Annotated in this window: 41 protein-coding genes (1 of these 41 only partly in view); 28 read left to right on the forward strand and 13 right to left on the reverse strand. The window is 60.6% G+C overall.

The genetic code is table 11. The features are described 5' to 3' along the window. Positions 1-661: the 3' portion of an MFS transporter gene (locus tag MF6394_RS21730; protein ID WP_078467507.1), read on the forward strand. It extends 539 nt beyond the left edge of the window; 661 of the gene's 1,200 nt are visible here — the last part of the coding sequence; the start codon falls outside the window, past its left edge; its stop codon occupies positions 659-661. Here the strand turns inward: MF6394_RS21730 and MF6394_RS21735 are convergent. Beyond that, a complete protein-coding gene (locus MF6394_RS21735) occupies positions 617-1,219 on the reverse strand; it encodes a tRNA-(ms[2]io[6]A)-hydroxylase (protein WP_044273444.1) in 603 nt (200 codons plus the stop codon). The two genes, MF6394_RS21730 and MF6394_RS21735, sit on opposite strands and share 45 nt — an antisense overlap. 149 nt (positions 1,220-1,368) lie before the next feature. Here MF6394_RS21735 and MF6394_RS21740 point away from each other — a divergent pair, with 149 nt between their 5' ends. Next, positions 1,369-2,232: a universal stress protein gene (locus tag MF6394_RS21740; RefSeq protein ID WP_047710706.1), complete on the forward strand. Its 864-nt coding sequence runs from the start codon at positions 1,369-1,371 to the stop codon at positions 2,230-2,232. A gap of 127 nt (positions 2,233-2,359) precedes the next feature. Here MF6394_RS21740 and MF6394_RS21745 read toward each other — a convergent pair whose 3' ends face one another. Continuing rightward, positions 2,360-2,830, reverse strand: a complete 471-nt coding sequence (locus MF6394_RS21745; protein ID WP_078467508.1) for a DUF1289 domain-containing protein — start codon at positions 2,828-2,830, stop codon at positions 2,360-2,362. Positions 2,831-3,225: 395 nt separating this feature from the next. Between MF6394_RS21745 and acnB the strand changes: the two genes are divergently transcribed. Then, complete coding sequence (gene acnB, locus MF6394_RS21750; RefSeq protein ID WP_032892119.1) at positions 3,226-5,835, forward strand: bifunctional aconitate hydratase 2/2-methylisocitrate dehydratase; 2,610 nt, start codon at positions 3,226-3,228, stop codon at positions 5,833-5,835. A 701-nt stretch (positions 5,836-6,536) separates the two neighbouring features. Here acnB and MF6394_RS21760 read toward each other — a convergent pair. Further along, positions 6,537-7,814: a serine/threonine transporter gene (locus MF6394_RS21760; protein WP_044273440.1), complete on the reverse strand. Its 1,278-nt coding sequence runs from the start codon at positions 7,812-7,814 to the stop codon at positions 6,537-6,539. 413 nt (positions 7,815-8,227) lie between these two features. On the opposite strand from MF6394_RS21760, the gene MF6394_RS21765 reads away from it, so the two are divergent. Both MF6394_RS21765 and MF6394_RS21770 read left to right on the forward strand, forming a co-directional pair. Beyond that, on the forward strand, positions 8,228-8,728 hold the full coding sequence (locus MF6394_RS21765) for a DUF4822 domain-containing protein (protein ID WP_047710704.1): 501 nt from the start codon (positions 8,228-8,230) through the stop codon (positions 8,726-8,728). Between the two features lie 90 nt (positions 8,729-8,818). Continuing rightward, positions 8,819-9,232, forward strand: coding sequence for a hypothetical protein (locus tag MF6394_RS21770; protein WP_078467510.1), 414 nt, complete (start codon positions 8,819-8,821; stop codon positions 9,230-9,232). A 12-nt stretch (positions 9,233-9,244) separates the two neighbouring features. On the opposite strand, the gene MF6394_RS21775 is transcribed toward MF6394_RS21770, so the two are convergent. Both MF6394_RS21775 and MF6394_RS34235 read right to left on the reverse strand, forming a co-directional pair. Next, a complete protein-coding gene (locus MF6394_RS21775) occupies positions 9,245-9,577 on the reverse strand; it encodes a hypothetical protein (protein ID WP_032892123.1) in 333 nt (110 codons plus the stop codon). Further along, entirely contained in the window at positions 9,574-9,909 is a 336-nt protein-coding gene (locus tag MF6394_RS34235) for a hypothetical protein (RefSeq protein ID WP_125969948.1), read from the reverse strand. Before MF6394_RS34235 ends, MF6394_RS21775 begins: the two co-directional genes overlap by 4 nt. Positions 9,910-10,090: 181 nt before the next feature. Here MF6394_RS34235 and MF6394_RS21785 point away from each other — a divergent pair, with 181 nt between their 5' ends. The 5 genes from MF6394_RS21785 to MF6394_RS21805 all read left to right on the forward strand — a co-directional run bounded on the left by MF6394_RS21785 (position 10,091) and on the right by MF6394_RS21805 (position 15,020). Next, positions 10,091-11,044, forward strand: a complete 954-nt coding sequence (locus MF6394_RS21785; RefSeq protein ID WP_078467511.1) for a 2-hydroxyacid dehydrogenase — start codon at positions 10,091-10,093, stop codon at positions 11,042-11,044. A gap of 129 nt (positions 11,045-11,173) precedes the next feature. Next, on the forward strand, positions 11,174-12,241 hold the full coding sequence (locus tag MF6394_RS21790; protein ID WP_078467512.1) for a phosphotransferase family protein: 1,068 nt from the start codon (positions 11,174-11,176) through the stop codon (positions 12,239-12,241). 21 nt (positions 12,242-12,262) lie between these two features. Then, positions 12,263-13,030 carry an SDR family oxidoreductase gene (locus tag MF6394_RS21795; protein WP_032880837.1) on the forward strand — a complete coding sequence of 256 codons (768 nt, stop codon included), beginning with the start codon at positions 12,263-12,265 and terminating at the stop codon, positions 13,028-13,030. A 70-nt stretch (positions 13,031-13,100) separates the two neighbouring features. Then, complete coding sequence (pdxR, locus tag MF6394_RS21800) at positions 13,101-14,534, forward strand: MocR-like pyridoxine biosynthesis transcription factor PdxR (protein ID WP_078467513.1); 1,434 nt, start codon at positions 13,101-13,103, stop codon at positions 14,532-14,534. 84 nt (positions 14,535-14,618) lie between these two features. Further along, positions 14,619-15,020 (forward strand): cupin domain-containing protein, encoded by a 402-nt coding sequence (locus tag MF6394_RS21805; RefSeq protein ID WP_047710700.1) that lies wholly within the window; start codon positions 14,619-14,621, stop codon positions 15,018-15,020. A 150-nt stretch (positions 15,021-15,170) separates the two neighbouring features. On the opposite strand, the gene MF6394_RS21810 is transcribed toward MF6394_RS21805, so the two are convergent. Then, positions 15,171-15,800, reverse strand: a complete 630-nt coding sequence (locus MF6394_RS21810) for a DNA-3-methyladenine glycosylase I (protein WP_078467514.1) — start codon at positions 15,798-15,800, stop codon at positions 15,171-15,173. Positions 15,801-16,015: 215 nt separating this feature from the next. Here MF6394_RS21810 and MF6394_RS21815 point away from each other — a divergent pair, with 215 nt between their 5' ends. The 3 genes from MF6394_RS21815 to MF6394_RS21825 all read left to right on the forward strand — a co-directional run bounded on the left by MF6394_RS21815 (position 16,016) and on the right by MF6394_RS21825 (position 18,917). Continuing rightward, complete coding sequence (locus tag MF6394_RS21815; protein WP_169855370.1) at positions 16,016-17,341, forward strand: C4-dicarboxylate transporter DctA; 1,326 nt, start codon at positions 16,016-16,018, stop codon at positions 17,339-17,341. Positions 17,342-17,512: 171 nt separating this feature from the next. Continuing rightward, positions 17,513-18,214, forward strand: coding sequence for a FadR/GntR family transcriptional regulator (locus MF6394_RS21820; protein WP_078467515.1), 702 nt, complete (start codon positions 17,513-17,515; stop codon positions 18,212-18,214). 16 nt (positions 18,215-18,230) lie between these two features. After that, positions 18,231-18,917: a GntR family transcriptional regulator gene (locus MF6394_RS21825; protein WP_044273433.1), complete on the forward strand. Its 687-nt coding sequence runs from the start codon at positions 18,231-18,233 to the stop codon at positions 18,915-18,917. Between the two features lie 196 nt (positions 18,918-19,113). Here the strand turns inward: MF6394_RS21825 and MF6394_RS21830 are convergent, their stop codons facing one another. After that, entirely contained in the window at positions 19,114-23,982 is a 4,869-nt protein-coding gene (locus MF6394_RS21830) for an NAD-glutamate dehydrogenase (RefSeq protein WP_078467516.1), read from the reverse strand. A 482-nt stretch (positions 23,983-24,464) separates the two neighbouring features. Between MF6394_RS21830 and MF6394_RS21835 the strand changes: the two genes are divergently transcribed. The 7 genes from MF6394_RS21835 to MF6394_RS21870 all read left to right on the forward strand — a co-directional run bounded on the left by MF6394_RS21835 (position 24,465) and on the right by MF6394_RS21870 (position 32,387). Beyond that, complete coding sequence (locus MF6394_RS21835) at positions 24,465-24,818, forward strand: hypothetical protein (protein ID WP_078467517.1); 354 nt, start codon at positions 24,465-24,467, stop codon at positions 24,816-24,818. A 726-nt stretch (positions 24,819-25,544) separates the two neighbouring features. Continuing rightward, a complete protein-coding gene (locus MF6394_RS21845) occupies positions 25,545-26,504 on the forward strand; it encodes an AAA family ATPase (protein WP_020301524.1) in 960 nt (319 codons plus the stop codon). A 5-nt stretch (positions 26,505-26,509) separates the two neighbouring features. After that, positions 26,510-27,442: a DUF58 domain-containing protein gene (locus tag MF6394_RS21850; protein ID WP_044273431.1), complete on the forward strand. Its 933-nt coding sequence runs from the start codon at positions 26,510-26,512 to the stop codon at positions 27,440-27,442. Next, positions 27,439-27,933, forward strand: a complete 495-nt coding sequence (locus MF6394_RS21855) for a DUF4381 domain-containing protein (RefSeq protein WP_003190798.1) — start codon at positions 27,439-27,441, stop codon at positions 27,931-27,933. Before MF6394_RS21850 ends, MF6394_RS21855 begins: the two co-directional genes overlap by 4 nt. Continuing rightward, the gene (locus MF6394_RS21860; protein ID WP_044273430.1) at positions 27,926-29,014 is read left to right on the forward strand and encodes a vWA domain-containing protein; all 1,089 of its coding nucleotides are present in this window, start codon (positions 27,926-27,928) and stop codon (positions 29,012-29,014) included. Before MF6394_RS21855 ends, MF6394_RS21860 begins: the two co-directional genes overlap by 8 nt. Continuing rightward, entirely contained in the window at positions 29,011-30,750 is a 1,740-nt protein-coding gene (locus MF6394_RS21865) for a tetratricopeptide repeat protein (protein WP_078467519.1), read from the forward strand. Before MF6394_RS21860 ends, MF6394_RS21865 begins: the two co-directional genes overlap by 4 nt. Beyond that, positions 30,747-32,387, forward strand: a complete 1,641-nt coding sequence (locus MF6394_RS21870; protein WP_047710695.1) for a BatD family protein — start codon at positions 30,747-30,749, stop codon at positions 32,385-32,387. Before MF6394_RS21865 ends, MF6394_RS21870 begins: the two co-directional genes overlap by 4 nt. Before the next feature lie 980 nt (positions 32,388-33,367). On the opposite strand, the gene MF6394_RS34325 is transcribed toward MF6394_RS21870, so the two are convergent. Further along, a complete protein-coding gene (locus MF6394_RS34325) occupies positions 33,368-33,838 on the reverse strand; it encodes a hypothetical protein (protein WP_177345151.1) in 471 nt (156 codons plus the stop codon). A gap of 404 nt (positions 33,839-34,242) precedes the next feature. Here MF6394_RS34325 and MF6394_RS21880 point away from each other — a divergent pair, with 404 nt between their 5' ends. The 4 genes from MF6394_RS21880 (at position 34,243) to MF6394_RS21895 (ending at position 40,150) form a co-directional block, all read left to right on the forward strand. Beyond that, positions 34,243-34,494, forward strand: a complete 252-nt coding sequence (locus MF6394_RS21880) for a DUF6124 family protein (protein WP_078467520.1) — start codon at positions 34,243-34,245, stop codon at positions 34,492-34,494. Positions 34,495-34,683: 189 nt separating this feature from the next. Further along, on the forward strand, positions 34,684-35,925 hold the full coding sequence (locus MF6394_RS21885) for an exonuclease SbcCD subunit D C-terminal domain-containing protein (RefSeq protein ID WP_078467521.1): 1,242 nt from the start codon (positions 34,684-34,686) through the stop codon (positions 35,923-35,925). Beyond that, positions 35,922-39,560, forward strand: coding sequence for an AAA family ATPase (locus MF6394_RS21890; RefSeq protein WP_078467522.1), 3,639 nt, complete (start codon positions 35,922-35,924; stop codon positions 39,558-39,560). Before MF6394_RS21885 ends, MF6394_RS21890 begins: the two co-directional genes overlap by 4 nt. Next, positions 39,557-40,150, forward strand: coding sequence for a glutathione S-transferase (locus tag MF6394_RS21895; protein WP_078467523.1), 594 nt, complete (start codon positions 39,557-39,559; stop codon positions 40,148-40,150). Before MF6394_RS21890 ends, MF6394_RS21895 begins: the two co-directional genes overlap by 4 nt. 609 nt (positions 40,151-40,759) lie before the next feature. Here the strand turns inward: MF6394_RS21895 and MF6394_RS21905 are convergent. The 3 genes from MF6394_RS21905 to MF6394_RS21915 form a co-directional block, all read right to left on the reverse strand. Then, positions 40,760-40,939, reverse strand: coding sequence for a hypothetical protein (locus MF6394_RS21905; protein ID WP_032892147.1), 180 nt, complete (start codon positions 40,937-40,939; stop codon positions 40,760-40,762). Between the two features lie 156 nt (positions 40,940-41,095). Beyond that, on the reverse strand, positions 41,096-42,271 hold the full coding sequence (locus MF6394_RS21910; protein WP_044273424.1) for a lactonase family protein: 1,176 nt from the start codon (positions 42,269-42,271) through the stop codon (positions 41,096-41,098). After that, positions 42,258-42,554, reverse strand: a complete 297-nt coding sequence (locus MF6394_RS21915) for a DUF5629 family protein (protein WP_044273423.1) — start codon at positions 42,552-42,554, stop codon at positions 42,258-42,260. Before MF6394_RS21915 ends, MF6394_RS21910 begins: the two co-directional genes overlap by 14 nt. 286 nt (positions 42,555-42,840) lie before the next feature. On the opposite strand from MF6394_RS21915, the gene MF6394_RS21920 reads away from it, so the two are divergent. Continuing rightward, positions 42,841-47,844 carry a dermonecrotic toxin domain-containing protein gene (locus tag MF6394_RS21920; protein ID WP_078467524.1) on the forward strand — a complete coding sequence of 1,668 codons (5,004 nt, stop codon included), beginning with the start codon at positions 42,841-42,843 and terminating at the stop codon, positions 47,842-47,844. 67 nt (positions 47,845-47,911) lie between these two features. Here MF6394_RS21920 and MF6394_RS21925 read toward each other — a convergent pair whose 3' ends face one another. Together MF6394_RS21925 and MF6394_RS21930 are read right to left on the reverse strand one after the other, a co-directional pair. Further along, positions 47,912-50,287 carry an efflux RND transporter permease subunit gene (locus tag MF6394_RS21925; RefSeq protein WP_044273422.1) on the reverse strand — a complete coding sequence of 792 codons (2,376 nt, stop codon included), beginning with the start codon at positions 50,285-50,287 and terminating at the stop codon, positions 47,912-47,914. A gap of 18 nt (positions 50,288-50,305) precedes the next feature. Further along, on the reverse strand, positions 50,306-51,343 hold the full coding sequence (locus MF6394_RS21930) for a WD40/YVTN/BNR-like repeat-containing protein (RefSeq protein WP_047710689.1): 1,038 nt from the start codon (positions 51,341-51,343) through the stop codon (positions 50,306-50,308). Positions 51,344-51,674: 331 nt separating this feature from the next. Here MF6394_RS21930 and MF6394_RS21935 point away from each other — a divergent pair, with 331 nt between their 5' ends. From MF6394_RS21935 to MF6394_RS21945, 3 genes are all read left to right on the forward strand, one after another. After that, positions 51,675-52,034, forward strand: a complete 360-nt coding sequence (locus MF6394_RS21935) for a hypothetical protein (protein WP_078467525.1) — start codon at positions 51,675-51,677, stop codon at positions 52,032-52,034. A 100-nt stretch (positions 52,035-52,134) separates the two neighbouring features. Then, on the forward strand, positions 52,135-53,250 hold the full coding sequence (locus MF6394_RS21940) for a Gfo/Idh/MocA family protein (RefSeq protein WP_078467526.1): 1,116 nt from the start codon (positions 52,135-52,137) through the stop codon (positions 53,248-53,250). 307 nt (positions 53,251-53,557) lie between these two features. After that, positions 53,558-54,960, forward strand: a 1,403-nt coding sequence (locus MF6394_RS21945; protein WP_078467527.1) for a M10 family metallopeptidase C-terminal domain-containing protein, incomplete at its 3' end; no start/stop codon positions are given.

The raw sequence follows: 54,960 nt of genomic DNA on the forward strand, positions 1-54,960 counted from the left end.
CTGGCAGCGCAACACCACGGTGAACCTGGAAATACACCAACAGCACCCGGGTATCTGGCTGCAACCCCTGCGCACCGCCTTCGGCCACATCTTCAGCCGGGTGGAGTTGAAGCGCATCATCGTCCTGGCGGTCGGCGTGAACCTGATAGTCGGGGTGACGCTGGCCACCTCGGCCGCCATGGTCACCGGCCACTTCGCAGCGGGCAAAGACGCCTATGCCCTGCTGCAAGCCGCCGGGGCGCTGGCGACCATCGCTATTCTGTTCTACCTGGCGCGCTCATCACTGAAGCTGAAGGTGCTGGGCGGGCTGTCGTATTCGATGATCACCGTCGGCGCGCTGATCACCGCGCTCAGCCCCGGCGTGTGGGCCTACGCGGTGGGCTTCCTGCTGGTGAGCGGCTTCGACAAGATGTTCAACGTGTATCTTCGCAGCACCCGCCAACGGGTGATCCCGGCGCAGGACTTCGGCAAGACAGTCGGCGTGATGACCTTGCTCAACAACCTCGCCCAGCCCTTGGCGGGCTTGATGATTGCCGTGCTGGCAGCGCCTTTGGGCACGCCAACGGTGATCCTGCTGCTGGCGGGGATCACCGCCTTGATCGGTGTGGCCGTGGCCTCAGGCTGGCACGCCACTGTGAAAGCGGAACTCGACGTCGGGTGACTCGATCAGCTCCTGCTCGGTGGCCCGCACCCGCTCGATCACCTGGGCGATGTCCTTGGCGTCGCCGTACTGGTAGGCCAGCTTCAGGTAGCCCTGGAAGTGCCGCGCCTCGCTCTTGAGCAAGCCGAAGTAGAACTTGCCGAGTTCTTCGTCCAAATGCGGCACCAGCGCTTCGAAACGTTCGCAACTGCGCGCTTCGATAAAGGCGCCTACCACCAGGGTATCCACCAGCTTGACCGGCTCATGGCTGCGCACCACCTTGCGCAAACCCGAGGCGTAACGGCCGGCGTGCAGTTGACGCAGCTCGACCTTGCGCTTTTTCATCAGGCGCATGACCTGCTCGTGGTGCACCAGCTCTTCGCGGGCCAGGCGCGACATCATGTTGATCAGGTCAACGTGGCCGTAGTACTTGGCCATCAGGCTCAAGGCGGTGCTGGCGGCTTTGAATTCGCAGTTCTTGTGGTCGATCAGCAGGGTTTCCTGATCGGCCAATGCGGCCTGTACCCAGGCATCGGGGGTGCGGCAGCCGAGGAATTCATGGATTTCGGGCAGGTTCATCGGGCTCACGGGCAAAGGATACAAAAGGGCGCCGATTATACCGACCCCGCCGCAGACCACCAGCCACCGGCTTTGATGTGTATCAACATGACGGCTGCCGGCCAGCAACTATAGTTATCCAACGCCCGCCCTTTTTGGAGATCCCGACCATGCAAGCCATCCGCAGCATCCTGGTGGTCATCGAGCCCGAGCACTCCGAAAGCCTGGCACTCAAACGTGCCAAGCTGATTGCCGGGGTGACCGACGCGCACCTGCACTTGCTGGTCTGTGATAAAAAACACGAACATTCGGCGCTGCTGAGCCTGCTCAAGCAAGGCTTGACGGAAGACGGCTACAGCGTCACCACCGAGCAAGCGTGGAACGACAGCCTGCATGAAACCATCATCGATGTGCAGCAAGCCGAAGGCTGCGGCCTGGTGATCAAGCAGCACTTCCCCGACAGCCCACTGAAAAAAGCCCTGCTGACCCCGGCGGACTGGAAGTTGCTGCGCTATTGCCCAACGCCAGTGTTGCTGGTCAAGACCGCCACTCCTTGGGCGGGCGGCGTGATCCTGGCGGCCATCGACGTGGGCAACACAGACGGCGAACACCGCTCGCTGCACCATTCGATCATCGACCATGGCTTTGATATCGCCAGCCTGGCCAAAGCCAAATTGCATGTCATCAGTGCCCACCCGTCGCCCATGCTGTCGGCGGCCGACCCGACCTTTCAGCTCAAGGAAACCATCGAGGCGCGCTACCGCGAGCAGTGCAAGGCATTCCAGGCTGAGTTCGACGTCGATGATGCGCACCTGCACATAGAGGAAGGCCCAGCGGATGTACTCATTCCGTTTGCTGCACATAAATGGCAGGCCGCTGTCACGATCATCGGCACGGTGGCACGCGCTGGGATTTCCGGGGCGCTGATTGGCAATACGGCCGAAGTGGTACTGGATGCGATAGAAAGCGATGTGCTGGTGCTCAAGCCGCAAACGCTCATGGATCATCTGGAAGAGCTGGCCACCAAGCCCTGACACTGAAGATCAACTGTAGGAGCGAGCTTGCTCGCGAAAAACTTAAAGACGCCGCGTTTATTCAGGAAGCGCGCGTTATCGTTGGCGTTTTTCGCGAGCAAGCTCGCTCCTACATTGACCGCGCCCGTCAGTTACCCAGCGCATCCTTCAGGAAGCCCGGTGCGATATAGCGCTGGTAATGCGCCTCGGACAAGATAAAGAACTCGCGATCAATGGCATCGCGCAGTTCCGGCAGCGCCCAGTCGCGAAACTCCGGCAACAGCACCATGCCATAGGCCTCCAGGTTATTGATCACCCGGGCTCCACGGGCAATCAACTGGTAGGCCCAGCAATACTCGGACTGGTGCAGCACAAAGCGAATCTTGCGTTGCTCCAACTGCCCGCGCAGGGTCTTGGGGTCGAAAACCTCCACTTTGCCGGCCATGACCTGCACCAACAGCTGCTCAAGCCTGAGCCAGACCGCGCGTTTTTCTTCTTCGTTATAGCCGTTCCACTGGATCACTTCATGGTGGAAGCGCTTGCATCCACGGCACACGAGATCGCCGTAGACCGTGGAACACAGGCCGACGCAGGGAGTTTTGATGGTTTGGTTGGGCATGGGCAACGACACGCAAATCCGCGAAACAGTGCGCCATGTTAGCCCTTTGTCTAAGGTTGATCACCCAGCAAACTTGAGCAGGCAACTTACCTTTAGATTTTTTTTGCCGTAGAATCACCCGGCCTTGTAAGGCGCCAATACTCCGCTGGAAGCTGTTTTCAAAGCGTCACGAGCACAGTCGTTCCTTCAGAACGGTGTTGGCGCAGGTTCGACCCGGTAGGTCAGAGCCCGCGCCAACCCTCATCAGCTCCGTTCTGCAGGCGTAAAACTTTGAAAGCAGCTTCTGTAAGGAATGCCGGCAGCGCTGGCTTTGCGGCCCAAAAAGCCCCCGAGCGCATGCGTGCCGTTCATTTCTGGATGAGCGTCCCGTGGGACCACTGATGAGGGTAATAACTGTGCTTGAAGCCTACCGCAAACATATCGAAGAGCGTGCAGCACTGGGTATCGTTCCCCAGCCGCTTAACGCCGAACAAACCGCAGGCCTGGTCGAGCTGCTGAAAAATCCTCCGGCTGGCGAAGAAGAATTCCTCGTTGACCTGATCACCAACCGCATTCCACCAGGCGTTGACGAAGCCGCTTACGTCAAGGCCGGTTTCCTGTCTGCCCTGGCCAAGGGCGAAGCCACTTCCCCCCTGATCGACAAGAAACGCGCTGTTGAACTGCTCGGCACCATGCAAGGCGGCTACAACATCGTGACGTTGGTCGAGCTGCTGGACGACGCCGAACTGGCGCCCGTCGCGGCCGCCCAGCTCAAGCACACCCTGCTGATGTTCGATGCGTTCCACGACGTCGCCGAAAAAGCCCGCAACGGCAACGAACACGCCAAAGGCGTGATCCAGTCCTGGGCTGATGGCGAGTGGTTCCGCAACCGCCCTACCCTGGCCGACAAGATCAGCCTGCGCGTCTTCAAGGTCACCGGCGAAACCAACACCGACGACCTGTCGCCTGCGCCTGATGCCTGGTCCCGCCCTGACATCCCGCTGCACGCCCTGGCCATGCTGAAAATGGCCCGTGAAGGCATCGTGCCGGACGAGCAAGGCAAGACCGGCCCGATGAAGCAGATCGAAGAGATGCGCGGCCAAGGCTTCCCGATTGCCTACGTGGGCGACGTGGTCGGTACCGGTTCGTCGCGTAAATCGGCGACCAACTCGGTGCTGTGGTTCTTCGGCGACGACGTGCCTTACGTGCCGAACAAGCGTGCCGGCGGCTTCTGCTTCGGCAGCAAGATCGCTCCGATCTTCTATAACACCATGGAAGATGCTGGCGCACTGCCAATCGAATTCGACGTTACCAACATGAACATGGGCGACGTGATCGACCTGTACCCGCATGCTGGCAAAGTCTGCAAGCACGGCACCGACGAAGTCCTGACCACCTTCGAAATGAAGACTCCGGTGCTGTTGGACGAAGTCCGCGCCGGCGGCCGTATCCCGCTGATCATCGGCCGTGGCCTGACCGACAAGGCCCGCGCCGAACTGGGCCTGGGCCCTACCGACCTGTTCAAGCTGCCTGAAGCGCCTGTCGACACCGGCAAAGGCTTCACCCTGGCACAGAAAATGGTCGGCAAGGCCTGCGGCCTGCCAGAAGGCAAAGGCGTTCGTCCAGGCACTTACTGCGAGCCGAAGATGACCACCGTGGGGTCCCAGGACACCACCGGCCCAATGACCCGTGACGAACTCAAAGACCTGGCGTGCCTGGGCTTCTCGACCGACCTGGTGATGCAGTCCTTCTGCCACACCGCGGCTTACCCGAAGCCGATCGACGTGACCACCCACCACACCCTGCCTGACTTCATCATGACCCGTGGCGGTGTATCGCTGCGTCCAGGCGACGGCATCATCCACAGCTGGCTGAACCGCATGCTGCTGCCGGACACCGTCGGTACCGGTGGCGACTCCCACACCCGTTTCCCGATGGGCATCTCGTTCCCGGCCGGTTCCGGTCTGGTCGCGTTCGCCGCAGCCACTGGCGTAATGCCACTGGACATGCCGGAATCGATCCTGGTGCGCTTCAAAGGCAAGATGAAACCTGGCATCACCCTGCGTGACCTGGTTCATGCCATTCCTTACTACGCGATCCAGGCTGGCCTGCTGACCGTAGAGAAGAAAGGCAAGAAGAACGCCTTCTCTGGCCGCATCCTGGAAATCGAAGGCCTGAACGACCTGACGCTGGAACAGGCTTTCGAGCTGTCCGACGCCTCGGCTGAACGTTCGGCTGCCGGTTGCACCATCAAGCTTTCCAAAGAGTCCGTCACCGAGTACCTGAACTCCAACATCACCCTGCTGCGCTGGATGATCGGCGAAGGCTACGGCGATGCACGCACCCTGGAACGTCGCGCCCAAGCGATGGAAGCCTGGGTTGCCAACCCGGAGTTGATGGAAGCCGATGCCGACGCCGAATACGCCGAAATCATCGAGATCGACCTGGCGGAAATCAACGAGCCGATCCTCTGCGCGCCAAACGACCCGGACGACGCCCGTCTGCTGTCCAGCGTGGCTGGCGAGAAGATCGACGAAGTGTTCATCGGTTCGTGCATGACCAACATCGGTCACTTCCGCGCTGCCGGTAAACTGCTGGAGCAGGTCAAGGGCCAGCTGCCAACCCGTCTGTGGCTGTCGCCGCCGACCAAGATGGACGCTCACCAACTGACCGAAGAAGGCTACTACGGCATCTACGGCAAGGCTGGCGCCCGCATGGAAATGCCAGGCTGCTCGCTGTGCATGGGTAACCAGGCACGCGTTGAGCCGAACTCCACCGTGGTGTCGACCTCGACCCGTAACTTCCCGAACCGCCTGGGTGATGGTGCCAACGTCTACCTGGCGTCGGCTGAGCTGGCGGCCGTGGCCTCTACCCTGGGTCGCCTGCCGACCGTCGAAGAGTACATGGGCTACGCGGCGAAACTGGACACCATGGCCAGTGACGTCTACCGCTACCTGAACTTCGACCAGATCGCTGAGTTCCGCAAGATCGCAGCAAGCGCCAACATCCCGGTGATTCAAGCCTAACGGTGTGTTGATGTGAAAAACGCCGCGTATCGCAAGGTACGCGGCGTTTTTTTATGCGTGGAACTAACCATTATTGCCAACACAAAACAAATGTGAGAGCTGCGGACCCTGTGGCGAGGGAGCTTGCTCCCGTGACGGCCTGACAGACGATGCTGATCTAACTGACGCACCGCGATCCAAATGTGGGAGCTGGCTTGCCTGCGAAGACGGCCTGCCAGCCGACACCTATCCACCTGCCCCCCCCCACAATCCAAATGTGGGAGCGGGCTTGCTCGCGAAGGCGGCCTCACAGTCAACGCAGCTGGATTGTGTACATATCCATTGCTGCGGTAACGGCCACTTAGGGTTCCGCCCTGACGGCGGCTCACTTTTGAACAGCGCAAAAGTAAGCAAAACGCTCTTGCCCCACCACTCGGCACCTCGCTTAGGCTCGGTGTGCCCGTAATCCGCCAGTGATTTGGGGGGCCGCAGCCACGCGCCATCCATGGCGCGGGGCGGCTAAACCGGCATCCCTGCCGGTTTACCCCCCAAATCCCTGTCGAATTCCGGCCAGCGTGGTTTGACGGGGCGCTTAAGATCAAAAGCAGATCAAGAGCAAGATCAAGAGCGGCTCGCTTCGCATCGTGGTTACCGTTTGCTGCTACAGCCCACAAAGTTGTGTAGATACCTATCCTGGACAGTCAGATAGACCGCATCAGGGCTCATGCAACCAGCGAATACACCAACGCCGTAATGGCAACCAAACCAACTGCCGTCACAAACACATTCGACGCCTGCCCACGGTACTTGGCCATGGCCGGCACCTTGCGGATGGCGTACATCGGCATCAGGAACAGAATCGACGCGATCACCGGCCCACCCAGGGTCTCGATCATGCCGAGGATGCTCGGGTTAAGCGTGGCGACGATCCAGCACACCACCAGCATGAAGGCGGCGGTCATGCGGTCCAGGGTCTTGGGCTCCGGACGGCGGCCAGTCTTGACCACCAGGCCCTTGAGGCCCTCGCTGGCACCGATGTAGTGGCCCAGGAAGGACTTGGCAATCGCCACAAACGCAATCAACGGTGCGGCAAAGGCAATCGTCGGGTTATCGAAGTGGTTAGCCAGGTACGACAGGATCGACAGGTTCTGCGCTTTCGCTTCGGCCAACTGCGCGGGCGACAGGGTCAGCACGCAACTGAACACAAAGAACAGCACCATCGCCACCATCAGCAAGTGCGCGCGGGACAGGATCTGCGAACTGCGCTCCTCGGCGTGTGCGCCGTACTGGCGCTTCTGGTCAACCGCAAAGGCCGAGATGATCGGTGAATGGTTGAACGAGAACACCATCACCGGAATCGCCAGCCACAGCGTGTTAAGCAACGCCGAGGGGGCCGGCACTTCGCTCGCGGTGCTGAGAATGCCACCATTCCAGTGCGGTACCAGGTACACGGCCAGGAACAGCAAGGCGACGATAAACGGATACACCATCAGGCTCATGGCCTTGACGATCACCTGCTCACCACAACGCACCACGGCCAGCAGCCCCAGGATCAACACAAACGCCAGGATCGCCCGAGGCGGCGGCAGGATATGCAACTGGTGCTCCATGAAGCTGCTGACGGTATTGGTCAGCGCCACGCTGTAGATCAGCAGGATCGGGAAGATTGCAAAGAAGTACAGCAAGGTGATCAACGCACCGGCCTTGATACCGAAATGCTCTTCAACCACGTCGGTGATGTCGGAACCTTCACGGCCGGACAGCACGAAACGGGTCAGCCCACGGTGGGCAAAGAACGTCATCGGGAAGGCCAGCAACGCCAGGATCACCAGCGGCCAGAAGCCCCCCAGGCCCGCGTTGATCGGCAAGAACAAAGTACCGGCGCCAATGGCGGTACCGAATAGCCCGAGCATCCAGGTAGTGTCCTGGCGGCTCCAGCTTGTGAGCGTTGCAGGTGTCGTTGCATAGCGTTCGTCGACGCTATTGGCCTGATCATTCATCCGGTCGGATCTCCGCATTCACACGGCCAGCACGAGTCAGAAAAACCTGACAGGCAGCGCCCTGGCCGAAACAAGGGCCGGATTGTCCGGGATTCTCTTGGAGAAGCAAAGACTTAGCTGAGCAATGGTTAGGCGGCGCAGCCGTTCAGAGGCCGCCCTGAGGGAGGATTTGGATGACTGAGGAGTCGTACGAAAAATAGCTCTTTCCCTTTAACGCACTCAACACACAAGAAGAGTCCGACAACAAGTTCAGAATTAACCTCCTTCAAAAACATATTATTACTCATACAACACCTCAACTGTTACAGAACCATACACAGCTATTGAGCGCGCACAAATCCACGAACTAATATTTTCGCGCACCAACCAAAAAGACGATAACAACACTTAGTCAACGCTCAAGGAGTTTGACAATGCGAAGACTCACCCTTGCAGTTACCGGCCTGCTCTTTGCAGGCTTATTAGGCGCGCCTGCCACTTACGCCAAGCCTGTTGAACCCGACGCGGATATACGTGCCCTGGCCTCCTCGCCCCAGTGGCTGACCACCAAAGTCTATATAGAGGGCGAGCCAGAAAACGACGTCAAGGCCCAGTACCCCGGCGTGGTGGGTATATCGATGTGGGACCCGCAGCGCAATCGTTATGAGTTCTTCTACACCGATACGGGGCGCTCGAAACACCCCGACGGCGGGGGCGGCTATTTCCTGGTCACTGGCGACAAACAGACCCACATCCTGGTGCCTGACCTAGGCCCGCACCGCACCATCGTCAGAAGGCTGGAAAAACTGGACAGCACCGAGTTCACGTATTCTCGCGAAGTCCCTCGCGACATGGTAGCGACCAACCCTCCCGTTAGAATTTACGTTGTACATGCCCCTTACACAGGGCCGATAAAGACTCACATGTCAAACTAGTTAAACACCTTCTTTATATCCAGCCATAAAAGCCAACAACAAACGAGGCACTTTATGATGAGTCCATATATTTCATTCAAATCGCTATTAATGCCTGCACTGCTGGCAGCCGTGCTGTTACCCAGCGCAACTACGGTACAGGCCAGCACGACACTGCCCACCCAAAACATCGCCGCCACGCCCGATAACACCGTCATGTTGACCGTGTTTCTTAAACACGACCAATCACGACCGCTCAGCGAATTGAAAGCCCAGCTGGCCAAGCAGGAATTTCACAAAGTCTTCCCGCCGGAAGGTGTCGAAGTCGTCAGCTGGAATATCACCATGGGCATCGGGCAAGTCATCGTGCTGCGTTTACCGGCGTCGCGCCTGGCACAAGTCAACCTGGCCATCGAGAACACCGCGTGGGGTGTCTACAAGACAGAATTCTTCCCGACCTACGATTTCATGCCGATCGCGCAAAGAGAGCGAGCCCAGGCACGGCAAACGGGGACTGCGCAGTAGCTGGCGCACTCGCTAAGTGGCCGAGGTGCCCAGGTTTGGATTGCGCAGCTCGCTTTGTATGGCGTTCTGCGCAATGGCCAGTTTTTCTAACAATTCAGAGGTTTCATGGGCCGTCAACGCCATAAGTGGGAGGTCCCAGTCATAGTTCTTGATGACGTTTATCCGAAAACCACCCGCCGCATCAAATTCTGGGTACCAACCCACATCCAGTAACAATCCCTCGGCGAACTCCACCTGGAGCATATCTTCCTTTAACAGATCGACCTGCTTGGCCACTGCAATATCCTGCAGGTGCGACAGATCGTCATGGGTGACTGTGCCACCGGTAAAGTTAAGCGAGATCAATTTGTTAACCTCCTGAATTCCTGTTCAGAAATCGGGTGACCATGAATAGCACCAGCGCTGAGCTCTATCCGCACCCAGCGGCTGAGTTTGCCATGGCTGGCCCCAATGCAGTGGGAGAACTCCATCACTTTCCAAGGTTTTCCATTGGTAGTGGGCGTTCCGTTTTTATAGGCCTCCCTTTCAAGCTTTTCAATAGCGATACCTGGCCTGTACTTGGCGGGGCCAATCAGCGTACTGGCGATCACTGTTCTCCAGGGAACCTGGGCCGAGGGGCAGTGTTTGTAACCATAGGGTGTCCATTCGATCTCTTCGGGTGCGGCAGGAACAGGCATCCATGTCGTCTCTGCTGGTGGGAAAGTCATTGAAGTCTTGCGCAAAAAAGCGGGCGCGGATGGACGGCCTGTAAAATCAGACAGGCCTTACGAGCGAAGAAATTTTTCCACCGCAATAAAACGCTCTGTCTTACAAATCCCGCATACTCATGCTCTCAAACCCTTCAGGAAGAGCCTTGCGATGCCCACCACTGTTCTGGTCCTGGTTGAAACCATCAACGAATACCTGCAAATCATCGAAAGCAGTGACTTTCATGTGATCCTGGCGCCGACGCCCGCTGAACGCGCCCAGGCGATCAAGAGCCATGGTGGGCAGATTCAGGCTGTGCTGACCCGTGGCCCGCTGGGGCTTTACGCCGAGGAAATCGCCGCGCTGCCCCTGCTGGAGATCATCTGCGTAATCGGTGCCGGCTACGAGCATGTAGACCTGCAGGCGGCGAGCAACCGTGGGATTGTGGTTACCAACGGCGCCGGCGTGAACGCCCCTTCGGTGGCCGATCACGCCATGGCGTTGTTGCTGGCGCTGGTGCGTGGCATTCCCCAGACAGATACGGCGGTACGGCGCGGCGAATGGCCGAAGGTGATGCGCCCTTCCCTCAGCGGTAAACACCTGGGGATTGTCGGGCTGGGTGCGGTCGGCATGGAGATTGCCCGGCGCGCCGCCCTCGGGTTCGGCATGGAGGTGAGTTATCACAACCGCCAACCCCGCGATGACGTGGATTACACCTATTGTGCGACGGCCGTGGAGCTGGCGCGCACCTCGGACTTCCTGGTGCTGGCCACGCCCGGCGGTGCCAGCACTCGCCACCTGATCGACCGCCACGCCCTGGACGCCCTGGGGCCGCACGGCTTTCTGGTCAACATTGGCCGCGGCAGCGTGGTGGCGACCGCCGACCTGGTCGCCGCGCTGGAACAGCGACGCATCGGCGGCGCCGCGCTGGACGTGTTTGACGATGAACCCGCAGTGCCCGATGCCCTCAAGCGCCTGAGCAATACCGTGCTGACGTCACACGTGGCCGGGCTGTCCCCGGAAGCGGTCCATGACACGGTGCAGCGCGTCGCTGACAACCTGGTTGAATACTTTGCCGGCCGCCCCGTGCTTACACCGATAGCCTTGCCAGCGCCTGCAAAATGACCGATCAGGCACGCTGATCACGCTTCAACACGCTAACCTATTAAGCCGCCCCGACCTTGTCGCTGGGTGGCTGTGCGCATTAGATTAGGAAATAGTCCAAGGCCTTTAGAATAAGCAGAAGGGATAAGCATGGCGCTGAACGACCAATCGACCCAGATTCGCCCAGGCGAAGAACTTGATGCCAGCCTGATCGATCCCTACCTCAAGGCCCATATCCCGGGCTTGGATGGCACGCCCACCATCAGCCAGTTTCCGGGCGGTGCGTCGAACCTGACCTACTTGCTGGAATACCCAGGCCAGGAATTTGTGCTGCGTCGCCCGCCGTTTGGCCACAAGGCCAAGTCTGCCCACGACATGGGCCGCGAATACCGCATTCTCAACCAGCTTAAAGATGGCTTCCCGTACTGCCCCAAAGCCTACGTGCACTGCACCGATGAATCGGTGATCGGCGCCGAGTTCTATGTGATGGAGCGCGTCAACGGCATCATCCTGCGGTCCGACCTGCCGGCTGAACTGGGCCTGGACGCCACCCGCACCGAGGCCTTGTGCAAGAGCTTTATCGACAAGTTCGTCGAGTTGCACCAGGTCGATTACACCGCCTGCGGCCTGGCCGACCTGGGCAAGCCCGAAGGCTATGTGGCGCGGCAGATTCGCGGCTGGGGCGAGCGCTATGAAAAAGCCCTGACGCCCGATGCGCCAAAGTGGGAGGCGGTACGCGCCTGGCTCAACGACAAGATGCCAGCCGATCACCCCACCTCCAGCATCGTGCACAACGATTACCGCTTCGACAACGTGATCCTCGACCCGCACAACCCGATGCAGATCATCGGCGTGCTGGACTGGGAGTTGACCACCCTGGGCGACCCGCTGATGGACCTGGGCAACACCCTCGCCTACTGGATCGAGGCCGCCGACCCGGCCCCAGTGCAACTGATGCGCCGCCAGCCGAGCAACGCCCCCGGCATGCTCACCCGTCGCCAGTTTGTCGACTACTACGCCGAGCGCTCCGGCATCCAGGTCGACAATTTCGATTTCTATTACACCTACGGCCTGTTCCGCCTGGCCGGGATTGTGCAGCAGATCTACTACCGCTTCTTCCATGGCCAGACCCAGGACAAACGCTTCGCGCAGTTCATCCACATGAACACACTGCTGGGGCAGATGAGCCTGAATGTCATCGGCAAATCAGCGCTCTGAGTGCAACTACAAGGAACCCTCATGTCCAAGACCAACCTGTTCGACCTCGACGGCAAGATTGCGTTTGTTTCCGGCGCCAGCCGTGGCATCGGTGAGGCCATCGCCAAGTTACTGGCCCAGCAAGGCGCCCATGTGATTGTCTCCAGCCGTAAGCTGGAGGGCTGCCAGCACGTGGCCGATGCGATCATCGCCGACGGCGGCAAAGCCACGGCGATTGCGTGCCATATTGGTGAAATGGAGCAGATCACCCAGGTGTTCGCCGGCATTCGCGAACAGTTCGGCCGCCTGGATATCCTGGTCAACAACGCCGCCACCAACCCGCAGTTCTGCAACGTACTGGACACCGACCTCGGCGCGTTCCAGAAAACCGTCGACGTGAATATCCGTGGTTACTTCTTCATGTCGGTGGAAGCCGGCAAGCTGATGCGCGAGAACGGCGGCGGCAGCATCATCAACGTGGCCTCGATCAACGGCATCTCGCCGGGTGTGTTCCAGGGCATCTACTCGGTGACCAAGGCCGCCGTGATCAACATGACCAAGGTATTCGCCAAGGAGTGCGCGGCGTTCGGTATCCGTTGCAACGCGTTGCTGCCGGGCCTGACCGATACCAAGTTCGCCTCGGCGCTGGTCAAGAACGATTCGATCCTGAAAGTTGCCCTGGCGCAGATCCCGCTCAAGCGCGTGGCCGACCCCAGCGAAATGGCCGGAGCGGTGTTGTACCTGGCCAGTGACGCATCGAGCTACACCACGGGCGTTTCGCTCAACGTGGACGGTGGCTTCTTGTCCTGACCTCACCTGGGTTTTTTCAGATCGATTTGCGCGTAACCTTGGCGCAGATCGATCTGTCCCAGGATGAAACATGGAACTGCACCTCGTCATTACCGGCCGCAAGGACCTGGCTGCCCAGCTTTATCAGCAATTGCGCCAAGCCATCGCCACCGGGCGGCTGTCGGCGGGCGCGCAACTGCCCCCCAGCCGACTGCTCGCCGAACAACTGGGCATCCCGCGCAAGACGGTATCCGACACCTACGCCACTTTGACCTACGAAGGCCTGCTGATTGGCAAGATCGGCCGCGGCACCTTCGTCAACGCGTGGGCGCCACAACCCGATCGCGTGCAAACCGCCACCGACCTGGCGTGCGCCGCCAACCTGGGCAAATGGGCGGCATTGCCCTCGCCCATGGGCCACCCCGCCCGTGAAGACATCCTGCGCTACGAATTTATCGGCGGCGCGACCACACGCCACCACTTCCCCCAGGACGAATGGCGGCGTTGCACCCAGGATGCGTTGCGTCGTATCGCCCAGAACAGTGGTTTTTACAGCCAGCCAGAAGGCGTGCCCGCCCTGCGCGAAGCCATCGCCGGGCATATCGCGTTTTCTCGCGGGGTCAAATGCGGGGCCGGCGATATCGTGGTCACCAACGGCGCACAGCAGGCGCTGGACCTGATTGCCCGCGTGGTGCTTGAGCCCGGCAGCCTGGTCGCGATGGAAGACCCAGGCTACAGCCCCGCACGCCAATTGTTCGTCGCGATGGGCGCCAATGTTGCCAGTGTGGCCGTCGACAAAGAAGGCCTGCAGGTCGACCAGATCCCGGATGGCACCCGCCTGATCTATGTGACGCCGTCCCACCAATTCCCCCTTGGCATGCCCATGAGCCAGGCGCGGCGCGAGGCCCTGCTGGACCGCGCCATTGCGCTCGGCGCGATCATCATTGAAGACGATTACGACAGCGAATTCCGCTACGAAGGCCGCCCCACGGACTCCCTGCAAAGCATGGATACCCGAGGCGTGGTTACCTACGTCGGCACCTTCTCCAAAACCCTGTCGCCGGAGTTACGCCTGGGCTATGCGGTGCTGCCGCCGGCCATCTACGGTGCGGTGCTCAAGGCCAAGAAATTGACCGACCAGCACAGCGCTACCTTGCCGCAGTGGGCACTGGCCAAGTTCATCAGTGAAGGTTACCTGCTCAAGCATATTCGTCGCTGTCACAGCCTCTATGCGGGGCGTCGCGAACGCATACTCCAGCGTCTGGCGGGCGATCTGTCGCCGTGGTTCGAGGCAGTACCGACGGTGGCGGGCTTTCACCTGGCGGCACTGTGCAAGGTGCCGGTGAATATTCCCTTACTGATGGAACGGGCGCGGGAGGTCGAGGTGGGGTTGTACCCGCTGGATGTGTTCTTTCACGACCTGCCGGTGCGCTCGGGGCTGATTCTGGGGTTCGGCGCCATCGAGACCCTGGACATTGACCCGGCGCTGGACAAGGTTCGCGATATTCTCTTGCAGATTGGCTAGGCGGTTTTCCGGCGCATTGGTCATTGGTGGCGGGCCCTCTGCGGCGTAGGGTGAAGCGGTCTTGAACTCGATGGAACCCTCATCATGAAACGCTTGTTCGCTGCCACACTGATGCTCGCCTCCCTCAGTGCATTTGCCCACGACCCGGTCTACAACCAGGAAACGCTCAAGGTGCTGCAAGAGCACGCCTTGACCAACGTGCCGGGCAAGAAAACCATCATGCTCACCGTGGACTACGCCCCCGGCCAAGCCACCGTGCCCCACAGCCACACCGGCACCGCCGTGGCGTATGTGCTCGAAGGCCAGATCACCTCGCGGGTCAATGATGAAAAGGCGATTACCTACAAAGCCGGGCAATCGTTCTACGAACCGGCCGGCTCGCGGCATTTTGAGTCGAGCAATGCCAGCCAGACCCAACCGGCCAAACTGCTGGTGGTGATGGTGCTGGATGACAAGGCTGAGGTACTTACCCCGCTTCCCAAATAATCAGCAACACCACAAAACCCCTGTGGGAGCTGGCTTGTGTGGGAGCGGGCTTGCTCGCGAATGCGGTATGCCAGTCACAGATGTGCTGCCTGAGCTACCGCTTTCGCGAGCAAGCCCGCTCCCACAGTTTTACTCTGCTCTGCCAGTGATTCAGGGGCGTTTGAACTGGCGCCGTAGGTGTTCAATGCGCGTGCGGCACTCGCAACCCTCCAGATGATCATTGACCATCCCCATCGCCTGCATCAACGCATACATCGTGGTCGGACCGACAAAGGTCCAGCCGCGCTTCTTCAAGGCTTTGGATAACCGTAACGAAGCGGGTGACGTTGGATTGGCCGTCCAGTAAGCCATATCCACCACTGCCGGCCGCTCTTCTGCGCAGGGCTCAAACGCCCACAGCCAGCGCGCCAGCGAGCCGGTCTCCTCCACCAGTTCACAGGCCCGACGTGCATTGTTGATGGCCGAGACGATCTTCGCCCGGTTGCGCACAATGCCCGGGTCGCTCATCAACCGCTCGATGTCCGCCTCGTCGTACTGCGCCACCCGGCAAAAATCAAAGCCCTCGAACGCCTGGCGAAAGTTTTCGCGCTTGCGCAGGATGGTGATCCACGCCATCCCCGCCTGAAAACCCTCCAGGCAGATCTTCTCGTACAGCGCAATGTCATCCGCCACCGGCACGCCCCACTCGTGGTCGTGGTAATGCAGGTACGCAGGCGCTGCGGTGCGCCAAGCGCAATACACGCGCCCTGCTTGGTCGGTTGTCAGCCCTGGTTGGTCCATCCGTCACCTCGTATGCCGAAGGCGATGATACGCAAAAAAAATTAATCCCCGCCAACCGCTCAAGCATCGTGCTTACCGACCAACTGGTCAGACCGGGACCTGCCAACCGCCAAATATTTGCTTGTGATTTGAAAAAAACCGAGCGTAGACTGGCCCCGCACTGGACTTACCGGTAAGACCACAACAATTAAGCCCTGGAACCACCAGGGCACCGAATAGAGATCCCTCCCATGCTCAGATGGTGCTCGCGTTCGATTTTCCTGCAAGTCGTGATTGGCCTGATGCTCGGCATCGCCTGCGGCCTGGCCCTTCCCGAATTCTCCTCGCAACTCAAACCCTTGGGTGACGGCTTTATCAAGCTGATCAAAATGCTGATTGGCCTGATCGTGTTCTGCGTGGTGGTCAGCGGTATTTCCGGCGCGGGCGACTTGAAGAAGGTCGGGCGCATCGGCCTCAAGTCGGTGATCTATTTTGAAATGCTGACCACCGTCGCCCTGGTGCTCGGCCTGATCATGGCCTTCAGCACCGGCATTGGCAGCGGCGCCAATATTCACCTGGAGCAACTCTCTTCCGCCGGTTTGAATGAACTGGCCGACAAGGGCCAGCACATCCGCGGCACCAGCCAGTTCCTGATGGAATTGATCCCCAATTCGGTGGTCGGCGCCTTTGCCGATAACAACGTGCTGCAAGTGCTGTTGTTCTCGGTGCTGTTCGGCAGCGCGCTGAACCTGGTGGGCGAAGCGGCCAGCGGCATCTCGCGGCTGATCAACGAATTGAGCCATGTGATCTTCCGCATCATGGGCATGATCGTGCGCCTGGCGCCGATTGGCGTATTCGGTGCCATCGCCTTCACCACCAGCACCTATGGCCTGGACTCGCTGCAACACCTGGGCAGCCTGGTGGGGCTTTTCTACCTGACCTGCTTTGCCTTCGTGGCGGTGATCCTCGGGCTGGTGATGCGCCTGTCGGGCCTGCGCATGTTGCCGCTGCTCAAGTACCTGCGTGAAGAACTACTGATCGTGATGGGCACCGCTTCGTCGGATGCGGTGTTGCCACAGATCATGCGCAAGCTGGAACACCTGGGTATCGGCAGCTCCACCGTGGGCCTGGTGATTCCCACAGGCTACTCGTTCAACCTCGACGGTTTCTCCATCTACCTGACCCTGGCTATCGTGTTTATCGCCAACGCCACCGGCACACCGCTGTCGATGACCGACTTGCTGACCATCCTCCTGGTATCGTTGATCACCTCCAAGGGCGCCCATGGCATTCCAGGCTCGGCATTGGTGATTCTGGCGGCAACGCTCACGGCGATCCCGGCGATTCCGGTGGTCGGCCTGGTGTTGGTGCTGGCGGTGGACTGGTTCATGGGCATCGGTCGGGCGCTGACCAACCTGATCGGCAACTGCGTGGCCACCGTGGCAATTGCGCGCTGGGAAAAAGACATTGATATCCAGCGCGCCAACAAGGTGCTCGACGGCCAGCAAGGCTATGCCTTCCAGGCCAAGAAGCCGGTGCTGCCGGCGCATCAGGAGTTCTAACCCCTCTTATGAGCGGCACAGATCAAATGTGGGAGCGGGCTTGCTCGCGAAAGCGGTGGTTCAGCTTACAAATCCAGTGACTGACACACCGTATTCGCGAGCAAGCCCGCTCCCACATTTTGACCACCGCCCGCTTGGCAATCGTATGAACAACATCAAGGAGCGCACGACGTGATCAGCACCTCAACCGTCGTCAATTCAGTGGTAGAAAAACTGCGCGCCGCCTTGGCGCGAGGCCAGTGGCGCCGCGGTGAAATGCTGCCTGGCCAGCGTGAACTGGCCGAACAGCTGGGCATCAGTCGCCCGAGCCTGCGCGAGGCGGTGATCGTGCTGGAGACCCTCGGCCTGGTGCGCTCCATGCCGGGCAAAGGCGTGGTCGTGCTGGAAACCAGCGTCAGCGAGCCGCAATCGAGCGACGCCGTGGCCGATGCCAGCCTCGAGGACATCCTGCAACTGCGCTACACCCTCGAACCTTTCATCGTCGGCCTGGTGGCCCAGTCCATCAGCAGCAAGGAAATCGGCCAACTGCGCCTGACCCTGATGGACATGCGCGAGGCTCTCGATGCAGGCGATGCCGAAGCCGGCATGAACGCCTATATCGACTTCCATGAAGAGCTGTTCGCCCTGACTTCCAACCCGATCTTTCAGAACGTGGTGCAGCAAACCAGCACCGCGCTCAAACAAAGCGCCCAGGTGTTGCGCAACTCGCCAGAACACCTGGCCGAACGCCTGCAAGAAAACGAAGCCGTGGTACGCGCTATCCGCAACAAGAACAGCGCCCTGGCCAGTGCCGAAATGCGCCGGCACATCCTGCAGGAAGGCCTGCGCATGGGCATTCGCTTGAATATCCCGGACGACCGTCTGGGCAGTTGATTTTCGGAGACCGGCCATGAACGCTCACGCCCTGCAACGCAATTGCACCCTCACGTCCTTACGCTGGACGCCCGAAAAAAAGCCCTCGGTGGACGACATCTACCCACGCTTGTTCGACGCCATCCTTGAGCAACGCATTGCGCCCGCCAGCCGCTTCACCGAAGAAGGCCTGGGCGAGCTCTTTGGCGTGAGCCGCAGCGTAATTCGCCGGGTGCTGGCCAAGCTGTCCCATCAGCAAGTGGTCATCCTGCGCCCCAACCAGCGCGCCCAGGTCGCCGCGCCGGATGCCCAGCACACACGGCAGATCCTGGAAGCCCGGCGCCTCACCGAAATCACCGTGGTGCAACTGGCCTGCGCCCAGGCCACCGCGATGCAGATTCGCCAACTGCGCGAGCTGATTGCCCAGGAGCGCGACGCCATTGAGCGTGATCAGCGGGGGCCGGCGATCCGGTTTTCCGGAGAGTTTCATCTGCAACTGGCGCACATGGCTGGCAATGCGCCACTGGCCCAGTTTCTCAACAGCCTGGTGCCGTTGACGTCGTTGATCATTGCGCAATTTGAAGCCAAGGCCTGCACCTATTGCGCGTGGCAGGAGCATGTGGCGATTGTGGATGCCGTGGAACAGCGCGACTCCACCACCGCAGTAGCGCTGATGACGCAACACCTGGATCACCTAGAGCGCAAATTACTCAAACACCACTAACCTCGAGCGTACGAAGATCAAAATGTGGGAGCGGGCTTGCTCGCGAATGCTGTGAGTCAGTTAACACATACGTGTCTGATGCACCGCATTCGCGAGCAAGCCCGCTCCCACACTTGCCCCTTGTTGTTTGATAAATGGTGTGCCAATAAAAAGCCCCCGCATCTCACGATACGGGGGCTTTTGGTTTAGCGAGGCATCAAGCCGGTTGCAACACCGACTGACCACTCAACGCCAGGTCCAGCAACTCACGGTTGGCCACCGCGTACATGGCGTAGTCCGTGCCCACTGCAGCACGGATTTCCACCATCATGGCGCGCCAGCGATCCGCCATGTCCTGGTGCTGCTCAAGCCACAGGGCCACGCGGGCTTCCATGTCTTGTGGCGCATCGGCCATTTGCAGGACCGAGATGGTGATCGCCCGTTGCTGCCAGTCCACGTCATCGCGGAAGGCTTCGCGGGCCTGGGCCTGCCAGTTGTTGGCCACTGGCAGATCGCTGATCTGCTGCAGGTACCACGGCAGGTCCAGGGCGCTGCCGACGGCGAAGTAGGCCTTGGCCACTTCGGCGGCGTCATGCCCGGTCACGTCGGCGGCTTCGATGATCGGCAGCAAGGTGTACAGGTGGGTAGTGCCTGCAACCATGCGTGCCAACAACTCCGGTACGCCGGCCTGGGTGTAGGCCTGGTAGCGGTTCTGCCAGCCTTCGCGGGTCGGGCCTTCCAGCAGTTCGTCGAGCTTGAGGCCCAGCGCCGCCAGGTGCGGACCGAAGTGCGCGGTGTCACGCCCGGCGTCTTGCTCGTTGCGACGGCTGCGCAGGAACCAGCGCGTAGCGCGACGGCCCAGGCGCATCAGTTCATCCATCAGCTCCAGTTGCACGTCAGCGGAAACCTGGTGGTCCAGGGCTTCAATCTGACGGAACCAGTGCGGGAGATGGAAGATGTCCCGCACGATCACATACGCGCCCGCCACGTTCGCCGGGCTCATGCCGGTCGACTCTTTGAGTCGTTGAACGAAGGTGATGCCCATGTGGTTGACCAGGTCGTTGGCGATCTGGGTGCTGACGATCTCGCGCTTCAGACGGTGGCGACGCATGGCTTCGCCGAACTTGGCCACCAGGCTCGGTGGGAACGCGGTCTCCATGTCACGGGTCAGGTACTCGTCATCCGGTACCAGCGACTTGAGCAACGCTTCCTTGAGGTCGATCTTGCTGTAGGAGATCAGCACCGACAGTTCCGGACGGGTCAGGCCCTTGCCGCTGGAGGCGCGCTCGGTGAGCTGCTCTTCGGTGGGCAGGTACTCGATGGCACGGTCCAGCTTGCCACGGCCTTCCAGGTCGCTCATCAGGCGCTTGTACTCGGCAGCACGCTCGTAAGCCTTGCGCGCGGCCAGGGACAGGGCCTGGGTCTGCTTGTAGTTGTTGCCCAACACCAGGTTGCCGACTTCGTCGGTCATGCTCGCCAGCAGCTGGTTGCGCTGCTTGTCGGTCATGTCACCGGCCTGCACCACTTCGTTGAGCAGGATCTTGATGTTCACTTCGTGGTCGGAGCAATCCACGCCACCGGCGTTGTCGATGAAGTCGGTGTTGGAGCCGCCGCCATTGAGGCCGAATTCCACACGCCCCAACTGGGTCATGCCGAGGTTACCGCCCTCGCCCACTACCTTGCAGCGCAGCTCGTTGCCGTTGACGCGCAACGCGTCGTTGGCCTTGTCGCCCACATCGGCATGGCTCTCGGTGCTGGCCTTGACGTAAGTACCGATACCACCGTTCCACAACAGGTCCACCGGCGCCTTGAGCAAGGCGTTGAGCAGTTCGGTGGGGGTCAGTTTGTCGGCCTGGATGTCAAAGCGTTCTTTCATCTGTGGCGAGATGGCAATGCTTTTCGCGCTGCGCGAGAAGATACCGCCGCCTTCGGACATGATGCTGGTGTCGTAGTCGGTCCAGGCCGAACGCGGCAGTTCGAACAAACGCTTGCGCTCGACGAAGCTGGTGGCCGGGTTCGGGTTCGGGTCGATGAAGATATGCAGGTGGTTGAACGCTGCGACCAGTTGCAGTTTGTCCGACATCAACAAACCGTTACCGAACACGTCACCGGCCATATCGCCGACGCCCACCACGGTGATGCTGTCTTCCTGCACGTTGATGCCGCGCTCACGGAAGTGACGCTGCACACCCACCCACGCGCCCTTGGCGGTGATGCCCATTTTCTTGTGGTCGTAACCGGCCGAACCACCGGAAGCGAACGCATCGCCCAGCCAGAAGCCGTAGTCGATGGCAATGCCGTTGGCGATGTCGGAGAAGGTCGCAGTGCCCTTGTCCGCCGCCACCACCAGGTACGGGTCATCGTCGTCATGGCGCACGACGTTGGCCGGCGGCACCAGGGCGCCGTCTTTCAGGTTGTCGGTGATGTCCAACAGGCCGGAGATGAAGATGCGGTAGCAGGCGATGCCTTCGGCCGCGATCTCGTCCCGGCTGCCGCCCAGTGGCAGGCGACGCGGCAGGAAGCCACCCTTGGCGCCTACCGGCACGATCACCGAGTTCTTCACTTGCTGGGCTTTTACCAGGCCGAGCACTTCAGTGCGGAAGTCTTCTTCACGGTCGGACCAGCGCAGGCCGCCACGGGCCACGTTACCAAAGCGCAGGTGCACGCCTTCGACCCGTGGCGAGTACACGAAGATTTCAAACTTCGGCACGGGCTTGGGCAGCTCAGGGATGGCACGCGGATCGAACTTGAAGCTGAAGTACGACTTGTTCTGGCCGTTGGCATCGGTCTGGTAGAAGTTGGTGCGCAGGGTGGCCTTGATCAGGTCCAGGTAGCGACGCAGGATGCGGTCTTCGTTGAGCACCTGGACGTCGTCCAGGGCGCTGAGGATCGCTTGCTCCAGGCGTTGCTGCTTGTCTTCCAGGTCGTCGGCAGTGAGCTTGCGCGCCAAGTAGAAACGGGTCTTGAACAACCGGGTCAACTCGCGGGCGATGTCGGTGGGGTTGTTCAGGGTGCTGGCGATGTAACCCAGGTCGAAGCCCAGGCGAATCTGCTTCAGGTAACGGGCATAGGCACGCAGCAGCGCCACGTCGCGCCATGGCAGGCCGGCGGTGAGGACCAGGCGGTTGAACGCATCGTTCTCCGCATCGCCATGCACGATGTGCACGAACGCATCCTGCAGGGTGTCGTTGAGTTGCTGGATATCCAGGTTCACGCCTTCGGCGGCGATGAACGCAAAGTCATGGATCCAGAACTCACGGCCATTGGCGTGACGCAGGCGATACGGGAACTCGCCCAGCACACGCAGGCCGAGGTTTTCCAGGATCGGCAGCACGTCGGACAGCGCCAGCGGCGTATCGGCGTGGTAGAGCTTGCAATGCAGCTCGCGCTGGCCGGAAACCTGGCCCAGCGGCTGATAGAAGCTCATCACCAGCGGGTTGGCTTCGGTCAGGCTGTTGAGGTGCTGCATGTCGACCACAGCCGAATGCGCGGCGAAACGCTCGCGGTAGCCAGCCGGGAAGCCTTTGGGGAAATCCGCCAGCACGTTGGTGCCCTGGGCTTCGCCGAAGCTTTCCACTACCAGGCTGGCGTAGTCGTCCTGCCAGCTGCGGCAGGCCTGAACCACTTCTTTTTCCAGTTGCAGCGGGTCGATGTCCAGGCGGTTCTTGGGGTCAACCCGCAGAATCAGTTGCACACGGGCCAGCACGGACTCGGAGAAGAAGGTCCAGAACTCGCAGTCCGAAGCCTTCAGACGGTCCATCAGCACTTGCTGGATCTTCTGGCGCACTTCGGTGGAATAGATGTCCCGTGGCACGTAGGCCAGGCAGTAGCAGAAACGACCGTACGGGTCTTTGCGCAGGAACACGCGGATCTTGTTGCGCTCCTGGATCTGCACAATCGACATCACGGTGCTGAACAGCTCGTCGACCGGGGTCTGGAACAGGTCGTCACGGGGCAATACTTCAACCACTTGGGCAAGCTCTTTACCCAGGTGCGCCTTGGCCTGGAAGCCCGAACGACGTTCGATTTCCGCGACCTTGCGACGGATATAAGGGATCACCCGCACGCTTTCGCCGTACACCGAAGAGGTATACAGGCCCATGAAACGGTGTTCCTTGATGACCTTGCCGTCGGCGCTGATCTCGCGAATCGACACATAGTCCGGGTAAGCCGGGCGGTGCACGCGGCTTGGGTGGGCGGCCTTGGCGAACGACAGTACGGTCGGCTCACGCAGGTAGGCCACGGCGTAGTCTTCGATGCGCAGGTCTTCGGCAGTGAGGCCGGCACGCAGCAGCTTGGTCAGACCGAGGAAGGAGCTGGCGTCATATTCGATATGACCGCCGTCCGCCTCGTCACGTACCACAAACTCTTCGTAGCCCAGGAAGGTGAAGTGGTTGCCCACCAGCCATTCGAGGAAGTTCTTGATCTCGGCTTTTTCTTCGCCGTCGATGGCGAACGCACTGGCGTCGATACCGGCCAGCAGGTCCTGGACCTTGGCTTTCATCGGTTCGAAATCGGCCACGGCCACGCGCACTTCGCCCAGCACCTGCTCAAGCTCCTTGCTCAGCACGTTCAGTTCGGCGGCGTTGGCGCAGCGGTCGATCTCCAGGTACATCAGCGATTCTTGCAGGATGCCTTCGCCCTGGGTGCCCTTGGGCAGGATTTCCAGCAGCTCGCCCTTGCTGCCACGACGCACGCTGAGCACGGTGGTTTGCAGGGTATGGATGCTGTAGCCCCGGCGGTTCAGCTCGGTGCGTACCGAGTCCACCAGAAAGGGCAGGTCATGGTGCAGCACTTCGACCGCGGTGTGGGTCGACTGCCAGCCATGACGTTCGTAATCGGGGTTGTAGACCCGCACTTGCGGTTGGGTGTGATCAAAGCGCTCAAGCAGGCGCCAGGCAGACAGGGTGCAACCGGCCAGGTCGGAAAGGCGACGCTGGGTCAGTTCGTCCAGGGAAATGATGCCGAAAAATTGTTCAGCGAACAGCGCCACTTGTGGCAGTGCCTGTTCACTGAGGTGCTGCGCCAGTGCCGCTTGCAGTTGATGCTGGAAGTCGGCCTTGCTGGCTGCGGTGAAGAACGCCATCTGTGGTACTCCGCTTGGGCTTGTTATTGATGAAAGCGTCGCGTGTTGTCCCCTTGCGGGGAGACCGTCAGCTCTGTTCGCTGGTGTGCTGACAAGCACCATAAACGAATCAGGGCGACAGGTGGGTGAAGCTGGACAAGACAGTCAGGTCACATACAACTTCCATACGGCATGCCCCTGGCCAGGTGACGATACGACGGGCAGGTCAGGCGCCTGGCACAGGGCACATCCGTTGCGCAGCTTAACGAGTGTAGGAAGAGCACTGCTTGCGACGCTGCGACATATTCGGTCATCGGTAAGCAGGGTGTCGGTTGCAACTTGGGCAACCCCGGATTTTCGGTAGAAAATCTTGCTACTTTGAACACCATCAGTACCAGAAATGACCGATCCGGTCCGTCAGGTCATGCCTGACTTCCGACACAGGATGAAGCACAAAATTCGCCGCGGTGGCACAATTGCCCTCCCCTACACAGGATTGCCCCATGCTGCAGCTGAAAACCGACGCCCTGATGGCCACCCCGTGCGACGACGAAGAAGACAACATGGCCATGCTGTGCTGTCACGGCAAGAACGGCGAAATGTTCATGCTCACCCGTTATCCGGATGAAGATGAAGTGGAGCTGACCTGGGACTACGAACCCTCGACCCTCGACGGGCTGAAAGTGACGTTGGGCGACACCACCTTATTGATCGAACTGGCGGCTGGCGATGCCGATGCCCTGGGCGGTAAGGACCAACTGAAGATCACCCACAGCACCGCTGCGGCAGACATGGCCGAAGTGCAGGAAACCCTGCAGAACATCCTCACAGGCACCGGCACGTTCATTCGGATCTGAATGCACCGTAGATCCCATGTGGGAGCTGGCTTGCCTGCGAAGACGGCCTCCCAATCTGACACCCCACAATCCAACTGTGGGAGCGGGCTTGCTCGCGAAGGCGGCCTGGCAGTCAACACAGTTGGACCGGGTACATATCCGTTATTTAGGTAACGGCCACTTAGGGTTCCGCCCTGACGGCGGCTCACTTTTGAAAAGCGCAAAAGTAAGCAAAACGCTCTTGCCCCACCACTCGGCACCTCGCCTAGGCTCGGTGTGCCCGTAATCCGCCAGTGATTTGGGGGCCGCCGCCACGCGCCATCCATGGCGCGGGGCGGCTAAACCGGCATCCCTGCCGGTTTCCCCCCAAATCCCTGTCGAATTCCGGCCAGCGTGGTTTAACGGGGCGCCGAAGATCAAGATCAAAAGCAGATCAAGAGCGGCTCGCTTCGCATCGTGGAGTGTGTGGCCGGGCGCGGTCGACTGTGGGAGCTGGCTTGCCTGCGAAGGTATCGACTCGGTGTGCCTGAATCACCGAGTTGACTGGATCGCAGGCAAGCCAGCTCCCACAGTGATCGTGCTCTACCTACCCAGCCGTTATGCCTTGCGCACCGCAATCCTGTAAGTTTCGCCAAAAATACCCATCAAGCCGTTAGTCGCCGCACCCCGCGATGCATTAAAGTAAACGCCCCAGGCCCGGTGTTTTGTCACAACACCCAGGCTCATCTTTTCCAGGAACCGTCATCGATGGAACATCGTGAAGCGCTGCTTGCGCTGCGAACCTTTCTTTCTACGCAGATTCTCGGCCAGGAAAAACTCATCGATCGCCTGCTGATCGCCCTGCTCGCTGACGGCCATATGCTGGTCGAAGGCGCACCGGGGCTGGCCAAGACCAAGGCGATCAAGGAGTTGGCCGAAGGGATCGAAGCGCAGTTCCATCGTATCCAGTTCACCCCCGACCTGTTGCCCGCCGATATCACCGGCACCGAGATCTATCGCCCGGAAACCGGCAGCTTTGTGTTCCAGCAAGGGCCGATCTTCCATAACCTGGTGCTCGCGGACGAAATCAACCGTGCCCCGGCCAAGGTGCAGTCGGCCTTGCTTGAGGCCATGGCCGAGCGCCAGGTCAGCGTGGGCCGCAGCACCTACGAACTGTCGCCGCTGTTTTTGGTGATGGCCACGCAAAACCCCATCGAGCAGGAAGGCACCTACCCGCTGCCCGAAGCCCAGCTCGACCGATTCCTGATGCACGTCAAGATCGGCTTCCCGGACGCCGCCGTCGAGCGCCGTATCCTGCAGCAAGCCCGTGGCGAAGCGCTCAACGGCGAAACCAAGCCCGAACGCCGAGTCAGCCAGCAGGCCATCTTTGCCGCGCGCAAGGAAATCCTCGGCCTGTACATGGCCGATGCGGTGGAGGAATACCTGGTGCAACTGGTGATGGCCACGCGCACCCCTGCCAAGTTCGACCCGGAAATGGCCGAGTGGATCGCCTACGGCGCCAGCCCCCGTGGTTCCATCGCCCTGGACCGCTGCGCCCGCGCCCATGCCTGGCTGGCCGGTCGCGATTTCGTCAGCCCCGAAGATATCCAGGCGGTGCTGTTCGACGTGCTGCGCCACCGCATCATCCTGTCGTTCGAGGCCGAAGCCGCCGGTGTTGACCAGGACCGCGTGGTGCAACGCATTCTCGACGTCGTTGCCGTCGCTTGAAGTCGATGAACGCAAGCGATGGCATCCGCGTAACCCTCAGTGAATTGATTGAGATGCGCCACCGCGTGCGTGAGGTGCAGTTGTTCTCCACGCCTGGTCAACGTAGCCCGCTGGTGGGCCTGCACCACTCCAAGCTGCGCGGGCGTGGCGTCGATTTTGACCAGGTGCGCGTGTACCAGGCCGGCGACGACGTGCGCACCATCGACTGGCGCGTGACGGCGCGTACCCAGGAGCCGCACACCAAGCTGTTCCACGAAGAGCGCGAACGGCCGATTTTCATCATGGTGGAGCAAAGTTGCCGGCTGTTTTTCGGCTCGGGGCAAATGTTCAAGTCGGTGCTTGCCGCCCAGGCCGCCAGCCTGATCGGTTGGGCCGCCCTGGGCCATAACGACCGGGTGGGCGGGCTGGTGTTCGGCGACAGCGAGCACTACGAGATCAAGCCACGGCGCAGCAAGCAAAGCCTGTTGCAACTGCTTAACCGGCTGGTGCGGGTCAACCAGAGCCTGAACACCGAGCGTCAGCCGGAAGCCGACGCCCTGGGCATGGCCTTGCGCCGTGGCCGCGAGGTGCTGCGCCCGGGCAGCCTGGTGGTGGTGATCTGCGATGAGCGCGCCCTCACCGAAGGCGCCGAGCAACAGTTGAGCCTGTTGGCGCGCCATTGCGACCTGCTGTTACTACCGATCTCCGACCCGCTGGACCACGCCCTCCCCGCCGCCGGGCTGCTGCGTTTCGCGCAAAGAGGCGCGCAATTGGAACTGGACACCCTGAATATCGACCTGCGCCAGGCCTACAAGGCCCAGGCCGAAGCCCGCATCGCCCGCTGGGAACTGCTCGCGCAGAAACTGCGGCTGTTGTTGATGCCCTTGAGCACCCAGAGTGAAATGGTCGAGCAACTGCGCGAATACCTCAACCCGCAACGCCCGGTTAAAAAACCATGAGCAGCCTGGACCAACTGCAACCGCTGATCGCCCCGCCCGCCATTGGCTTCTGGCCACCTGCGCCCGGCTGGTGGCTGTTGCTGCTGGTGATCCCCCTGCTCGGTTGGGGCCTGTGGTGGCTGCGCCGTTTCCTGCCGGCCCGCCGCCCCGTGGCGCGTGCCGAACAACCGCTGGACCCGTTGCGTATCGCCGCCCTGGCCGAGCTGGCTTTGATGCCCAAGCCCTACGACGGCGCGCCGGCTGGCGCCTGGTTGCAGCAACTCAACGGCCTGCTCAAGCGCCTGTGCCGTAACGACTACCCTTATAGCCAGAGCCACACCCTTAACGGGCGCAAATGGCTGGCCTTCCTGGATAACCGCTGCCCCGCCGCCGGCCTGACGCGCTGGATGGTGTTGGTGGAAGGCGCCTATAAGCCCGAATGCAAGCTCGACGACAAAGCCATCGCTGGCCTGACCCAAGCCGTCGACACCTGGATTCGCAAACATGTTTGAGTTCGCCTGGCCGTGGATCTTCGCCCTGTTGCCATTGCCGTGGATCATGCGCCTGGTGCTGCCCGTGGCCGACAGCGGCGAACCGGCGCTCAAAGTCAGCTACCTCAGCGACCTTGAGGGCCTGGCCCGCCGCCGTGCCCGCGTCAACCTGCCAGGCTGGCGCCAGCAAGCCCCATTCGTGGTGCTGTGGTTGCTGCTGTTGACCGCCGCCGCCCGCCCGCAATGGCTGGGCGAACCCTTACCGATTGCTGCCAGCGGCCGGGATCTGCTGGTGGCGGTGGACGTCTCCGGCTCCATGGATTTTCCCGACATGCATTGGCAGGACGAAGACGTGAGCCGCCTGGCCCTGGTCAAACACCTGCTGGGAGATTTTCTGGAGGAGCGTGAAGGTGACCGCGTGGGCCTGATCCTGTTCGGCAGCCAAGCCTACCTGCAAGCGCCCCTGACCTTTGACCGCCGTACCGTGCGCACCTGGCTGGATGAGGCACGCATCGGCATTGCCGGCAAGAACACCGCCATCGGCGACGCCATCGGCCTGGCCCTCAAGCGCCTGCGCCAACGCCCGGCGCAAAGCCGCGTGCTGATCCTGGTCACCGACGGTGCCAACAACGCCGGGCAGATCGACCCGTTGACCGCCGCGCGCCTGGCGGCCGAGGAAGGCGTGAAAATCTACCCCATCGGCATCGGCGCCGACCCCGAGCAAACCGGCTCCCTGGGCATCCTTGGCGTCAACCCGAGCCTGGACCTCGACGAACCGGCGCTCAAGGCACTGGCCGAGGCCACCGGCGGCCAGTATTTCCGCGCCCGTGACGGCGAGGAACTGCTGAAGATCAAGGACACCCTCGACACCCTTGAGCCGGTGGAGCAACAACCCACCCAGGCCCGACCGGCCCAGGCGCTGTACGGCGGCCCATTGGCCCTGGCGTTGGTGTTGAGCCTGTTGCTGGTGGTGCAGGAACGCTGGCCGAATAACGCCTTGCAGCGCGCCTTCAATCGACTATCGAGCAGGAGCATCTTTTTGCAGCAACACCCTGAATGGCGCCAGCGTCTGCAGCGCCTGCGTTTGCGGAGGCGTCGATGATCGCCCTGTGGCCGCACTGGTTGCGCCCCTGGTGGCTGTTGTTGCTGCCCCTGCTTGGCTGGTTGCTGTGGCAGCTATGGCATCGGCAAAAGCGCGCCGGGCGTTGGCAGATGATCCTGCCGCCGGCGTTCCATGCCGAGTTGCTCAGTGGTGGCAATGGCCGCGAGAGTAAATCGCCGTGGGTAGTGCTCGGCATCGCCTGGCTGTTGGCCGTGCTGGCGTTGCTGGGCCCCAGTTGGCAACGGGTTGAACAGGCCAGCCAGAAACCTTCCGACCCCTTGGTGGTACTGCTGGAACTGACCCCGCAAATGCTCGCCACCGACAGCCCGCCCAACCGCCTGGAGCAGGCGCGGCGCAAGTTATATGACTTGCTGCAAGCGCGCACCGATGCGCAAACAGCCATCATCGTGTACGCCGGCAGCGCCCATACCTTGGTGCCGCTGTCCGATGACCTGGCCACCAGCCGCAACCTGTTGGAAGCCCTGCGCCCCTCGATCATGCCCGAGCCCGGCCATCGAGCCGACCTGGCCGTGGAAAAAGCCCTGGGGTTGCTCAAGCAAGGCGGTCTCGGCCACGGGCGCCTGCTGCTGATCGGTTCCTCACTGTCCAAACAAGAGCGCCAAGGCATCCGCCTGCAACTGCAAAGTGCCCAGGCTCCGACATTGTCGATCCTCGGCATCGGCAGTCGCGAAGGCACGCCGGTGACTCAGGAGAGCGGCGAATTTCTCAAGGACGACCAGGGCGCGATCTTGGTGCCGCGTCTAGACAGCCCGACCCTCAAGGCGTTCGCCAGCGAAATGGGCGGCCGCTACCGTGCGGCGCGCCTGGATGACAAGGACCTGCGCCAACTCGGCATGCTCGACAGCGCCCAAGCGCTGCGCGACGACGGCCAACGACTGCGCCTGGACACCTGGGCCGACCAGGGTTACTGGCTGCTCTTGCCGTTGTTGCTGCTGGCCGCGTGCGCCGGGCGTCGCGGCTGGCTGTTCTGCCTGCCCTTATTGCTGATGGGCGTGCCGCAACCCAGCTACGCCTTCGGGCTGCAGGACCTGTGGCTGCGCCCCGACCAACAAGGCCAGTACCTGCTCAAGCACAAACGCCCGGCCGAAGCCGCCGAACACTTCCAGGACCCACAGTGGCAAGGCGTGGCGCTGTACGAAGCCGGCAATTACGCCGAGGCCATCAAGCGGTTTGCCCAAGGCAGCGACGCCTATTCCCACTACAACCGTGGCAATGCTCTGGCCAAGGCCGGTGAGCTTGAAGCGGCCATTGATGCGTATGAACAAGCCCTGGAAGCCCAGCCCGATTTGCAACCGGCACTGAAAAACAAAGCCCTGGTTGAAACCCTGATGCAGCAGCAAGCACAGCCCGAGGCAGAGCCGCCGGCAAAAAACGAAGATGACGAAACCTCCCAACCCGGCCAAACTGCGCAACCGGGTGCCAGCGCACAAACGGCCCAGGGTGGCGAGCAGTCGTCCCACGGCCAGGGCGAAGCCGGCACCGGTGAGACTCAGACAGCCGCTACGCCACCGCCAGGCGGCAACGAAGTGCCAGGCAGCGAACTGGGCGACGAGCAAACCACCACGCCGCCACTGCGCCCCGCCGACACACGCCTGGAAGGCGAGCGCCGCCAGGCCTTGGAGCAATGGTTGCAGGAGATCCCGGACAACCCCGGCGAGCTGTTGCGACGCAAATTCTGGTACGAACAGCAACAACATCAGGACACCACTCGATGAGCCGCCGCACCACCCTTTTGCTCCTGCTCGCGCTGTCGGCAGGCCACGCCCAGGCGGCGGACCTGGTCGCCAGCGTAGACCGCAGCCGCCTCAACTCCGGGGAAACGGTGGAGCTGACGGTGCAATCGAGTGATGTGACCCAGTTCGGCAAACCGGACTTGTCGCCCCTGGATGCGCAGTTCGAAGTCAGCGGCACCCGCCAGATCAACCAACTCACCACGCTGGACGGCGACAACCACGCCACCACCCGCTGGATCATCACCCTGCTGCCCAAGGTGAACGGCAACGTGGTCATCCCGCCGTTGCAAGTAGGCGCGCTCAAGACTCAGCCGATCACCCTGCAAGTGGTGGAAAGCGCCAGCCAGAACACCAGCGCCGAACTGGCCCCGGTGTTCATCGAAGCCAACCTCGACCAGACCAGCGTATACGTGCAGGCCCAGGCCCTGTTGACCGTGCGCGTGTACCACTCGGTGTCGCTGTATGACGACAGCAGCCTCACGCCCTTGCAGATACCGGATGCACGTGTCGAACAACTGGGCGAATCACGCACCTATGAGAAGGTCATCAACAGCATCCGCCATGGCGTGATCGAAACCCGCTACGCCCTCTACCCGCAACACAGTGGCGCCGTGGTGATTCCGGCGCAGACCTTCAGCGCCACCCTGGTGGAATCGCGCCCGCCCCAGGAAAACACCCTGCAGGGCACCAAGCCGGGCAAGATGATTCACGTCAGCTCCGCGCCCCTGCCCTTGACGGTCAAACCCAAACCGGACGCCTACCCCGCCGACGCCCCCTGGCTGCCCGCACGCAGCCTGACCTTGAGCGAAGGCTGGAACCCCACGCCGGACCACGTGCAAGTCGGCGACTCCCTGACCCGCAGCCTGACCGTGGAGGCCGAAGGCCTGTCCAGCGCACAATTGCCGGCGCTGCCCGGCACCGAGGTCAACGGCCTGCGCCGCTACCCCGACCAACCGGTGATGGCTAACCGCACCAGCGACCGCGGCCTGACCGGCAGCCGTGAAGACCGCGAAGCCCTGGTGCCGACCCGCGCCGGCGAGCTGGAATTGCCGGCCGTGGAAGTGGTGTGGTGGAACACCCACGAAGATCACCTAGAACGCACCAGCCTGCCGGCGCGCACCGTGCACGTGGCGGTGAACCCCAGCCTGGTGGTAGACACCCCGGCGACACCGACCATCATCACCGCACCCGACGATGACCGCCTGTGGCTGTGGCAACTGAGCACACTGATACTGGCCTGCACCACCCTGCTGGGCTTTGGCCTGTGGTGGCGCGCACGCCGGCAGCCGGCGGTACAGCGAGCCGCCCAAACCGGCCCCAGCCCACGCACGCTGCTCGACGACCTCAAGCGCGCCACCCAGGCCAACGACCCCCACGCCACCCGCCAGGCCCTCGACGCCTGGGCGCGGCAACAACCCGAAACCCTGGCCGACATGGCCGCACGGTTTGTGCCGTTGTCAGATGCCCTGGATGGTTTGAATGGCGCGTTGTACAGCGAAAGCGGCCAATACTGGTTGGGTGATGACCTGTGGCGTGCGATCAAGGCGATCCCCGTGGCCGAACGCGAGCAAGACCCGGCGACCGACACCACCAGCTTACCGCCGCTCTACCCCAAATAACCCAGCCTCAACCAACACCACAAAACCTTGTGGGAGCGGGCTTGCCCGCGAAGGCCATAGGTATCTACACAACTTTGTAGCCTGTAGCAGCAGCCGGTAACCACGATGCGAAGCGAGCCGCTCTTGATCTTGATCTGCTTTTGATCTTAGGCGCCCCGTCAAACCACGCTGGCCGGAATTCGACAGGGATTTGGGGGGTAAACCGGCAGGGATGCCGGTTTAGCCGCCCCGCGCCATGGATGGCGCGTGGCGGCGGCCCCCCAAATCACTGGCGGATTACGGGCACACCGAGCCCAAGCGAGGTGCCGAGTGGTGGGGCAAGAGCGTTTTGCTTACTTTTGCGCTGTTCAAAAGTGAGCCGCTGTCAGAGCGGAACCCTAGGTGGCCGTTACCTAAATAACGGATATGTACCCGGTTCAACTGTGGTGACTGTTAGGCCGTCTTCGCAGGCAAGCCAGCTCCCACATTTGGACTGCGGCGCGTCAGCTAGATCAGCGTCGGCTGTCAGGCCGTCACGGGAGCAAGCTCCCTCGCCACAGGTTCAGCGTCGCACCAAAATTGTGTAGATACCTATGCCGCGTCCGCCATCGCAGCATAGGTCTCTACACAACTCTGTAGCGCTCAACGGTAACCACGATGCGAAGCGAGCCGCTCTCGATCTTGATCTGCTTTTGATCTCAGGCGCCCCGTTAAACCACGCTGGCGGATTACGGGCACACCGAGCCTAAGCGAGGTGCCGAGTGGTGGGGCAAGAGCGTTTTGCTTACTTTTGCGCTGTTCAAAAGTGAGCCGCTGTCAGAGCGGAACCCTAAGCGGCCGTTACCGCAGCAATGGATATGTACACAATCCAACTGTGTTGACTGCCAGGCCGCCTTCGCGAGCAAGCCCGCTCCCACAGTTTGATCGTGGGGCATCAGGTAGATAGGCGTCGGCTGCTCCCACAGTTGATCTGCAGTGCCTGCTCGAACGCCTGCCTGCACTTAATGATTACGACGCGGCACCTTCCATTCACGATGGGGGAATTTGTACAGATAGTTCAGGTTATCCATATCGAACCGGCCATCCTCCTTGCCGGGACCACCGAAGAAGCTGATGCCGATATCCAGCTTACGCAGCAGTTTTGGGCGTGAGAGTAACTCCTTGGCCGCGTGGTGGGCCTCTGGTGAAAATGTCCTGTCGGTGGCTATCAGGCCGGCGGCCTCCCTCAGCTCGTTGAAGTTCACATAGCTGTCTGTCGCGCCAGCGGCGAACTCGCGGAAATGGTCGCGGATCAGCCCTATCAGTTGCCGGTCAGTCACGCTTGCGAATGGGCGTGCGTGCGCAGCGTTGGCCTGGGTCTCAGCGCTTCGTGTCTGACGGTGGTTAGCTTGGGTTGAGCGATTGTCAGCTTCCAGTTGCTCTGGTAGAGCGGTGGGAGCAGCGATGGAAGGTGGCTTTATTGAAAATGTCATGCTGGGCCTCTGATTCATTCAGGGATTGATTGAAAAATCCACCTTGTGGGTGGTCGTCACTCAACCTGCCGTTCCATTTATCACCGCCCGCTCGACATGCATTGTTAAAGGCCAGCAATCCATATCCCTTTAATTTGCAGGACGTTTCCTAGACAATCCTTTGGCCTTGCGCCTGCTCATTTCGCTGGCTAGCCTTCGCTTCGTCGCTGCCTATCAGCGATCGGGTGTGAGATCCCGTTATTAGCAGGCGCAATGCGCTACAACCGTCAATGGCGGCTGTGTGCGGGCAGACTTCGGTCTGACTGGGTCCTACTCCCCGGTTTCCACCCCGCGTATGGCTGCCACCTAATTTGTCGTGTGGAAACGGCATAGGACGGCGCCCCAACTGAGTAGGAGCTATACCCATGAGCAAAATCGTCCCCGACCCACCCTTTCCCATTTTCGTCGCCCACGAAGACCTGAGTTTCGAAGACGCTATCGCCAGCATCTCCTCGCTACTGCGCTGCGCCGCCACCACCGCCACCGAAACCGCCGAGGGCCTCAAAGGCACCCAGCGCGACATGGCCTGCTCCACCGCTCACCTGATCGACATGGCCCGCACCCTCGCCGACCGTGCGCTGGATTGCCTGCAGCCCAACCCCACTAACACCCCATAACCCCCGTGTAGGAGCGAGCTTGCTCGCGAAAAACTCACAGGCGCCGCGTTTATCCAGAAAGCCCGCGTTATCGTTGACGTTTTTCGCGAGCAAGCTCGCTCCTACAAATAACCATCGCGTCGGCCATGAGTCCACGCGCACTTTTACAGGTAAACTCCCCTCCTTTTCATCTTCTCCACGGAGTTCGCCTTGCGTCTGTTTCATACCTCCGACTGGCACTTGGGCCAAAACCTTCACGGCCAGGAACGCGACTTCGAACACGCCTGTTTCCTTGAATGGCTGCTGGGCCAACTCAAGGCCCAGCGCCCGGATGTGCTGTTGATCGCCGGCGATATCTTCGACACGGTCAACCCGCCGCTCAAGGCCCAGGAGCGCTTGTATGACTTCATCATCAGCGCTCACGAACAACAGCCGACACTGACCATTGTGATGATTGCCGGTAACCATGACTCCGGCTCGCGCATCGAATTGCCCGCGCCCCTGATGCGCCGCTTGCGCACCCATGCCCTGGGCCGAGTATTGTGGCTGGATGATGGCCAATTGGATGCCGAGCGCCTGCTGATCCCGCTGCCCAATGCCAAAGGCAAGATCGCCGCCTGGTGCCTGGCACTGCCCTTCCTGCGCCCAGCGGAAGTCACCGGCGCGCAGCTAGGCGATGATTACCTGCGCGGCATCGGCCAAGTGCATGAATGGCTGATCGCAGCCGCCAATGCCAAGCGCAACAAAGGCCAGGCATTGATAGCCATCAGCCATGCACACATGGCCGGTGGGTCGGTGTCCGAAGACTCCGAACGCAGCCTGATCATCGGTAATGCCGAGGCGCTGCCCGCCACACTGTTCGACCGAAGCGTGGCGTATGTGGCCCTCGGCCATTTGCACAAGCCGCAAAAGGTCAATGGCGAGGAGCGCATTCGCTACAGCGGCTCGCCTATACCCTTGTCCTTCTCCGAAATCGGCTACAAGCACCAGATTCTCGACGTGACGTTCCAGGGCGAAAGGCTGGTGGGCTGCGAACCGATCCTGATCCCCCGCTCCGTCAACCTGCAACGCCTGGACGCCGCGCCCCTGGCCGATATCCTCAAGCAACTCGGTGAGTTGCCCGACATCGACCTGCTCGCTGAAACCCAGCGCCACCCTTGGCTGGAAGTGCGCGTGCGCCTCGACGAGCCGCAACCAGACCTGCGTCAACAGATCGAAACCGCGTTGCAAGGCAAGGCCGTGCGCCTGGTGCGTATCGCCGCCGAGTACGCCGGCACGCGCGGCAGCGCAGAGGCAGACGATGCGCAACTGATCGAACTCGACCAACGCACGCCCCAGGAATTGTTCAGCCGCGCCTGGCAGGACAGCTACGGCAGTGAGGTGGATGAACAGACCTTGAAGGACTTCGCCGTGCTGCTCCAGGAAGTGCAACAGGAGGGCGAACAGCCATGAAGATCCTCGCCATCCGCTTGAAAAACCTCGCCTCCCTGGCGGGCCCGTTCGAAATCGACTTTACCGCCGAGCCGTTGGCCAGCGCGGGTCTGTTCGCCATCACCGGGCCGACCGGCGCGGGTAAAAGTACCCTGCTCGATGCGCTGTGCCTGGCGCTGTTTGGCGCGGTGCCGCGCCTGGGTGACACCGGCCAGGCCAAGATGCCGGACGCCGACACGGATATTTCCATCGGCGACCCGCGCACCCTGATTCGACGCGGCACTGGCGGCGGCTATGCCGAGGTGGATTTTGTCGGTGTCAGTGGCCGTCGCTACCGTGCGCGCTGGGAAGCCAACCGCGCCCGCGACAAGGCCAGCGGCAAGTTACAGAACAGCCGGCAAAGCCTGATCGACCTGGACAGCGACCAACTGCTGGCCAGCCAGAAAACCGAGTACAAGACCCAGCTGGAATTGGCCCTGGGCCTGAACTTCGAGCAGTTCACCCGTGCGGTGCTGCTGGCGCAAAGCGAGTTCAGCGCCTTCCTCAAGGCCAATGACAACGAGCGCAGCGAACTGCTGGAAAAGCTCACCGACACCGCGCTCTACACCCAGCTCGGCCGCCGTGCGTTCGACAAGGCCAAAGAGGCCAAGGACGCCCACAAACAGCTGCAGGACCAAGCCACCGGCGTGGTGCCCCTGGCCCCCGAAGCCCGCGCCGAGCTGGATCAACAGTTGGCCCAAGCCCAGCAGCAGCTCAAGAGCCAACAAGCCCAGCTCAAGCAGCTGGAGTTGCAGCACACCTGGCTCAAGGAACTGCGTGAATGGCAGGAGCGCCATCAGCATGCTGTGGAGCAACTGCAACGCGACGAGCAGACCTGGGCCGACCAAGGTCAGCAACGCCAGGACCTGAGCCTTCTGGAGCAGTTGGCACCGCAACGCCATCACTTCCTGCGCCAGGCAGAACTCGCCACCTTGCTGACGCCCCTGGCGGCACAGATTGCCCAGCACCTCGAGCAACAAACCGCCCTGCACACCCGCCAGGAACAGGCGCAACACCAGCAAGTGGCCGCCCAGGCAGCACTGGCCGCGGCCCTGAAACACCAGGCCGACGCCGCCCCCCTGCTGCGCCAGGCCATCGAAGAGCAAAACACCCTCGCCCACGTGAGCCGCGAACTGGCCAAGCGCAACGAGGAAAAACACCAGCACGAAAGCGCCTGCATCGAAGGCCAGGCCCTGCTCGACGGTTTGCAACACACGCAGGCCCAAGGCACCGAGCGCCTGCACCGCCTGGCCACCGAGCTTGAACACAGCGCCGCCCTCGCGCCGCTGAGCGATGCCTGGAACGCCTACCGTGACCGCCTGCAACAGTTGGTGTTGATCGGCAATCGCCTCAACCAAGGCCAGGCCGAGCTGGGGCAACTCGAACAGCGCGCCAGCGCCGCCTCCGAACAGTTCACCCAACAGCGCGAAGCCCTGGATTTGCTCTACCACGAGGCCGGTGCCGAACCGCACGCGGTGGCCGAACAAATCCAATTGCTGGCCAGCCTGCTGCAAGACAATCGCAAGCAACAGCGCGCCTTCGAAGACCTGGCCCGTTTGTGGGACAGCCAGCAACAGTTGGATCAACAGGCAGGTGCGCTCACGCAAAGGCTCGCCGAGGCCGCGCAAAAACGCGAACAACTGAACCAGACCGGCCTGCAAACCAAGGCCGAACTCACCGTTGCCGAACAAACCCTGGCGGTGACCAAACAACTGCTGGAGCGCCAACGCCTGGCCCGCAGTGCCAGCGTCGAGGAATTACGCGAGCAGTTGCAGGATGACCAACCCTGCCCGGTGTGCGGTAGCCACGAACACCCCTATCACCAGCCTGAAGCCCTGCTGCAAAGCCTGGGTCGCCATGATGAAAGTGAAGAGGCGGCGGCGCAGAAAGCCGTCGACAGCCTCAAGGAAAAACTCACTGAATTGCGCGGTGAAGTGGGCGGCCTGATCGCTCAGCAGAAAGAGTTTCTGCAACAGCAGGAGCAGTTGGCCATGCAGCAGCAGGGGTTGGCACCGAGCCTGCAAGCCCATCCGCTGTGCGCCTCGCTGTTCAACCAGGACGTCGACAAGCGCAGCCCTTGGCTGGCCCAGCAACTGGCCCAATTGACTCAAAGCATCAGCCAGGACGAACAACGCCAGGGCGCCCTGCTCAACCTGCAACAGAACGCCGGGCGCTTGCAGCAACAATTGCAAGCCGCCCAGGACGCCAGCCAGCAAGCCCGGCAATTGCTGGTGGATCAACAGCGGCAATTGGCCGGCGACCGCGAACGCCTGGAGACGGAACTCAGCGCCTTCGCCAGCCTGTTGCCCGCCGATACACTGGAAGGTTTGCGCAACGCGCCTGCGGCGACTTTCATGCAGCTCGACCAGCAAGTCAGCCAGCGCCTTGAGCAGTTGGGCCATCAACGCGATGAGCAGGCCGAGCAGCAGGAGCGCCAACAGGCCATCGAGAAACAACACACCCACCAGCAGCATCGTCAGCAGCAACTCGACACCTTGAATCTGCAAGTCGCCGAGCTGGCCGACCAGCAACACGCCGTCCAGGAAAAACTCCGCGCCTTGCTAGGGGACCACCCCAGCGCCGAACACTGGCAACAGCAACTGGAGCAAGCCGTCATCCAGTCCCGCCAAAGCGAGGCCGACGCCAACCAGGAACTGCACGCCGTGCACACGGCCCTGGTACAACTGGCCGCCGACCTCAACGCCCAGCAGCAACGCCAGCAGGCATTGGAGGCGGAACAGCAAGCCCTTGCGACCCGCATCAGCGAATGGCGCGCCCTGCACCCCGAACTGGATGATCAGGGCCTGGCACGCCTGTTGGCCTTTGATGAGCCCCAGGTCGCGCAGTTACGCCAGCACCTGCACAGCAGCGAAAAGGCCGTGGAGCAAGCCAAGGTTCTGCTGCACGAGCGCGAACAGCGCCTGGCCGAACACCAGGCCCTGCACAATGGCAACCTGGAGGCCGAGCAACTGGACGCCACCCTGGCAACGCTTAACCAGCAACTGCTCGAGGGTGAGAAACACTGCGCCGAACTGCGCGCACGCCAGTCCGAAGACCAGCGCCGCCAGAATGCCAACCAGGCCCTGGCCGAACAGATTGCCAAGGCTTACGAGCAGTGGCAGCGCTGGGCCCGCCTGAATGCGTTGATCGGCTCGGCCACCGGCGACACCTTCCGCAAGATCGCCCAGGCCTACAACCTCGACTTGCTGGTGCACCACGCCAACGTGCAACTGCGCCAACTGGTGCGCCGCTACCGGCTTAAACGCGGCGGCAGCATGCTCGGGCTGTTGGTCATGGACACAGAAATGGGCGATGAACTGCGCTCGGTGCACTCGCTGTCCGGTGGCGAAACCTTCCTGGTGTCGTTGGCACTGGCGTTGGGGCTGGCGTCGATGGCGTCGAGCACCTTGAAGATCGAGTCGCTGTTTATCGACGAAGGCTTTGGCAGCCTCGATCCCGAGTCATTGCAACTGGCGATGGACGCCCTGGACGGCTTACAGGCCCAGGGCCGCAAGGTGGCGGTGATCTCCCACGTACAGGAAATGCATGAACGCATCCCGGTGCAGATCCAGGTCCAGCGCCAGGGCAATGGCCTGAGCACGTTGGAGGTCAAGTGAGCGAAGCGCTGCTGTATTCGTTCCGGCGCTGCCCCTATGCAATGCGAGCGCGGCTGGCGCTGCGCTACTCCGGCGTGGCGGTGCGCATTATCGAAGTCAGCCTGAAAGCCAAGCCGGCCGAGATGCTGGCGCTGTCGCCCAAGGGCACGGTGCCGGTGCTGAGCGTCGGAGGCCGCGTAATCGAGGAAAGCCTGCAGATCATGCAGTGGGCACTGACGCAGCACGATCCCGATGATTGGCTGCTGCAAGGTGCCCCTGGGGTGCTGGCGTTGATTGCCGAGAATGATCAGGTGTTCAAGCATCATTTGAATCGATACAAGTACGCCGAACGCTACCCGGAGCAATCGATGGAGCATTATCGGGCCGAGGGTGAGGTGTTCTTGCGCAAGCTGGAAGATTTGCTGGCGAACCGTGAGTATCTGCTCGCCGACCACCTGAGCCTGGCAGATGCGGCACTGATGCCGTTTGTACGCCAGTTTGCCCATGTGGATCGGGAGTGGTTTGCGAGCACGCCGTATCGGCGTTTGCAGGACTGGCTGCAACGGTTTCTGGATTCGCCGTTGTTTATGGCGGTGATGACGAAACCCTGAGGCTAATCCAATCAACTGTGGGAGCTGGCTTGCCTGCGATGGCCATAGGACAACTCTGTAGCGCTCAACGGTAACCACGATGCGAAGCGAGCCGCTCTTGATCTTGATCTGCTTTTGATCTTAGGCGCCCCGTCAAACCACGCTGGCCGGAATTCGACAGGGATTTGGGGGGTAAACCGGCAGGGATGCCGGTTTAGCCGCCCCGCGCCATGGATGGCGCGTGGCGGCGGCCCCCCAAATCACTGGCGAATTACGGGCACACCGAGCCCAAGCGAGGTGCCGAGTGGTGGGGCGAGGACCTTTTGGTTACTTTTGGGTCCTTCCAAAAGTGACCCGCTGTCAGAGCGGAACCCTAAGTGGCCGTTACCGCAGCAATGGATATGTACACGCTCCAACTGTGTTGACTGCCAGGCCGCCTTCGCGAGCAAGCCCGCTCCCACAGTTGGATCGTTGGGGCGCCAGGTAGATATGGGGCGGCTGTGAGGCCGCCATCGCAGGCAAGCCAGCTCCCACAGTTGGATCGTGGGGTTTCAGGTAGATAGGTGTCGGCTGGCAGGCCATCATCGTAGGCAAGCCAGCTCCCACAGTTGACCTTGGCTCAATGGCGCCTCAGTGCTGGCTCTTGTGATCCAGCGCAGCATAGAAGTTGGCGCTCTGTTGCAGGTATTTCTGGGTATAGGCCGTGACACTGGATTTTTTGCCGGAGACTTCCACGCTGGCAGCGGCAGGCAGTGCCACAGTGGCGGAAACAGCAGAAGCAGCAATGATCGAGAAGAGATTGAAATTCATGGCGGTAACCCTTGTGTGCGTTTGGTTGGGTGGCCTGTGAAGGCCTTGGAACCCAACTTACGCCCGAGGGTTGAACCTTAGAAATGCTTTGAAACAGTAGCCGTTATCACTGCGATTAATACAAAGGCTCAGGCCCCGCATTGCGGGGCCTGTGGCTTATTGACGCACCAGAAACTTGAGGTCGCTGGGGGCATCGATCGGCAATTTCTGCACGGTTTTACCCAGCAGGCCGGTGTTGGGGTCGCGCTCGACCACCACGATTTCATTGCTTTTCTGGTTGGCGACCAGCAGGAACTTGCCGCTCGGGTCGAGGCTGAACTCACGCGGATGGTCGCCTTCGACAGAGCGCCGCTGGATTTCCTTGAGGTGCGCGGTGGCCGGGTCGATGCTGAACACCAGCATCTGATTGGCCGTGCCACGGTTGCTCACGTACAGGAATTTGCCGTCGTTTGACGCATGCAACGCCGCACCGGCCTTGTCGGACACCGGTTGGCCGGCGGCATAGTCCACCAACTGGGTTTGCTTAAGCTTGCCGTCGTTGTAGTCGAACACGGCCACCTGGGCGCTCATCTCAGTGGTCAGCCAGGCGTGTTTGCCGTCCGCGCTGAACAGCAAGTGACGCGGGCCGCTGCCCGGTGGCAGCTGCACCGACGCCGGGTTGGCCGCGGTGAGTGGCAGCTCGTGATTGGCCTTGGGGTCGTAGCGGTAGGCAAATACCTTGTCTGCGCCCAGGTCCTGCACGAATACATACTTGCCGTCCGGCGATGACACCACCGAATGCACATGGTTGGACGCCTGGCGCTCCGGGTTCACGCGGCTGGCAGGGTGCCCGCTCAACTGCACCGGCGCCGACAGCTTGCCACTGGCATCCACCGGCAAGATCGCCAAGCTGCCACCCGGGTCTTCCACCACCGAATAGTTGGCGACGAACAGGTAACGTCCATCGGCGGCCACGCTGGAATGGGTGGGCTCATTGCCCAGGCTCTGCACCTGGTTGATCAGGGTCAGCTGGTGATTCTGCGGGTCGATGCTGTAGCTGCTGACACGCCCCACCGGGTCTTCCTGGCCCGGGCCGTTTTCATTGACCACGAACAACTGCTTCTGGTCTTTGGAAATCGTCAGCCAGGAAGGGTTGGCGGTTTTCGCCGCCAGCACCGGCTTGCCGTTGAACTGCCCGGTGCGGCTGTCGAACTGCAGGCGGTAAATACCCTCGCTGCTACCGGCGGTGTAGCTGCCCACCAGCAGTTCATGCACATCGCTGGGTGCGGCCTGTACCGACATCGCACCGACACTGCCAGCCATCAGCAGGGGCCAGAATTTACGCATCATCATCCGCTTCGTCCTCATTGTTATTGGTGCCGGTGAAGGCGCTCATGCAGATCAAGCGGTGCTCGCCCGACTCACCGGTAAGGGTCCAGCTTTGCAGCGTGTCGTCAAATGTGGCGGCGTCCACCTGCGCCGTGGTGAAGCTCCAGCGTTTTTCGGCCCGGCCATCCATGGCGGTAATCACAAGCTTTAGTTCAGTCAACTCGAAATCAAAGGCATGCAGGCCGTCGATTTCAAGCATGTCGCTGGTTTCAAGCACGGGGCGCAAGGAGGCGGATTCGGCAGTCATAACATCAATCGTTCAGAGGAAAGACCCCATGATAGGGCAAATGGTTGCAGCGGCGTAAATCCTCGCGAGACCTGCGCCGCGTTTACATGCAGCCATACATCCCGCGCCCCTGCTCCACCCCGTGCCGTATCAAGGGTTGACGGCCAGCGCGTGCCAATGGAAATGCCTGATTACCTTTTGCCGATTTCACTGAAAAACCCGCCTCGGTAGTTTCCTTGTTACCTGCCCGCATGACGCGAACAGGGTCACCTCTATGACTAGCATGACTCGACAAGGAAGCTGCACGATGATCCAGGGAAACTACCCCCAGCGTTTTTTTGCCCCTAACCTGCCCCTGTCACTGCCAACCCCGGCTGCACGCCAGACCGTCGCCCCCCATCAAGAACCCTTATCGAATACCGCAAACGACCAACCACTGAGCCGGCCCCGGCGTGCATCCGCACCGTTGCGCACCACAGGGACCACCGCTTCCACCCCAGCCACCGAAAGCTCGGCGCCGCTCACCGCAACGGCGGTCGCCCACCAGTTCGATACCCGCCCTACGCTACGTTCAGTGGTGTCGGGGATGCTCGAGGAGGCGATCAAAAGCCTGTACCCCACTTTGGCATTCAATCCCGCCGAAACGGCGGTCGCCGAACCCATTTCAAGCAGCCCGCCCCAGTACCGCCTGACCCCCTTGCTGGACATCGCCCTGAGGCACCTGACCACCGAAGGCGACCTCGACTTTACCGACAAACATGCACTGCCCTGTACGCTGGTCGACCCAGCCACCGGGCACACCCTCAAACCGGCGCCATCGCCGGATGCCCTGATGCCTGGTATTGATATGCAAGCCATCGAGCTGGCGATCCGCAGCCTGCGCGCCCCGCTCAAAAAAACCTTCGAACAGGCCCTGCTCAAGCACTTCATGGGCAGCACCGATGCCCACTCTCAAGGCAACAACCACTGGCGCTGGCTCAGCGACACGCTGCGCGACACCTTGACCATCGCCGCTCTGAAACAGCCGGGGCTCAGCGCTCAACAGCGCGAAACCCTCGACCAGGTACTGACCTACCCGGACCGTGCGCAGCGCCAAGCGGCCAAAGGCGAGGCCGCGGCGCAGGTGTTTATCCTCGACTCTGCAGTGAGCCATGCCGGTGGCAATGCCTCGCAACTCACCCCAGACCTGCTGATCACGCGCCAGGTCAATGGCCGCACGCAGGTGATGCACGTCACCGCCGCCGGCGTGGTGACGCCCTATGACTCCTTGCACGCATTCGGCCAAGCCTGGGGCAAGAAGATGGGCGACGCCTTCGTCTTTGAGTCCCTGAACTGGAAGCGCCAGGAGCCTGCGGGGAATATTTTCGATACCCAGGCGGCGGTCATCCTCAATGCCATGGTGGAGAACGTTGCGTCCATCGAGGTGCCCACCACCGGCTCGCTTGAGGCGTTGGAGCAGGCTTTCGCCCAGGCCAGCGACCCGAGCCCCTGGTTTGTCGGGGCCTATGCACCCAACGCGCGCGAGCTTGAACGCCTGCATGAACAGCTGCCCACCTGGTTCGGCTCGGCAAGCGCCGCAGAACGTGACACCTATCGACAGCACGCACTGGCCCTGGCCAGCAGTGTGCGCCGCAACAATGGCCGCACCTTCCTCGACGGCATCCCCGATATCCGCACCTACGCCGAGCAACAGCTCGACCAGCATTTAGCCGGCAAGGGTTATACGGCCAAGGATGTGGAGGTGGTGTTCAAGGTCCCGGTGGGCGATATGGGCAGCAACTACCTGGAACGGGTGAAAATGAGCCTGGTGGACATGGCCCTGGAAAACCTTTCGGGCTTGCCCAAGGGTGAGATGGAAGTCCACCTGCATGGGCAACGGGTCAGCGATGCCAGCCTGCCAAAAATGCTCAAGGACTTGATCAACACCGTGGACATAGGCGGCCACTACCCCGAGTTGCTCAAGCGTGAACTGTTGAACGACAGCCCAGCGGCCCGTGATCGGCTGGCACGCTTCATCGAGCAGGTACCCCTGCAGCTCGCGATGCAGGCCTTGGAGCTCAAGCTCAAGGGTGAAGCCGGCATCACCGCCCAGGGCCACGCGTTTATCGAAGCCGTCACCCAACCCGGCGCGGGCAGCAAATGGGTGGACGGCCAAGAGATTACCGTGCGGCCCCTGGCGTTTGTGCGCAAGCCGGGAGCGACGCCGGATGTGGTCGCCAATATGTTCATCATCGAACCGCTGGCCAGCGACAGCGGCCCACACCTTTTATATCGCCCCCAACTGAAGCCGGCACTGCTGGAGTTCGCCAGCCGCGACGCGCTGCTGGAGGCCATCCGCAAGCCCGGTGCGCTGCAGGAAAGCGTGTTGGCCTGGTTGCCGGACGACAAAGTACGGGCGGTGTACGGCAATGGCGGTTTTCACACGCCCAATATTGCCCGTTTTACCGTATTCAATGAGTTTGACCCGCCTGCGACGCCCAAGCCGACCGCCCTGGCTGTCGACGGCTATGCCGCTGCCAGCACGCTACGCCAGGACCTGCTCAATGGCGACCTGGCCACGCACTGGTTCCACTCCAACGCCAACAGCCTGGTTACCCTCGCAGAAGGCCAATCCACTTCCGATGCGCAAAGCCGCTGGGCTTCCTACAAGGAACTCGGCTGGCTGCTGTTCAATACCCTGCTGCCGCTGATGCGCGGGCCGGGCGCCATGGTCGGCTGGTTGCTGCAACTGGCCAATGCCGAAAACGACATCAAGCGCCTGTCGACCGCGAACGATCCGGACCCGGCCGGGGCAATGGTCGACCTGCTGGTGAACCTGGGCATGACCCTGACCCATGTCCCTGTTGCCGAACCCACGCCGACGCGCACCTTTGAGCCGTTCAAGCCGGGGCCAGAGACCAGCAACCCCGCGCCTCGCCCCCATCAGAGCAATGACCCCGTGCGCCCTGCGCCCATCATTCACCAGGACCCGAGCGCGCCGGTCACCACCGGTTTGGGTGCGGGTACGGCCATCGATATCAGGCTGTCGAGCCCACGCGGACTCACCCCTGAGCTGCGCGCGCACATCGACTCGTTCAAGGTGCCCGCACCAACAGCTCCCGGCACCCCCATCGCCGAAGGCATCAGGAAGGGCCTGTATCAGGTGGATAACCGCTGGTACGCCAAGATCGACAACCACTGGTTTCGCGTCGCCACCGACCTGGATGGCCCTTACGTGATTGACGAACACAACAAGGCACGCACCGCGCCCTCGATAGCACGGGACGCCCGGGGCAACTGGTATTTTGATCTGGCGCCCAGGCTCAAGGGCGGTATGCCGAAAACCAAAGACTTGCAGAGTAAGATCAAACAAAACCTGGAAGCCAAGGCCCGTACCGAAGCGGATTTTCAACGCGGCTGGCAGGAACGCAGCAAGATTTCAAAAGAACATGCTGGCAGCATGGAAAAAATCCGCAACACCCTTGCCGAGTACGAACAAGCACGAAAAAAACTCAAGACGCTGCGCAGCCTGGCAACCAATGAAGCATCTGCTGGGCGTTTCGCGGGGACCTACTCCAATCAGCGGCAGGTCGCCGACGCACTCAGGGCCGACCTGGCCCAACAACTTGAAAACCTCAGGCCGTTGACGCAGTCACTGATAGCGGCCAGCGAGCACAACATCGAAACCTTGGCGCCGAAAAAGATCGGCGGCATTGACGATTTATCCGAGTTCAAAGAGAACCGCTCACTGGAATATCAGCAGACTCTAAGCGCGCTGATCGAGATAGATACTGTATACGTGCGTTTGGCCAGCGACACGCTGAAATATGGTGTGAATGGCGCCTCATTGGTTGAACTGACCGACAGATCCAATAACGGTTTAGAGGCGTCCTATAACGAAATGATGGAAGCGTACAAAATAGGCTATCAAGACACAGAGCACCTGTTGGCACTGCGAAAAACCATGAGTGCCATATTCGAAAGCTGGAGGAACGACTCGCCTTTTGGCCACAAGGCCGCCGAGGACTTTCTCAAGCAACGGTATCCGGTGTCCATGAACACCCTGCGACTCATACCACAACTGAACAGATTGTTGTACCTCCAGCAATTGACCACCACACGGGCTGCACGTCGCCCCGATGAAGCCGTGTATTTGCAGATGAACCGCTTGATGACAGAAAACCTGAAAACCGAGATATTGACCTATGAGGATCTTCGCCAATACCACGACTACACCCTTGAGGAGCGCCATGCCGCATTGATCACCATTATTACCAAGTTCAAACAAGTGCTGAACGACAGTCGACTGATGCAAGAGCAGCGCCCAGAGTTTTTTCGGGTCGAGTACCACCACCGCTTCAACGAATTGCTCAATGAGTTCATCACTCAGGCCGAAACCGAACTGGTCCAGGTGGTCAAAGAAGAGCAGTTTCTGCTTCCTGCCGCGCCCGCGCGCACCAACCAAAGGGCGAAACCGCAGAATCAACGCGTGTTCAGGACCGAGCACCAGGAAACATTTATCGGCACATTGCGCCCTTCGGAGCCGGGCCGGACCGTCGATATCATCGACGTGGTCGACCCAAGGAGCGGGCAACCCATTGCCAGCTACAGCGAACACCCTGGGGAACGCGGCTGGGTGAAAATCGTCCAGGGACAGCCCACAGCACCTCGCCCAGCCTCACCGCCCAAGTCCTGGTCCACGTATAAGAATGAGGCGCAAAACCTCATCGACGGCGTGCCGAAGATAGAAAAAACCATCCTCTTTCAGAAAAAGAAACTCGATGACCCGCTGTGGCGAGACACTGTCAGCCCCCGCGACTGGAACGACATGCTCGAAGCCCAGGCCAACCTGCTTTTCGAGAAGGCGCAACAGGCGCAAGCCGCCCACGGCAACAAGCCGGAAACCGCCGAATGGGTGGCGCGCTGGCGAGCAGCGGCCGAGCAAATGTTGCAAAAGGCCCGCCAGCATACCGCCGATGGCTATCTGGTACAGACGCCCACGGCGGAAAACGTCGATTACCTGTGGCGTCACGGTTTTGTCGATATCAACCTGGTACGGCGCGACATCCCGACCAGAAGTGGCGATGTCTTCACCGAGTATGTGGTGCGCAAGAAAAACAAAATCGATGCGTTGTGGTATGCCCACTTCCACTATCCGAAAAAAGGCTGGGCACGTGATGACTTTAGGGCGGCGCACCTGAAAACACCGCTGCAACGCATCAAGACTCAAAAGATGCTGATTGAGGAAGCCGGAAACAACGGGGTCGTTGAGAAACTCATCAGGGCCGCTATCACCAAGCCGCTGGCTGAAAAGCTGTTCTTGAAATTGTGAAAGCCTGGGCCCGAGGCCCAACAAAAAAAGCCGCACAGTGTGCGGCTTTTTGTTCTTCTACCCAGGCTTAATGCGCGAACAATGAGTTGCCCTTCTGCCCCGCCAGCTTCTCGGGTTTGATCAGGAACCGCGCCAGCGCCGGCAACAGCCACAGCGCGCCGAACATGTTCCACAGCAGCATGAAGGTCAGCATCAGGCCCATGTCAGCCTGGAACTTGATGGCCGAGAAGATCCAGGTGCACACGCCGATGGCCAGGCACAGGCCGGTGAACAGCACGGCTTTACCGGTGGATTTCAGCGTCTGGTAATACGCCTCTTGCAACGGCAGGCCGGCACGCAGGAAGCTTTCCAGGCGGCTGTAAATGTAGATGCCGTAGTCCACGCCAATGCCCACACCCAAGGCCACCACCGGCAAGGTTGCGACCTTGACGCCAATGCCCATGAACGCCATCAACGCGTTACCCAGTACCGAGGTCAGCACCAGCGGCAGCACGATGCACAGGGTCGCTGCCCAGGAACGGAAGGTGATCATGCACATGGTCGCTACACACAGGTACACGAGGATCAGAATGATCAGCTCCGACTCCTTGATCACCTCATTGGTGGCCGCTTCGATCCCGGCATTACCCGCGGCGAGGATGAATTCCAGGCCGTCCTTGTTGTTTTCCTTGGCGAAGTCCTGCACCGCATGCACGGCGCGGTCGAGGGTTTCGGCCTTGTGGTCGTTGAGGAACACCAGCACTGGCGCCAGGGAGCAATTGTTGTTGTACAAGCCATCGGCACGGGCGATGGAGTTGTTCAGCACATCCGGGTTACGCGACAGAGTTTCCCATTTCAGGTTGCCCTCGTTCATGCCCTTGATCATTTGCTTGGACACGGTCACCAACGAGATCGCCGACTGCACGCCCTCGGTGTTCTGCATCTTCCACATCAACTGGTCGATGGGCGCCATGGCTTCATACCGCGAGCAGCCTTCGGCCTTGGTCTTGACCATCACCACCAGCACGTCGGAACTGGTGGAGTAATTGCTGATGATGAAGTTGTTGTCCTTGTTGTAGCGCGAGTCCGGGCGCAGTTCCGGTGCGCCTTGGTCCAGGTCGCCGATCTTCAGGTTCTGGCTGTACCAGAGGCCCCCACCAAAGGCGATCAGGGCCAGGAACACCGAAACCGGCGCGACTTTCGGGCTGGCGAATTTGGACAGCAGGCGCCAGAAGCTATGTTCGCGGTTCGCGTCTTTCTTGCTCTTGGCGATGGCGCGCTTGCTGATGCCCACGTAGGAAATCGCGACCGGTAGCAGGATCAGGTTAGTGAACACAATGACCGCCACGCCGATGGACGCGCCGATGGCCAGTTCGCGGATCACGCCAATGTCGATGATCAGCAGCGTGATGAAGCCTACCGCATCCGCCAGAATGGCGATCATCCCCGGCAGGAACAGTTGCCGGAAGGTACGCCGCGCGGCGGTCAGGGCGTTGTCTGCCTCGCTGGATTGCAGGGCAATGCCGTTGATCTTCTGCACCCCATGGGAAATGCCGATGGCGAAGATCAGGAACGGCACCAGCATGGAATACGGGTCCAGCCCGAAACCGAAAAAGTGCATCAACCCGAGTTGCCAGACCACCGCCACCAATGTCGTACTCAACACCGCAATGGTGCTGCGCAGGCAATTGGTGAACCACAACAGCAGAACCAGGGTGATGACAAACGCAACGCCGAAGAACAGCACCACCATCACCAGGCCGTCGATCAGGTCGCCAACCTTTTTGGCAAAGCCGACAATATGAATCTTGACGTTGGGGTTCTGGGTTTCGAACTTGTCGCGGATCTTGTCTTCAAGTTCATGGGAGAACTTGCGATAGTCCAGGGCCAGCAACTTGCCCTGGTCTTGCGGGTCCGGGTAGGACTCCAACAGCGGGATATCAACGATGCTCGACTTGAAGTCATTGGCCACCAGCCGCCCGACCTGGCCGGACTTGAGCACGTTATTGCGCAACTGGTCGAGGCTTTGCGGCGAGCCGTTGTAGCTCTGCGGGATGACCTCCCCGCCGGCAAACCCTTCTTCGGTCACTTCAGTCCAGCGCACGCTGGGACTCCACAGCGACTTGAGGCCCGAGCGGTCCACACCGGAGATGTAGAACACCTCGTCATGGATCTGGCGCAGGGTCTCCATGTATTCCTTAGTGAAGATGTCGCCGTCCTTGGCCTCCACCGAAATTCGCACGGTGTTGCCCAGGTTGGCCAAATCGTTGCGGTGCTCCATCATTTTTTCGATGAAGGGGTGCTTGAGCGGGATCATCTTTTCAAAGCTGGTGGACGGGCGAATCAGGGTCGCCTGCCAGAACAGGAAGAGGCTCACCAGCAGGCAGATGACGATCACCGCCGGGCGATTATTGAAGATCAGACGCTCAAGAAAGGTCGCTTTATCGTTGTGATGACTGCTCATTGAATCCCCGCCTTCTTATTATTTTGAGAGCTCTGCGCCGGCCGAAGTGGCAACCCGCACGCCACCCTGCCCCGCGAGGATCAAATTGCCATTGCCTGCCGCCGTGACCGCCGAGAGTGAAATGCGGTCTGGGCGATTGAACACACTGAAAGTCTGGCCGTCGTCATGGCTGACCACGACGCTGCCGCCGTTGCCGACCACAACGATGGAGCCGTCCTCCAGCAAGGTCGCCCCCGACAGGCCAAACTCCAACGCACCACGCGCCGCGTTCAATTGGACCTGCTCCCAGGTGCTGCCAAAGTCGGTGGAACGGTAGAGGTTGCCGCGCAAACCATACGCCAGCAGGGTCTGTGGCTGTGCGGTGCTGATCACGCCAAACAGTGAACCCTCGTAAGGGCCTTCGAGTTTCTCCCAGGTCTGGCCGTCATCGCTGGAGCGAAACATGCTGCCTTGCTCACCGACGATAAACAGGCCGGCGCCCTTGATCTGGGCGATGGCGTTGAGGTGGTACTGGTCTTCGTTGTCGAGACGCTCGCTGACATCGTTCCAGGTTTTGCCGCCGTCGGTGGTTTCGATCAGCGCACCGTAGGCGCCCACGGCCAGGCCGTGGTTGGCGTCGTTGAACCACACATCGAGCAACGGCGCTTCGCGTTTGAGGTCTTGATATTGCTGGGTCCACGTGGCGCCGCCATCGGTACTGGCAAGAATCTGCGCATCATGGCCGACGGCCCAACCGTGCTGATCATCAACGAAAAACACCGCCGTGAGCAGTTGCCGGGTGGGTACTTTGGCTTGGGCCCAGGTGTTGCCCTGGTCATCGGAATAAAGGATATGCCCGCGATCACCGACCGCCACCAGGCGCTTGCCCGCGTGAACCACGTCGATCATCAAGCCTTTGGCGGCCTTGGGGGATTCAATCGCAAAGACTGCGGCGGCGGGGGTATCGCTGGCGGCCAGCACCGGCAGCGACAATACGCTGCCAGCAAGCAGCGAGAGCGCTGTGGCCAGCAACGCAACCCTGCGTGCGGCGCGTGGGCGGCAAACAACCCAACCCATGACAGGCTCACTCATAGACCTTTCTCCCATTTATTATTGTTAGGTCGTCTTCTCTGCCAGGACCTTGAAACCTGCAATCTAGAGCGCCTGGAGGAAGCAGGGGCCATCCTATCGGGCTTTGGAATCGTCTGACAATCGGCGCTACGTTATCTTTTGTTAACTGATGGCTGCAAAGCGAAGGGTGAATAGCCGAGCATTCGGCGCAATGATGGCGTTTTAACGTGCGATATCGGAAATTTCGACGGGCCTATTCGGAAACGGCTTACTGGCTGGCCCTTTGCAAGCTGAACCACAATCGGCGCTCAAACCTTGCCATAAGGACGCGCCAGCCATGACCCCCCCTGCCCTAACCCTATTAGTGTCTTGCCTGCTTCTGGTTTCCTGTACGACCTACGATCGAACGTGGGTCAAGGCCGATGCCTCCCGCGAGCAACGCAAGCATCAGCAAGCAGCGTGTGAAGCGGATGCCCTACGGGCACTGCCCCCCAATAACGTGAGGGCGTCGGCCACGTCCAAACGCTCAACCTGCTCGAGTGACGACAGCACCTGCAAGAAAAAGAATGAACAGACCGACACCGAGTACAGCTATACGGATAAAAACCGGCTGCCTCGCGAAACGTTGATCAAGGACTGCATGTACAAAAATGGTTGGAGTCGCACAAAAGTCGAACGGCCGCTGATCAAGTGGTGAGCGATCAGGCACAATGAATTTTTATTCCATCTATTGAATTTAGGGAATATTTATTCCATTAATAGACTTCCTGAAAACAATAATCCAAAGGACCACGACGATGCGTGAACTCGGAATCGGCTTGATCGGCACAGGCTTCATGGGCCGCGCCCACGCGCTGGCGTTCAATAACGCGCGGGCGGTATTTGAACTGCCGGTGCACCTCAAGCTGGCCGCCCTGGCCGATGCCGACACCGAGCGCGCCCAGCGTTGCGCCAGCGCCTGGGGGTTTGCCCAGGCCCATGGTGACTGGCAAGCGCTGGTCAACGATCCCAAGGTCGACGTCGTAGCCATCACCACCCCCAACCATTTGCATTACCCCATGGCCATGGCCGCAATAGCGGCGGGTAAAGCCGTGTATTGCGAAAAGCCCCTGGCCGTCAGCCTTGAACAAGCCGATGCCATGCGCCGCGCCGCCCATACCGCCGGGGTGGTGACTCGGGTCGGCTACAACTACCAGCACAATCCGATGATCGTGCTGGCGCGGCAGATGATTGCCCGGGGCGAATTGGGCCAGATCATCAGTTTTCAAGGTGAGTTCAGCGAAGACTTCATGGCCGACCCGGCTTCCCCTTGGTCGTGGCGCTGCGAAGTGGAGCATGCTGGCGGCGCCCTGGCCGACCTGGGCAGCCATTTGCTGTCGATGGCCCGCTATCTGGTGGGCGAGGTAACCCATGTGTGTGCCGATACCCAGACCGTACACAGCCAGCGCCCCGCCACCGCCGGCAGCCCGACCTCAAAAACCATTGCCGTGGATGACCAGGCGCACGCCCTGTTGCGCTTTGCCAACGGCGCCCGTGGCACGGTGAGCAGCAGTTGGCTCAAGCACGGCTACAAGAACCATCTGAGTTTCGAGATCAGCGGTACCCTAGGCACGCTGGCGTTTGACCAGGAACGCTTGAATGAACTGCGCCTGTGCCGCATCGGCCAGGACGGTTTCCAGCGCCTGCTGGCTGGCCCTGCCCTGCCCGGCTATGCGGCCTTCAGCCCGGCCGCGGGGCATCAATTGGGCTATAACGAGTTGAAGACGTTGGAAGTGCACGAGTTGATCATGGCCCTGGCCGGCCACGGGGCGCAGGGCACGGACTTTGAGGCGGCGTGGGAGGTGGAGCGGTTGGCGACGGCGATTCGAGTGGCGGCTCAGGAAGAACGCTGGGTCAAGGTTGGCGAGCTTTAAATACATTGATAAGAACGTTCACGGGGAAAGGGGCGACAGCCTTTCCCCAAGACAAGCACCCATTGGCTGAGTCGCACTTCAAACAGTAATTTTTCCCAACTTCAAATAATCACCTCCCCACCAACACACGCAATACTTCACACACTCGCACACAGACAACTCACACCTTAAGTACGCCCCTTACTTACCATTACACGCCGCAATAAATACCCTCTGGTCTTACGCCAACAAATAAGCCACTTTACGCCACGACAGAAACTTAAAAGCGTTCTGCATCTCAACCCAATGCAACATTCGGAACACATTCATGTCACTTATCAAAAACCAACATCCTGTACACGTCGGACATCAAATTCACCCCCTCTCGATCAACACGCCAACAGCCGACCCATCCGCCGTTTCGCTATCGGACAAAGTTGCTCATGACCTTACCCGGGAAAACTTCAAATTAAAGGACAACAATGGCGACGGACAAATAACCGTCTCATATAAGTTTTTCAACTCATCCGACCCGGACACCGCCTGGCTTAAAAACGGTGGTGCATTTGAGTTCAGCCAGGCCAGGAAAAAAGCCTTCAAGCGCGCGATGCAGGCTTGGGAAGACGTGGTCAAGGTCAAGTTCACCGAAAATGCCAAGGACGCTGATGCTTTTTTTGTACTTCATGCCAGTGACGGTGTGGGTGGACATGCCGGCAGGCCAGGCGATGGGAAAAGTGCCATCATTGGCATCGGCGTCGGCAACAAAAATTTGCCTGCGCATTCTTCCATGATCCATGAGCTCGGTCATAGTCTGGGCTTAGGCCATCCAACCGAAAATTATCCAGAAAACAATAAAACCCATACGGCCATGAGTTACAGAAACAAATGGTGGCGTCCCGCGGACGAACGTGGCGTCAGTATTTCTGATAGTAACTTGACCCCCGCGATGCATGACATTGCAGCCGCCCATCGTTTATACACGCCCAACTATGAAACCCGAAAAGGCAATACAACTTATGGCTTCAATTCAAACACTGAGCGTGATCATTACACCTTGACCTCCGCCGACGAACTGACCAACTTTTGTGTCTGGGACAACGGTGGTGAAGATACCTTGGACTTTTCCGGTTTCAAGCAGAACCAAAAGATCAATTTGAACGCCGAGACACTCTCGGATGTAGGCGGCCGTGTGAGCAACGTCTCCATCGCCAAGGGCGTTGTGGTGGAGAATGCCATCGGTGGCTCAGGGCATGACGTACTGACCGGCAACCAGGTCAATAACAGACTAACCGGCGGGGCCGGTGGAGACACACTGATAGGCGGCGGGGGTGCTGATACCTTTGTTTATAACAAAGCCAGCGACTCCAGCCCGGCGAACCCGGACAGACTTGAAGACTTTACCAGCGGTGTCGACAAGATCGACCTGTCCAGGGTTCTCAAGGAAGCCGGCATTGAAAAGCCAACGCTGGTGAACGCACTGACCGGTCGCAAAGGCGAGCTAACGCTGAGTTACGATAAAGACGCCAAGATGCACAAACTGGTTCTCGACGTGAACGGCAAGCTTGATTCCGCACTAGTGATTCTAAGCAAAAGGCCTATAAAGCTAGACGACATCCTGACGCAGGCTGCCCCAAAACCCGAGCCTGAGCCCGAATCAGACCCCAAGCCCGAGCCTAAACCCAAGCCTGAATCAGAACCCAAGCCCCATACACATCTGACGCTGCCGACGAA

Source organism: Pseudomonas sp. MF6394 (assembly GCF_002018845.1).
GTDB classification, from domain to species: domain Bacteria; phylum Pseudomonadota; class Gammaproteobacteria; order Pseudomonadales; family Pseudomonadaceae; genus Aquipseudomonas; species Aquipseudomonas lactis.

Excerpts from the sequence above, each read along its gene's own strand:
- MF6394_RS21735 (WP_044273444.1), bottom strand. The coding sequence starts at position 1,219 with ATGAACCTGCCCGAAATCCATGAATTCCTCGGCTGCCGCACCCCCGAT.
- MF6394_RS21740 (WP_047710706.1), top strand. The coding sequence starts at position 1,369 with ATGCAAGCCATCCGCAGCATCCTGGTGGTCATCGAGCCCGAGCACTCC.
- MF6394_RS21745 (WP_078467508.1), bottom strand. The coding sequence starts at position 2,830 with ATGCCCAACCAAACCATCAAAACTCCCTGCGTCGGCCTGTGTTCCACG.
- MF6394_RS21760 (WP_044273440.1), bottom strand. The coding sequence starts at position 7,814 with ATGAATGATCAGGCCAATAGCGTCGACGAACGCTATGCAACGACACCT.
- MF6394_RS21765 (WP_047710704.1), top strand. The coding sequence starts at position 8,228 with ATGCGAAGACTCACCCTTGCAGTTACCGGCCTGCTCTTTGCAGGCTTA.
- MF6394_RS21770 (WP_078467510.1), top strand. The coding sequence starts at position 8,819 with ATGCCTGCACTGCTGGCAGCCGTGCTGTTACCCAGCGCAACTACGGTA.
- MF6394_RS34235 (WP_125969948.1), bottom strand. The coding sequence starts at position 9,909 with ATGCCTGTTCCTGCCGCACCCGAAGAGATCGAATGGACACCCTATGGT.
- MF6394_RS21785 (WP_078467511.1), top strand. The coding sequence starts at position 10,091 with ATGCCCACCACTGTTCTGGTCCTGGTTGAAACCATCAACGAATACCTG.
- MF6394_RS21790 (WP_078467512.1), top strand. The coding sequence starts at position 11,174 with ATGGCGCTGAACGACCAATCGACCCAGATTCGCCCAGGCGAAGAACTT.
- MF6394_RS21795 (WP_032880837.1), top strand. The coding sequence starts at position 12,263 with ATGTCCAAGACCAACCTGTTCGACCTCGACGGCAAGATTGCGTTTGTT.
- pdxR (WP_078467513.1), top strand. The coding sequence starts at position 13,101 with ATGGAACTGCACCTCGTCATTACCGGCCGCAAGGACCTGGCTGCCCAG.
- MF6394_RS21805 (WP_047710700.1), top strand. The coding sequence starts at position 14,619 with ATGAAACGCTTGTTCGCTGCCACACTGATGCTCGCCTCCCTCAGTGCA.
- MF6394_RS21810 (WP_078467514.1), bottom strand. The coding sequence starts at position 15,800 with ATGGACCAACCAGGGCTGACAACCGACCAAGCAGGGCGCGTGTATTGC.
- MF6394_RS21825 (WP_044273433.1), top strand. The coding sequence starts at position 18,231 with ATGAACGCTCACGCCCTGCAACGCAATTGCACCCTCACGTCCTTACGC.
- MF6394_RS21830 (WP_078467516.1), bottom strand. The coding sequence starts at position 23,982 with ATGGCGTTCTTCACCGCAGCCAGCAAGGCCGACTTCCAGCATCAACTG.
- MF6394_RS21835 (WP_078467517.1), top strand. The coding sequence starts at position 24,465 with ATGCTGCAGCTGAAAACCGACGCCCTGATGGCCACCCCGTGCGACGAC.
- MF6394_RS21845 (WP_020301524.1), top strand. The coding sequence starts at position 25,545 with ATGGAACATCGTGAAGCGCTGCTTGCGCTGCGAACCTTTCTTTCTACG.
- MF6394_RS21850 (WP_044273431.1), top strand. The coding sequence starts at position 26,510 with ATGAACGCAAGCGATGGCATCCGCGTAACCCTCAGTGAATTGATTGAG.
- MF6394_RS21855 (WP_003190798.1), top strand. The coding sequence starts at position 27,439 with ATGAGCAGCCTGGACCAACTGCAACCGCTGATCGCCCCGCCCGCCATT.
- MF6394_RS21860 (WP_044273430.1), top strand. The coding sequence starts at position 27,926 with ATGTTTGAGTTCGCCTGGCCGTGGATCTTCGCCCTGTTGCCATTGCCG.
- MF6394_RS21865 (WP_078467519.1), top strand. The coding sequence starts at position 29,011 with ATGATCGCCCTGTGGCCGCACTGGTTGCGCCCCTGGTGGCTGTTGTTG.
- MF6394_RS21870 (WP_047710695.1), top strand. The coding sequence starts at position 30,747 with ATGAGCCGCCGCACCACCCTTTTGCTCCTGCTCGCGCTGTCGGCAGGC.
- MF6394_RS34325 (WP_177345151.1), bottom strand. The coding sequence starts at position 33,838 with ATGACATTTTCAATAAAGCCACCTTCCATCGCTGCTCCCACCGCTCTA.
- MF6394_RS21880 (WP_078467520.1), top strand. The coding sequence starts at position 34,243 with ATGAGCAAAATCGTCCCCGACCCACCCTTTCCCATTTTCGTCGCCCAC.
- MF6394_RS21890 (WP_078467522.1), top strand. The coding sequence starts at position 35,922 with ATGAAGATCCTCGCCATCCGCTTGAAAAACCTCGCCTCCCTGGCGGGC.
- MF6394_RS21905 (WP_032892147.1), bottom strand. The coding sequence starts at position 40,939 with ATGAATTTCAATCTCTTCTCGATCATTGCTGCTTCTGCTGTTTCCGCC.
- MF6394_RS21910 (WP_044273424.1), bottom strand. The coding sequence starts at position 42,271 with ATGATGATGCGTAAATTCTGGCCCCTGCTGATGGCTGGCAGTGTCGGT.
- MF6394_RS21915 (WP_044273423.1), bottom strand. The coding sequence starts at position 42,554 with ATGACTGCCGAATCCGCCTCCTTGCGCCCCGTGCTTGAAACCAGCGAC.
- MF6394_RS21920 (WP_078467524.1), top strand. The coding sequence starts at position 42,841 with ATGATCCAGGGAAACTACCCCCAGCGTTTTTTTGCCCCTAACCTGCCC.
- MF6394_RS21925 (WP_044273422.1), bottom strand. The coding sequence starts at position 50,287 with ATGAGCAGTCATCACAACGATAAAGCGACCTTTCTTGAGCGTCTGATC.
- MF6394_RS21930 (WP_047710689.1), bottom strand. The coding sequence starts at position 51,343 with ATGGGTTGGGTTGTTTGCCGCCCACGCGCCGCACGCAGGGTTGCGTTG.
- MF6394_RS21935 (WP_078467525.1), top strand. The coding sequence starts at position 51,675 with ATGACCCCCCCTGCCCTAACCCTATTAGTGTCTTGCCTGCTTCTGGTT.
- MF6394_RS21940 (WP_078467526.1), top strand. The coding sequence starts at position 52,135 with ATGCGTGAACTCGGAATCGGCTTGATCGGCACAGGCTTCATGGGCCGC.